We start from the raw sequence: 57252 nt of genomic DNA on the forward strand, positions 1-57252 counted from the left end.
ACCTGCAGGTGGAGTATCCGACCCGCTCCGGCGTGAAGCTCTCGCTGGACGAGATCGCCGACGACCTGTCCGCCCGGCTGATCTCGCTGTTCACCCAGGACGACTGGGGTCGTCGACCGATCTACGGCGCTGCGCAGCTGTTCCAGACCCACCCGGACTGGCGCGACCTGATCTCGTTCCCGGAGTACTTCCACGGCGACAACGGCGCCGGCCTGGGCGCCTGGCACCAGACCGGCTGGACGGCCCTGATCGCCGACCTGATCCTGACGCTGCGCCGCTGACGGGCCGGGCGGCCGCGCTGGTCCGCGCCGGTCCGCAAGATCCGCGCAACATCACCGATGTTGCTGCCTCAGGGCCGCCGGAGGCAGCAACATCACCGAAACTGCGCGGATCTTGCGGGCAGCAGCGGGCGGGGCGGGGCAGGTGCCGCGCCATGATCGTGCTCGATCCAGGTTGTAGTGGTCTCCCGGACGTTACGAGGCCACTCGATCCCGGATGAAGCGCGATCATGCGGTCTGCAGCAGCGGCAAACCCGCCCGGTGAGCGCGGACCCGCAGCGGCGGTGGTCTCGGCGTTCATGCCAGTGTTGAATCACCGGCATGGAGTGGACCGCGCCCTTCGCTGTCGTGTTGTCACTTGTGCTCGTGTACCTGGTCGTCACGAGCGGCCGCCGTTCCCAAGCGGATCAGCAGGCTCGCAGGCTGGCCGTGGTGGAGCGCAAGCTCGATCTGATCATGGCCCACCTCGGCATTCGTGAGCCCGAACCGGAAGCCCCTGCCGAGGTTCTGCAGGAGTTGCTCGCCGGCCGCAAGATCCAGGCCATCAAGGTTTACCGCGAGGTGACCGGCGCGGGTCTGCGAGAGGCGAAGGACGCCGTTGAGTTGCTCGCCAGACAGCGCGGCCTGGGTTGACGGTCTTCGCGCGCCGCCGCACCGCTGACGAGCCGCGGCCGCGCTGGTCCGCAAGATCCGCGCAACATCCCTGATGGTGCTGCCTCAGAGCCGGCGGAGGCAGCACCATCACCGAAACTGCGCGGATCTTGCGGCAGCAGCGGGCCGTGTGGGCAGCGCAGACAGGCGGTCAGGCGGTGATCAGGCCGAGTTTGATCAGGCTGTCGGCGGTGTCGGTGATGGTCGTCTGCACCGGACGTGGCTGCCAGCCGAGGACGTTGCGCGCCTTGTCGTTGCTGATCACCGGCACCTGGCCGCGCAGGGCGGCCGCGTCGCGTAGCGCCGGCTCGGTCTTCGCGGCCTCGCGGACCTCGTCGTCGGTGAGTTCCCGAGCCGGCACCCTGTCCGCCAGGCTGGGCAGGTGCCGGGCCAGCATTCCCGCCAGGTCGAGGAAGCTGATCGAGGGGCCGCCGACGCCGATGAACCGTTCGCCGGCGGCTGCCGGATTCAGCATCGCGCGTAGGTGCAGGTCGACGACGTCCCGGACGTCGACGACCCCGAAGTACATCCGGGGTACGACAGGCATCGCGCCCTGGAGGAACGCCTGCACCAGCCCGGTCGACGCGGACATCCGCGCGCCCAGCAGCGGCCCGAAGATGCCTGTCGGGTTGACCACGCTCAGCTCAACCCCGCCGTTGTCCCGGACGTAGTCCCAGGCGGCCCGCTCGGCGAGCGTCTTCGACCGGTGATACGCCGGGATGTCGTCGTCCACGTTCGTCCAGTCCGCCTCGCTGTACCGGCCGTCGGGCTTCACCGTGTAGCCCACCGCGGCGTACGACGAGGTCAGCACGACACGCCGTACCCCGGCCTCGCGGGCGGCCCGCAGGACCCGCAGCGCTCCGTCGCGGGCTGGGCGGACCACCTCGTCGTCGTTCGCGGGCGGGGTGAACGGGAAGGGCGACGCGTGGTGCAGCACGTACCGCGCCCCCTCGACCGCCTCGGCCCAGCCCTGGTCGGCGGAGAGGGCCGCGGTCCGGAACTCGACCCGGCCGTCCGGGTTGGTGCCGGTCTGCCGTACCCGGTCGAGCACCTCGTCCTGCTGGCCCGGCGCGCGGACCGTCACCCGCACCCGGTAGCCCTCGTCGAGCAGTCTGGCCACGGAGTACCCGCCGACGTGCCCGGTGCCGCCGGTCACCAGCACGAGCGCGTCGTCAGTGGCGCGGAGTTGAACGTCGTTCGACATTGATTGTGTCCTCGTTTCTCAGAAATCCTGAAGAGCGCGCTCGACCTGCTCGATCGCGCGGGTCTCGGCGGCGGCGTCACCTCGGTGTCGGGCGTCCCACATGTCCGCCTTGCCACGCATGTACGCCTGGCGTACCCGTAGGCGCTCGATCTCGGCGGACAGCCGTTCGGCGTGCCGGGCGAACAGGTCGCGCTGCGCGGCGGCCGCCGCGCGGTCGCCTCGGGCGAGCAACGTCAGGTAGCGGCGCATATCCGCCACGCTCATCCCGGATGACCGCAGGCAGGCCAGGGCATCGACGCGCTCGGCGAGTCGGGTGTCGTAGCGGCGGTGCCCGCTGCTGTCGTCGCGTGGCACCACGCCGAGCAGGCCGATCTTCTCGTAGTACCGCAGCGTGGGCTCGCTGAAGCCCGACCGCTGGGCCATCTCCTGGATGGTCAGGGGAAATTCGGTTCGCCCCGCTGCCGTCGCTGCCACGGGTGAAGCGTCCCCAACTTGAAGCGCTTCAAGTCAAACGATGTGACGCGACGTACGCGTCAGCGACCCGCCAGCTCGGGGACGAGAATGTGTGACCCATTCACTATCGTGAACGGCTATGGGGGAGTCGGTGCGGCCGGTGGGTGAGGTGCAGGTCCTCGGCGAGTCCCGGGCCTGGCCCGCGATCGTGATACCCGTCGCGGTCGTGGTCGTGGTGATCGTTGTCGGGCTGGTCTTCGACCTGTTCGGGTGGAACGTCCTGGCGGCTGCCGCCGCTTCGATCATCGTGGCCGTCCTCGTCCGGCGAAACGCGGTGCTCGCCGACGATGTGGGGCTGCTGGTCCGCGGTCGCGGTGGCCTGCGACGCTCGTACGCCTGGGCCGAGATCGTGCGCCTGGGTTGGGTGGATGCGGGGCTGTGGGGGAGCACCCTCACGGTCTACCCCCGGGGCGGTCCCTACGACGTGCCGGGGCCGAACACGCCGACCACAGTGGGACGCATCTGGCGGCCCCGGCGGCGGCGCCTCGCGGACCCGCTGCCCGCGTTGCTCGAGAAACACGACATCAAGACGCTTACCGACCTCTGAGCGCTCCGGGAGTCGGGCTCTCACTCGTAGCCGACGTGCACGATCAGCTTGCCCTCGGCGACGCGGGCCCCCACGGAGACGGACCCGGGGTCGAACAACGTCGGCGGCAGGCTCTGCTCCTCGGTGAGGCCCATCTCGCGTGCCAGGTCCTCCGGGGTCTGCCCAGCCGCCGGTGCCACGGTGAGCTGCCGCCAGCACCCACCGGACGCGCATTCCGTGCTTTCGTCGACGACGCTCGCCCCGGCCGGCACCTCGGGCAGTCGCGACTTCGGGGGTAGGGCTCCCTCGTCGCCGAACACGCGCAACGACAGGAACCACAGGACCCACAGGCACGACAGCAGGCCCACCGTGACGGAGACGCCCACGAGGACGCGCTTCGTCCGTCGTCTCCTCGGCGCGGTCTCCGGCGTCATGCCGGCAGGGTAGTTGGTCAGCCGCTGAAGGGCTCGGCCCGAGTCGGCTGGGCGCAGCCGGCGGCCGGCGGTGACCGTCGGCCACCCCCGTGGGGGCGGACGCGGCCGTGAGCGGTATACCGGAGAGTCATATTCATACCTCTGAGGTATACCGCTCACCAGCACACCGGCACGGCGCGCAGCCAAAGGTGAGGGCCAGCAGCCGCAGCCCCAGCCCTCGTCTTGAGTGAGGGAGCGTCTTACTCGTCTAGAACGGAGGTCGGGGTGTCTCCGCCGGCCGCTGACGGGAGCGTCGCGCGTCCCCGACGGCGACGGCGACCAGGACGACGGCGGCGGTGGCGCCGGCGGTGAGCGGTTCGAGGTGAACTGTCACCGGCACCAGCAGGCCGAGGGCCAGCAGGCCCGCCAGCCGGGAGCGGGAGACCCGGGCGAAGACCTGGTATTCGAGGGCCGACCGTCCGGCGAGGAAGAGTGCGGGGCCGCCGAGGATGGCGATGAGCCAGGCCGCCGGGAGGTGCCCGCGCGGCTCGGTGATGAACAGTTCGAAGCCGACGCCGGTCAGCACGATTCCCGCGATCATGACCAGGTGGGCGAACGCCATCTCGGTGGCGAGTCGGGGAGCGTTGTGGGAGTGGCTGACGGCGGCGTCCTGCACCCTGCCCGCGACATGGAAGTAGATCCGCCACAGCAGCACGGTGGTCGTCAGCGCCAGGACGTAGCCGCCCGTCTGGTCGGCGTGGAACCCGCTGCCGCTGAACGCCAGCCCGAGCACGAAGATCGCCTCCCCGATCGCGATGAGGAGGAACTGCTGGTACCGCTCGGCCAGGTGCTCGGCCGCGATCATCCGGCCGCCGATCCGCTGTGCGCCGATGCGGGGGGTCGGCCATCCGAGGTAGAGCCCGGTGTAGTCGACCAGGACGGCTACTGTCCACAGTGGCCCGCGGATCGTACCGTCGTCGACCAGCCCACCGATGATCCAGAGCGGCGCGTTCACGCCGAACCAGAGCAGGACCCGGAGGGTCTGGCGCGGATCCGGTCGGCCGTGCCCGGCGACGTGGAAGTAGACCACGCGGCCGATCTGCAGACTTACGTAGGTGATGGCGAAGAGGGCAGCCCGCGCGCCGAAGGCGTCGGGCACCGCGACGGCCATCGTCATGGCGCCGACCATCGTCAGGACGATCACGGTCTGGACTATCGGCGCCTCCGGGTCCAGCCAACTGGTCGACCAGACGGTCAGCGACCAGACCGCCCACAGGGCCAGGAACAGCAGGAGGGCCTGACCGAGACCGGCGAGCGCCCCGCGCTGGCCGTCGGTGAAGTCGGCGATCACCCGTGCCGAGATCCGGGTGAGGGCGAAGACGAAGACCAGGTCGAGGAAGAGCTCCAGGAAGGTGGCCCGCTGGAGGCTGGCCGCGCCGCGCACCAGCGGTACGCCCGGCTTCCCGCTCATCGGCCTGCCACGGGCCGGCGCCGCCCAACGGCCATGTGCCCTCCCGTCGTGGTGATCTCCTCGCCTAACGAGCGAGCGATCGCCTGTGGCACGCGGAGGCGGGGACCGGCGCAGGCCTCGGCGCGGCGTCCGTCAGGAGAGCGGCGTCAGGCGCTTGCCCATGCTGATGTCGTCGACGTAGGCGCCGTCGATCAGGAACTCGTCGAGGTGTCGGCCCTCGACGGCGTAGCCGTGCCGTTCGTAGAGGCGTAGGGCGCCGATGTTGGTCGCCAGGACGCGCAGGCCGACCTTCTTCGCGCCCTCTGCGGCAGCACGGCGTTCGGCGGCCGCGAGCAGGGCTGAGGCGATGTTCCTGCGGCGTGCCTGCTCGGCCACCACCAGGTTCCACAGGCCGAAGACGTGAGCCGCTTCCGGAAAGGGTGTCGTCCGATGGGTGCTCACGGCGCCGACGATCTGGTCGCCGAGAGCGGCGACCAGGTGGGTTTCGGGCCTGCGCCGTTCGGAGAAGTACGCCGTCCGCTCCTCGCCCTCGGCGGAGGCGAGCCCCGACCCGGCGGTCCACGCCGCACGGTCGAGCGCGAGAAGAGCGGCGTCGTCGTCGCTGGTGGCCTGTCGCACCAGGGGCCGCCAGTCGACGGGGCGCTCGTCCCCGGTCGCGGATCGCAGGAGGTGCTGGGTGATGGTGTCCTCCACCGCCGCGACGGCGTCCACGTCGCCGGCTCTGACGATCATGTCGAAGTGGGTCGCCGACGCCACGAGCAGGCAGTCGCCGCCACTGAACCTGATGGACCAGCGTTCCTCGTCGAGGTCGGTGGGCGCATCGTGCCCCAGGTGGGAGACGAGGTGCGTGATGTGGCGGCGGGGGCGGTCGGTGCTGACGCGTGCGGTCGAGTAGAACATCTGGTGCCTTTCCGGCAGTCGTGACGTCGGAGCGGGTAAGTGCGTCGAATCAGGCGGAGATCAGTGCGTCGGTGCGGCTGTCCTCCGCCGGACTCTCCCGTTCGGAAGCACCACGTAGCGCCGCCTCGACCCGACGGTTGCTGGTCATGATCGCCGTTACGGCGGTCATGGCGAGGAGGAGACCCGCGGCGGCGTAGAGCGGGGCGCGCACGTCGTAGGCGGTGGCCAGCCAGCCGCCGAGGAAGGCGCCGAGCGGGGCGGCGCACATGGCGAGCATGCGGGACGTGGAGGCGACCCGGCCCATCAGATGGGCGGGAACGATCGTCTGCCGCAGGGACGGGCCGAGCACCATCGTGGCGCCCATGCCCGCTCCGCAGACGGCGAGCGCGAGACCGGCGACGTACGGGTTCGGGGCGGCGGCCAGACCGAGGATGGCGAGCCCTTCGAGGGCGGCTGTGCAGGTCAGTGCGGTGCCGGTGCCGAGTCGTCGGCCGAGCTGCGAGGCGATGCCCGCCCCGAGCAGACCGCCGGTGGCCTCCGCGGTAAGGAGCAGGCCGAAGCCGTAGGTGTCGATGCCGAGGCGGTCGTGTGCGAACAGGGCGAGGACGGTCTCCACGGCGAGGAAGGCGACGTTCCCGACCGCCGGGCGCAGCGCGAGGCCGAGCAGCAGCCGATCCCGGAAGACGTACGACGCGCCGGCCCGCGCCTGCCGCAGCAGCGACTCACGGACCTGCGGCACGGGCCGGGGCGCGGCGGGCAGCGACCGTACGAGCAGCGCGGAGATCGCGAACGACACCGCGTCGGCGAGCAGGGGTACCGACCGTCCGAGGGCGAGCAGGGCACTGCCCGCGGGCGGTCCCGCGAAGCCGGACATGGCGGTCTGGGCGCCGCGCAGGCGGGCGTTGGCGCGCTCCAGGAGTGCGGGGTGACGGCCGAGCAGGTCCGGCAGGTAGGCCGTGGCGGCCGTGTCGAAGAAGAGCCCGCCGAGGCCGAGCAGGAAGGCGACGATCGCGAGCAGCGGAATACTCAGCACGTCGAGCATGGCCGCCCCCGCGGGTATCCCGAGCAGAACCGCACGCGCCGCGTCCGTGATCCACATCGTGCGACGGCGGTCCCAGCGGTCCACCAGCGCGCCGCCGAGCACTCCGAAGAGCAGCCACGGCAGCGTCCCCGCGGCCGCGACGACGGCGAGCGCCATCGGGTCCCGCGTCAACGTCAACGCGAGCAGCGGCAGCGCGGCACGCGACACCCCGTCGCCGAGCGAGGAGACCGTCTGCGCGGTCCACAGTCGTCCGAATCCGGTCGGCAACTTCTGCGCGTCTGAGGTCACTTGGCATCCCCTCCGGACTGCTGGCGGCGGGCCGGGTGGAACAGCGCGAAGACGAGTGACGCGTCCGGCAGCGACGGATCCGACAGCTCCCGGTACTCGTCCGCCAGCGCCTGCAGCCGTGCCCCCAACTCCGCGAACTGCTCCTCGGTGAGCCGCAGGTGCGCCATCCGCACGTGTCGCTCGCTCTGCGCCGGCGCCGCCTCCAGGTCGGCCACCGCATGCCGCATGAGCATGTCCGGCCCTCCCTCACCCGGATCCGGCAGCACTATCGACCGCGCGGCCATGGCGTAGTACCGCTCGGTGACCCCCCGGACCTTCCGCGTCCGCACCACGGTGATGAGGCCGGCCCGCTCCAGCAGGCGTACGTGGTAGCTGGAACTCCCCTTCGCCAGGCCCACCCGCTCGGCGATCTGCGTGATCGTCGCGGGCTCGAAGCGGAGCATGGCCATGATCCGGTGCCGGGTGAGGTTGGAGACGGCACGGAGTTGGTCGTCGGTGGTGACGTGGAACGTCTCGGGAAGATCGTCGGTAGGCATGCGAGCAATGGTCAACGTTTCTTGACCATTGCGCAAGGGTTTTCGGAAGTCTCGCCACTAAGTCACCAATCCGTCAGCCGGTGACCACCCACTGTGTTCGCCTCTACGCTCGTGGACGTGCCCGGACCCGCCGAGAAGGCCACCGAACAGGACCGGCGCGATCTGATCGTCACGGTCGCCCGAGAGCTGGCCGAGGCGGAGGGCTGGGCCGGGATGACCACCCGACGGTTGGCCGAGCGGGCCGAGGTCGACGTCGGCGACCTCTACCGGCACTTCGCGGATCTGGAGGCGTTGCTCGCCGCCGTCGCGGTGTGCGCCTTCGCCGACCTGGCCGCCGCTCTCGCGCTGGCGCAGAGTCAGGCAGTCGGCAACCCCGAGGGTGTGTGGCCGGCGGTCGCGACCGCGTACCTCGACTTCGCGTACACGAATCCCGAGGTCTATGACGCGATGCTCGCGCTGACCCCCGACCTGGCCCTCGGCGTCGATGGCGTGCCCGCCGCGCCGCGGGCGGTCTTCGCCGAGCTGCGCGCGGCGCTGACCCCGCTGGCGGCGGGCCGGGACCCGGACACCCTCGCCGAGGTGGGCTGGAGCCTGCTGCACGGCGTGGTGATGCTCACCCGGGGTGGTCGACTGCGACCCGAGGGGCAGGAGGACCGGGAGGCGTTGATCGCACGACGGTTACTGCGGTGGCCGTGACCACATCCTGCTCAGTCGAGGGGCTCGCGGTTGGCCGGACCACTGCCGCCGCACGCCACCAGTGCGCCGACGCACGCCAGCATCGCCGCGCCGGCGACTCGATTCACCGTGGACATGGCGTACTCCTCGAAAAGGTCCCGGACTCTCGCCCGCCTATTCTGGGCCCTCGGCCTTCGGGCACCGTCGGTGCGGGGGAGGGACAGATGACGGCCAGCGGGACGGCACGGCGGCAGGCGAGGGTGCTGATCTTCGATGCGGACGACACCCTGTGGGAGAACAACGTCGTCTTCGAGCGGGTGATCGACGACTTTCTGGCCTGGCTCGACCACCCCACCCTGGACCGGGCCCAGACCCGGGCGATCCTCGACGACATCGAGCGGGCCAACGCGGTGGCGCACGGGTACGGCAGCAAGGTCTTCCTCCGCAGCCTCGCCGAGTGCCTGGAGCGGTTGCGCGAACGGCCGGCCACCGACGCCGAGCGCCAGGAGATCGACCGGTTGGCCCTGGCGCTCGTGGAGCACCGGGTGGAGCTGATGCCCGGTGTCGCCGAGGCGCTCGACGAGTTGGCCGGCCGGCACGAACTGCTGCTGCTGACCAAGGGTGATCGGGACGAGCAGCAGCGCAAGCTGGATGCCAGCGGGCTGCTGCACCACTTCGGGGCCGCGCACATCGTCGCCGAGAAGAACGTCGACACCTACCGGTGGCTCATCCGCGAGCACGGGTTCGCACCGGACGACGCGTGGATGATCGGCAATTCCCCGAAGTCCGACATCCTCCCGGCGCGGGCGGCCGGGCTGAACGCGGTGTTCATTCCGAACGAGAACACCTGGGTGTTGGAGGACGACGAGTTGGATCCGACCGACGGTGGCGTGCTGCGCCTGGCCGCCTTCCGGGACCTGCTCCGACACTTCTGACCGTCGAACCCGAACAGCGTCGACGATCAAGGTCTCGTTACGCGCACATGCCGCTTTTCGCCCTTGAGATCAGTCACGTCGCAGACGGCCCGGCAACGCTTGTCCGACGCTCGGCGATCGGCCTAACCTGGCCCGGCGCTCACGGCCTTTCGGGGTGTGCCGGGGGTGCACCGGAGTCCGGCAGGTGGGCACCGTGGAGCTGAGTGCAGGGCGGCCGGACCTCCCCGCCGCGCCGCGTGGCGCCGTGCCGCGCCCACGCGCGGTGGGTGCCGGCCTGTCCGCTCCCCCGTCGGACGGCCGGGGGTCAGGACCGGGTAGTTGCGGACCCGGTCCTGACCCGGCCACCGCGATCGGTGTCGGCCCGCTAAGCGGGATATCGGCCCGCTAAGCGCGGTGCCGGCCGTCGCCTGTGTGGTGGGCGTCCGACTCGTCGGAACCGCCGCGGACGATCGAGATCGCCACCCGGCAGAACTCGTCCATGTCCGGGTTGAACCCGGCCGCGATGTCGGGATGCAACCCGGATCGGGTCTCGTCCAACAGCCGCTGGCACACCAGCTCGACCGGCTCACCGGCGTAGCCGGCCCGAATTCGGTCGGTGGCTGCCTGGAGAGCCGAGGTCAGCTGCTCCTCCAGCGGCCCGCGCAGCTTCTGCTGCACGGGATCGAGCCCGCGTGGGTCGAGCGTGACATGTGGCTCCGACATCGGTGCTCCCTTCGTCGGCGTCCGCGATACCCCACCGCGGCCGTCGGTCAAACGCCTGTCGGCACGGCGGCGACCCGCACCTGGTACGAGAAGTCCTCCGCCGGCTCTTCGTGGTACGACAAGCGGCGGATCTGCCGGTCGTCGTCGTAGAGCGCGACGTCCACCAGGACGCCGAGGTGCGTCAGGCCGATGGTGGAGACCCGCTTCTTGTCCTGTAGCACCGCGCAGACGCCGCCGAGCAGGGTGCTGGCGTCGGACGTACGGTGCCCGGGCGGGCAGCGCAGAACCAGGTCCACCTCGATCGGCCCGGGCAACGGCGTCCAGCCGGTGCGCTGGGCCGCGCCGAGGGCGGCCTGGAGCAGGGTGCGGACCCTCGTCGCCTGCCGATGCCCGGCGGCGAAGATGGACAACGCTTCGGTCTTGACCGGTGGCAGGCCGCTCACCTCGAACGTCAGGGCGAGAGCGCGGGTGTCCTGCACGACGGCACCTCCCTCATTGGGACGATCCTGCCGAACCGGTGCAGCGGCGGTGGGACGTTCCCGCGATAACCAACCGATCGGGCAGGCTGGGCCGGCCGGAGGCGTGTCGACGTCGGCGGCGAACGCGCTGGCTGCGGCGCTACGGAAACGCTAGCCGACGCCGCCCGCGCTGGGTAGTCGGCCGTTCACCCGGTGGGGCGCAGCGCGAAGGCGCAGAACTCGTTGCCCTCCGGGTCGGCCAGCACCCACCACCGCGCCTCGTCGATCGGCTCGCGTACCAGCGTCGCGCCCGCGTCGAGCAACGCGGTCGGCTCCGGGGCAACCATCTCGACGTCCCAGTGCATGCGGTTCTTGACGGCCCTGGGTTCGGGTACCACCTGGAAGACCCAGTATTCCCAGGGGAACCCGGCCGCGCCGACCACCGACGTGGTGGACGACTCGTACTCGACCCGGCCACCGAGCACACCGGCCCACCAGGTGGCCTGCGCGGCCGGGTCGGCCGAGTCGACGACCAGCTCGAAGGGCCCCGGTCGGGTGCCCTCCCGGGCTCCGAACGCGCAGAACTCGTTGCCCTCCGGATCGGCAAGCACCCACCAGGTGACGTCACCGGCCGGTTCGCGAACCAGTTGGGCGCCGTCCCCGAGCAACGCCGCCGGGTCCGCGTCGCCCAGCCGCAGATCCAGGTGTACGCGTGTCTTGCCGACCCGCGGCTCGGGCACCCGGTTCACCCAGATCGACTCGGCGTCGGAACGTGCGGAGCGGGGATCGACGCGGGTGTCGTCGCCGCCGGCGTCGGCCAACTCCCCGTCGAGGATCCTGGCCCAGAAGGCACCCAGCAGGCGCGCGTCCGAAGCGTCCAGGCAGAGGTCCTTGAAGCGTGCGATCACGCCCCCAGGATGCCCGATCAGTGCCGCCCGGGCGGTCGCGGGAGCATTCAGCGTAGATCTTGGACAGTTTCCGTTCCGCGTGGACGGAAACTGTCCAAGATCTTCAGGAGGCCACGCTCAGTGTTGCTTGGCGTACGTGACGAACGCCCTCCAGGCCGCCGGGGTGACGTGCAGGGTGCCGCCGTCGCGGTCCTTGGTGTCGCGCACCAGCACGACGTGCGGCATGTTGTCGGCGACCTCGACACAGGATCCGCCGTTGCCGCCGGACCTGGTCGACTTGCGCCACTGTGGAGTCAGCATGTCCATGACTTCGCCACTCTCTCGATCAGCTCGATGCTCTGCCGGCGGGGGAGCGCCTCGCTGCGCACGATCTCCCACGTCTTCGCCAGCTTAGCCACGTCGGTCGGGGCATCGACGAACTGCGCGATGAGCTGGTTGTCCGCGTGGGCCACTCGCGCGCCGTCCGGCATCTCGGCGATGATGAACTGCCCCGCCAGGCCCAGATACATGCCCGCATCCGCCGGCACGACGTGCACCTGGACATGCTCCGCCGTCGCCAGCTCGGCCAGGTGCTCGCACTGTTCGACCATGAGGCCCGGCTGGTCGAGCACCGGCCGGCGCAACACCGCCTCGTCCAGAACGGCGATGAGCTGCGGCGGACGCGGGCGCTGGAGAATCGCCTGGCGCTCCAGCCGGGAGGTCACGATCCGGTCCACGTCCTCGGCGTCGAACCGACCACCGGCCAGTGTGGCCCGCGCGTACCGCTCGGTCTGGAGCAGGCCCGGCACGTACGCCAACTCGAACCACCGCAGCGTCGTCGCCTCGCGCTCGAACTCGATCCACTCGCGCAGCCAGGCCGGCTCGGCGTCGAGTCGGCCCAACCTCTCCAGCATGCGCTGGAAGCGTCCGCCGGTCTCGTGGTGGGCGTCGACCGCCCGCATGTACTCCTTCGTGGGCGGTCGCCCGCCGGTCTCCACCGAGCTGACGTGTGAGCCGGAATAGCCGATGCCCCGGCCGAAGTCGTCCTGACTGAGCCCGAGCGTCGTGCGGAACAACCGCAGTTCCTCCAACACGTAGTCGGTGACGTTGCCCATCGAATCCCCAATCCCTGCCCAACATGCACCGGCGTGTCCTTCGTGGCTGCTCGACCGGGCCGTTGAGCTGCACGGATGGCGCGAGCATGTATCGACCGTAGTCGGGTCCTCGCAAACTGTCACCAGTGGCGGGCTCGCTGGTGGCCGGACAGGCGGCGGCGGGCTCTGCCCGGGGTCGCTCCCGTCTCCCCTTGCGGGAGCGACCCCCTCCCACGTCTCCGAGGAGGTCAGTGTGCCGAGCCCGACAGACCACCACGACGAAACGCGGTGGCGGTGATGGTGGTCCGTCCGCCCGTCCCGCACGTCGCCATGCGCCCGCTGTGGCGGTGCCGGAGCTGTGGCAGGCAGTGGCCCTGCCAGCCGGCCAAGCTGGCCCTGCTGACGGAGTACCGGACCAACCGGATCGAGCTGCTGATCTATCTCGGCACGCTGATGAACGAGGCGACGGCTCAGCTCACCCAGCTCCACCCCAACCACCCGCCGGCGAAGATGACCGAGCGCTTCCTCTCCTGGGCGAGAGCCCGGGGCTGACATTGCCACGGTTGGCCCCGGCGCGAGCGGCCGAACTGATCGACTCGGCTTTCTGGAAACGGGGGCATCCCGGCGCGGCGATCGCCCGACTTCCGTGAACCCGAGTCGATCATTCGCGCGGGCGCAGCGGGGCAGGGGCGGCGTCAGCTGCCCGGACTTCCGCTGTGACCGGCAGGTTTCGTGACGTGGCAGGTGGGGCAGTGTAGCCGCCAGGAGCATCCGGGCCGCGGTGTTTCCGCAGCTCACCGGCCCGGAAAGGTCTCGCCGTGCACCGGGGCACGGATGCCCCTCCCCGGTTTCTCGCCGAAGAGAGGGGGAGGGCGATGACGGACCCCGAAACGGCTCGACGCCGGCGTCGACCGGTTGCCCGGCTCGGCGCCGCTGCCGCCGCGCTGGCGCTTGTCGCGCCGCTGGCCGCGTGCGGCGCCGACGACGGTGGCGGCGGTACGCCGACGATCAACCTGTACTACCCGCCGGAGCAGAACCTGCAGAAGGTGGTCGACGACTGCAACGCGCAGGCCCAGGGACGATACAAGATCGTCTACCGGGTGCTGCCCCGCCAGGCCGACGACCAGCGCGTACAGATGGTGCGTCGGCTGGCCGCCGAGGACAGCGGGATGGACGTCCTCGGTCTGGACGTCACCTGGACCCAGGAGTTCGCCAGCGCCGACTGGATCCGCGAGTGGACCGGCCAGGACCGCTCCGACGTGGAGCAGGGCACCCTCGCCGGGCCGCTGGACACCGCCCGCTACGAGGACAAGCTCTACGCCGCGCCGAAGAACACGAACGTGCAACTGCTCTGGTACCGCAAGGACCTGGTGCCGCAGCCGCCGACCACCTGGGACCAGATGATCGCCGCTGCCCAGCAGCTCAAGGACCAGGGCAAGCCGTACCAGGTGCTCACCATGGGCGCCCAGTACGAGGGTCTGGTCGTCCTCTACAACACGCTGGCCGAGAGCGCCGGCGGAAAGGTCCTCTCCGACGACGGCAAGAAGGCCGTGATGGACGAGGGCACGGTCCGGGCGCTGGAGCAACTGAAGACGTTCGCCACGTCGGGCGTTACGTCGCCGTCGTTCAGCAACGCCACCGAGGACCCGGTCCGGTTGGAGTTCCAGTCCGGCTCGGGCGCGTTCCAGGTGAACTGGCCGTTCGTCTACCCGGCGTTGCAGGAGGCGAACCCGGAGCTGGCCAAGCAGGTCGGCTGGGCCCGGGTGCCCGGCATCGACGGGAACACCCCCGGCAAGGTCACCATCGGCGGCGTGAACCTGGCGGTCAGCTCCTATTCCAAGCACCCGGAGCAGTCGTTCGAGGCGGCCCGGTGTCTGCGCAGCCCCGAGCACCAGAAGTTCTCCGCCATCAACGACGGTGTGCCACCGACCATCGAGGCGGTCTTCGACGAGCCGGAGATGGCCGAGGCGTACCCCATGAAGGACACCATCCTCGAAGAGCTGAAGGATCCGGCGACCCGTCCGTTGACCCCTGCCTACCAGAGCATCTCCACAGTCATGTCGGCGATCCTGTCGCCGCCGTCGGCGATCCGTCCGCAGCAGACGGCCGATGAGCTGCGCGGCGCCATCTCCGACGCCCTCCAGTCGAAGGGGGTGCTGCCATGAGCATCAGCGCCACGCCAACCGGCGCCAACACCGCCGTCGAGGAGACGAAGCGACGCACTGCCGTGCCGACCCAGCGGGGCGGCCGTCGCAAGGCGCCGCTGAGTGAGAACAAGAAGGCCGAACGCCGGCTCGGCTGGCTGCTCTGCGCCCCCGCCGCGCTGGTGATGGTCGCGGTGACCGCGTACCCGATCATCTACTCGGTCTGGCTGTCGTTGCAGCGCTACGACCTGCGCTTTCCCGACCAGCGCGAGTTCATCGGGCTGGAGAACTACGTCACGGTGCTCACCAACGAGTTCTGGTGGACCGCGTTCGGGGTGACCACGCTGATCACGGTGGTCACCGTGGCCGTCGAGCTGGTGCTCGGCATGGGGCTGGCGCTGATCATGCACCGCACGCTCGTCGGCCGCGGCCTGGTCCGCACCTCGGCGCTCATCCCGTACGGGATCGTCACGGTGGTCGCAGCGTTCTCCTGGCGGTACGCCTGGACGCCCGGCACCGGCTACCTGGCCGACCTGTTCAGCGACGGCGCGCCGCTCACCGAGCGGGCCAGCTCACTGGCGATCATCATGCTCGCCGAGATCTGGAAGACCACCCCGTTCATGGCGCTGCTGCTGATGGCCGGGCTGGCGCTGGTGCCGGAGGACCTGCTCAAGGCCGCCTCCACCGACGGGGCGACCGGCTGGCAGAAGTTCACCAAGGTGATGCTGCCGGTGATGAAGCCGGCGATCCTGGTCGCGCTGCTGTTCCGCACCCTTGACGCGTTCCGCGTCTTCGACAACATCTTCGTGTTGACCGCCGGCGGCAACGAGACCTCGTCGGTGTCGATGCTCGCCTACAACAACCTGATCCGGGGTCTCAACCTCGGCATCGGCTCGACGATGTCGGTGCTCATCTTCATCACCGTGGCGATCATCGCCTTCGTCTTCGTGAAGCTGTTCGGCACCGCTGCCCCCGGCAGCGACGACGGGGAGAGGCGCTGACATGGCTGTCGAAACCACCACCCGGGCGAAGCTGCGCTGGGGTCTGCTCGACGTCCTCGTGATCGTCTTCGCGATGGTCCCGGTGCTGTGGATCGCCTCGCTGTCGTTCAAGACGCCTGCCACGCTCACCGACGGGAAGTTCTTTCCCCGGGAGTGGACGCTTGACAACTACCGGACGATCTTCGACACCGACCAGTTCGTCCGCGCGCTGATCAACTCGATAGGCATCGCGCTGATCGCCACGCTCATCGCTGTGGTGCTCGGCGCGATGGCCGCGTACGCGATCAGCCGGCTGGACTTTCCCGGCAAGGGGCTGCTGGTCGGCGTCTCGCTGCTGATCGCGATGTTCCCGCAGGTGTCACTCGTGTCGCCGCTCTTCGAGATCGAGCGTCAGCTCAAGATCTTCGACACCTGGCCCGGGCTGATCCTGCCGTACATCACCTTCGCGCTGCCGCTGGCGATCTACACGCTGTCGGCGTTCTTCAAGCAGATCCCCTGGGACCTGGAGAAGGCGGCGAAGATGGACGGCGCCACCCAGGCACAGGCGTTCCGGCGGGTGATCGCGCCGCTGGCCGCCCCCGGCCTGTTCACCACGGCGATCCTGGTCTTCATCTTCTGCTGGAACGACTTCCTGTTCGCCATCTCGCTGACCTCCACCGAGCGGTCCCGCACGGTGCCGGCCGCGCTGTCGTTCTTCACCGGCGCGTCGCAGTTCGAGGACCCCACCGGGGCGATCTGCGCCGCCGCCGTGGTGATCACCGTACCGATCATCCTGTTCGTCCTCTTCTTCCAGCGCCGCATCGTGTCCGGCCTGACCTCCGGCGCAGTCAAGGGATAGGTGAGTAGTCATGGCTGACATCGTGCTCGACAAGGTGAGCAAGAGTTTCCCGGACGGGACCGTCGCCGTGCAGGACGTCGACCTGGAGATCGCCGACGGCGAGTTCGTCATCCTGGTCGGCCCGTCGGGCTGCGGGAAGTCCACCACCCTCAACATGATCGCGGGCCTGGAGGACATCACCTCCGGGGAGCTGCGCATCGCCGGCCAGCGGGTCAACGACAAGGCCCCCCGGGACCGGGACATCGCCATGGTGTTCCAGTCGTACGCGCTGTACCCGAACATGACCGTGCGGGAGAACATGGCGTTCCCGCTGCGGCTGGCGAAGCTGGACAAGGAGACCATCGACGCCAAGGTCGACGAGGCGGCCAAGGTGCTGGAGCTGGGGCCGCTGCTGGACCGTAAGCCGGCCAACCTCTCCGGCGGCCAGCGTCAGCGGGTGGCGATGGGCCGGGCGATCGTCCGCCAGCCCAAGGCGTTCCTCATGGACGAGCCGCTGTCCAACCTGGACGCGAAGCTGCGGGTGCAGATGCGGACCGTGGTGTCCCGGTTGCAGAAACAGCTCGGCACCACCACCGTCTACGTCACCCATGACCAGACCGAGGCGATGACCCTCGGCGACCGGGTGGTCATCATGCGGGGTGGCGCGATCCAGCAGGTCGGGCCCCCGCAGGAGCTGTACGACCACCCCCGCAACCTCTTCGTGGCCGGCTTCATCGGCTCGCCGTCGATGAACTTCCTGCACGCGGCCGTGCAGGACGGCAGCCTGCGTACCGCGCTGGGCGAGGTGCCGCTGGGCGACCGGATCCGCCGCGAGCTGGAGGCGGCCGACGCGCCCCGCGAGCTGATCCTCGGCGTACGCCCCGAGCACTTCGAGGACGCCGAGCTGGTCGACGAGGACACCCGCCGCCGAGGGCTGGAGTTCGAGGCCCCGGTGGAGATCGTCGAGTCGATGGGCTCGGACAAGTACGTCTACTTCACCGTGGAGGGGGAGCGGGCCAGCGCGGCGGAGCTGGAGGAGCTGGCGGCCGACGCGGGCGCGGGTGACTTCGCCGGCACGGGCGGCAACCTGGTCACCCGGTTGTCGGCCGAGTCGCCGGTCGTCGAAGGGCAGTCCCGCCGGGTGTGGTTCAACCTGGAGAAGATCCACCTTTTCGACCCGACCAACGGCCGCAACCTCACCCTGCGCGAGGGCCGTGCCGCCGGCGCGCTCGCCGAGTGAGGGCGTTCACCGCTCGGGGCCGGCGGATCGCCCGCCGGCCCCGTTCGTGCCCTGCGCCGTGCCGCCCGTCGTGGCAAGGTGGTCGAAGGGTCGCATCGTGAGGCGGGGGGCGGGATGGACCGACGACTGACCGCGCTGGCAAAGGCGCACGGCGTGTCCACCTGGTACGAGGACTGGCGACACCGTCGCGTCGAGGTCGCGCCGGAGACCGTCGTGGGCGTGCTCGGCCTGCTCGGCGTGGACGCCACCAGCCCGGCCGCCGTGGCCGACGCGCTCGCCGCCGCCCGTGCTGTCGACCGGGCCGCGTTGCCGGCGACTGTGGTGCTCACCCACGGCACGACCCGGGCGCTGCCCGGCCCCGGTGTGGTGACCCTGGAGGACGGCGGCCGCCGCGACGTCGATGGCGAGCTGCCGGGGGACCTGCCGCTGGGCTGGCACCGGCTGGGCTGCGCCGGGCGTGAGGTGACGCTCGTGGTGGTGCCCCGTCGGCTGCCCGTGCCGCCACGCACCTGGGGGTGGATGCTCCAGCTCTACGCTCTCACCTCGGAACGCTCCTGGGGCATGGGCGACCTCGGGGACCTCGCCGAGTTCACCGGCTGGGCCGGTTCCACAGGCGCGGGGCTGGTGCTGCTCAACCCGCTGCACGCGGTGGGGCCCGCGCATCCGGTGGCAGCCTCACCGTATTCCCCGGCAAGTCGGCGCTTCGTCAACCCGCTCTACCTGCGCGTGAGCGACACGGGCGCGTACGCCGCGGCGGACCCGGCGACCCGAGCGGTGGTGGACGCGCTGCGCCCCGACCGCGGCGACCTGATCGACTACGACCAGGTGTGGACCGCCAAGCGGCGCGCCCTGGAGCTGCTGCACCCGTACGCCCAGCCGGTCGACCCGAACGCGGACCCGGCGCTGACCAGCTTCGCCACCTGGTGCGCGTTGGCGGAGCGGCACGGCAACGACTGGCGTGCCTGGCCCGCGGAGCTGCACCACCCGGACGCCCCGGCGGTCGCCGAGCAGCGCCGGCAGCTCGCCGACCGGGTGGCCTTCCACGCCTGGCTGCAACACCTGTGCGACGAGCAGCTCGACGCCGTCACGGCGGCGGCCCGGGCGGCCGGGATGCCGGTCGGCGTGGTGCACGACCTGGCCGTCGGCATCGACCCGGGCGGCGCGGACGGTTGGCAACTCGCCGACGTCCTGGCCCAGGGGGTCCGCGTCGGTGCCCCACCGGACGACTTCAACCAGCTCGGGCAGGACTGGGGGCTCGCCGCGTGGCGGCCGGACCGGCTCGCCGAGACCGGGTACGCGGCGTACCGGGACATGCTGCGGCGGACCCTGCGGCACGCGGGCGGCCTCCGGGTCGACCACGTCGCGGGGCTGTGGCGCCTGTGGTGGGTGCCGCCGGGCGCCGGCGCGGCCGAGGGCACCTACGTCCGGTACGACGCCGAGGCGATGCTCGGCATCCTCGCGCTGGAGGCCCACCGGGCCGGCGCGGTGGTGGTGGGCGAGGATCTCGGCACGGTCCAACCCGCCGTGACCCGGGGTCTGCGGGGGCGCAACATGCTCGGCTCGACAGTGCTGTGGTTCGCCCGGGACGACGAGGGCGACTTCGTGCCGCCGGCCCGCTGGCCGCGTAACGCGCTGGCCACCATCTCCACCCACGACCTGCCCACCGCGCCGGGCTTCCTGACCGGCGAGCACGTCCGCGTCCGCGACGAGTTGAAGTTGCTCGGCACCGACGTGGCGGTCGAGCGCGCCCGGGCCGCCGATGATCGCGAGCGGCTGCTGGCGATGCTGCGCGACGAGGGGTTGCTGCCCGAGCCGGCCGACGCGGAGTCGCTGGCGGCAGGCGCGCCGGCCCCACCGGGCGACGACGTGGTGGTGGCGATGCACGCCGCCCTCGCGGCCAGCCCCACCCGGCTGCTCGGCGTCTCCCTCTACGACGTGCTCGGTGAGGTGCGCCAACCCAACATGCCGGGCACGGTCGACGAGTACCCGAACTGGCGGCTGCCGCTGCCGGCGACGGTGGCGCAGATCCGCGCCGACGAGCGGGTGACCCGGATCGTCGACCTGCTCACCGCCGCCCGCCCCCGAGCGGCCGCGCCGCCTGCGGGTGGCACGCGTCGGCCGACGGCGAGCGGCGGTCAGGCCGACCAGTCGTAGCGGGCCGGCAGCCCGACGAAATCGGCGTACCGGCCCAGCGCCTGCTCCACCCGACCCCGTTGCTTGACGCCGAGCGTCGTCAGCGGGCGGATCGTCACGGTGACGGCCGTCCGGCCGAGCGTGCGCTTCCAGACACCCACCACCCGGCCGGCCCGGACCACAGTCGCCTGGAAGATGCCGTTGTTGCCCGGCACCACGGCCGCCTGGTGCGCGGGGTCGAGCATCAGCGTGCGATCCCGGTAGCCGAGCAGGTACTCGTCGAAGCCGGGCAGCGCCAGCACGTCATCGGGCGGAGTGCGTGGCGCATCGGCCAGCGCCGCGTCGACGTGCATCGGCTCGCCCTCGACGCGTACCGTGCTCAGCAGGTCGCCGGCGGCGGCCAGGCCGCGCCGCGCGTCGGTCAGGGTGAGGCCGCTCCAGCCGGCCAACTCGCGGGCCGTGACCGGCCCGTGCCCCCGGACGTAGCGGTGGGCGAGCACGGCCAACGCCTCGTCCCGCTCCAGCCGACGCTGCTCCGGCGCCCACTCGTCGAGCAGCGCGAAGGTCTGCTCCGTGCCGACGTTCGGCGCCACGCAGGTCACCCCGCGCACACTCGCGTACCAGAGCAGGTGGTAGCCACGCTGGTCGTCAGTCGACAGACCCGCCGCGCGAAGGGCCGCCAGGCACTGCGCCCGGGTCATTCGGCCCCCGCCCGCCAGCGCGGCGCCGAGCACGTCCAGCGCCCGGTCCGCGTCGACCTCGGTGAGCCCGAGCTGCGCCCGGCGGGTCGCCGCGCCGGCCAGCGAGCGGACGCCTGTCAGCTCCAGCATCCAGCGGGTGTCGGCGGGGGGTACGAGGTGCACGGTGCCCCGCATCGGCCACGTGCGCAGAGCCTCGCGCCGCTCCAGCGCCGCCTGCACGTCGGACCTGGTCCACCCCGGAAGTCGGGCGCCCAGCGACCACAGGCCGCTCGCCAGATCCTGCGCCTGCATCGCGCCGAACCACTCGACCACGTCGGCCACACCACCTGGCCGGATGGTCGGGTGCGGGCGCAGCAGCAGGCTCGTCATCCGCAGGTCGAGCGCCTCGGATGCGGTGAGCTCCCCGGTCATCGGGTCAGGCTAGGCCACCCGTCCGACATCATCGCCTACGCATAACGACCGGAGCAGCGGGAAGGCGGGCGACCGGAAGTACGCGCGCCGCGCGTACGGAAGGGAGTCCCATGACTGCCGCAAGCGAGCCGGCCCGGGGTGCCGGAGTACCGGCCGATTCTCGGGCCCATCGGGCGTCCACCGGCGCCAAGACCAGCGCGGCCGCCACCTTCGCCCTGGTCTTCGGGGTGGCCGGCCTGTTCAGTGTGTTGACCGCGATCCTCGCCTGGCTGGGGCTGGTGCTCGGCATCATCGGAATCATCCTCGGCATCGTCGGGCTCAAGATGGCCCGCCGACCGGGGGTGACCGGCCGAGGCGTGTCGATCGGCGGCCTGGTGTTGAGCATCCTGGCGGTGCTGATCGGCCTCGGCCTCGCGGCGGGCATCACCACCTTCGTCAACAACGAGAACGCGGTGGACCGCCTCCAGACCCAGGTCGACAAGCTGCGCGACAAGCTCGACTGACCGCCGGGGCGGGTCGCGCAGGGCCACGGCCGGCTCGGGCCAGTCCTTGAGCCGGCGGTTCACGCTCGGTCACGTCGGCAGGTGGTCCCGCGTGCCCTGCGAGTCCTTTGCTCTGCTTCAACCCACGCAACAGTTACCCAGAGCGCTGCATGCCGGACGCGGCCGGTTCGACCGCAGTTAGGTTCGCGCTGCTCAGTGCTGGTGTTGCGTCCGTTGAAGCAGAGCAAAGGCTCGTAGTCGGCATGGCGGGTCAGGCGGGGATGTCACCGAGTGTCACTCGCCTTCGGTGCGACGGCTCCGGCAGGTTGTGGTGACGGAGCGTGCAACCGACTCGCTGAGGCCGGTGCGGGTGCCGGCCGCAACCCAGTAGGGTGGGCGGCGTGCTCCGCCAGGTCACCGCGATCCGTTACGTCACCCCGCTGCGCGAGGGCGGCTCGCTCCCCGGCGTGGTGGAGGCGGACGACCTCGGCACGTACGTGGCGAAGTTCTCCGGCGCCGGGCAGGGGCCCAAGGCGCTGGTCGCCGAGGTGATCTGCGGTGAGCTGGCCCGTCGGCTGGAGCTGCGGGTGCCACCACTGGTGGTCCTCGACATCGACCCGGTCATCGGGCGGGCCGAACCCGACCAGGAAGTGCAGGAGCTGCTGCGCAACAGCGGCGGCGCCAACCTGGGGATGGATTTCCTCCCGGGCGCGCTCGGCTTCGACCCGGTCGCGCACCCCGTCGACCCGACGCTGGCCTCGCGGGTGCTCTGGTTCGACGCGTACGTGGAGAACGTTGACCGGAGCTGGCGCAATCCGAATCTGCTGGTGTGGCACCGGGAGCTGTGGCTCATCGACCACGGCGCGGCGCTGTACTTCCACCACAACTGGCCGCGCGCCGACGCCGCCGTGCACCGCGCCTACCGCGCGGACGATCACGTGCTGGAGCCGTACGCGTCGCGGCTGGCCGAGGCCGACGCCGAGCTGGCGTCCCGGGTCACCCCGGATCTCCTGCGGGAGGTGCTGGCGCTGGTACCGGCCCAGTGGCTGACCGCCGCCGACTTCGACACGGCCGACGCGGCGCGTGAGGCGTACGTGGCGCACCTGTCGCGGCGGGTCGCCAGCCGGGCGGACTGGCTACCGGCGGGGAGCGTGGCGTGAGGCATCCGTTCGAGTACGCCCTCATCCGGCTGGTGCCCCGCATCGAGCGCGGCGAGCAGATCAACGTCGGGGTGCTGCTCTACTGCCAGCAGCGCGACTTCCTGGCGGCGCGGACGCACCTGGACGCCGATCGGGTTCGGGCGCTCGCGCCCGATGTCGATCTTCCGGAGGTGGCCGCGGTGCTCGACTCCCTGGACCGGACCTGCTCCGGCGACGGGCCGGCGACCAGGATGCGGCTCGGTGAGCGGTTCCACTGGCTTGTCGCGCCCCGCAGCACGATGATTCAGGCCAGCCCGGTGCACACCGGCCTCACGGCCGACCCGGCGGTCGAGCTGGACCGGCTGATGGCAGCGCTGGTGCGCTGAGCGGACCGGCGGCCAGCGACCCCTGATCGCGCTACGCCAGCGCCGTTGCCGGCGGAGCGCGATCCCCCGTTCAGGCGGCCGGCGTCAGGGGGGCGCAGGAGCGCGCCGACACCGGATGGCATCAGGATCGCCGCCCGCGCGGGCGGTCGGGCCGGAACGACCGGGAACTTGCGGAAAACTTGAGCCGGACTCCCGGAAGCCCGCCGCCCGTCGTTTGTCCCAGCGTCCCAGGGGTAGTCGCGGGAGCTGACCCGAGACGAGAAGGGGACACATCTGATGGCTGCCCAGACCAAGGTCGCGGTGATCTACTACAGCGCCACCGGCATCACGTACCAGATGGCGCAGGCCGTGTGCGAGGCCGCCGGGGAAGCCGGCGCCGAGGTGCGTCTGCGCAAGGTGCGGGAGCTGGCGCCGGACGAGGCGATCCGCTCCAACTCCGGTTGGCAGGCACACCACCTGGAGACCCAGGACGTGCCCGAGGCGATGATCGACGACCTGGCCTGGGCCGACGTGGTGATCCTCGGATCGCCCACCCGGTACGGCATGATCGCCGCCCAGCTCAAGCAGTTCATCGACACCACCGGGCCGCTGTGGGCGCAGGGCGCGCTGGCCAACAAGGTCTACGCGGGCTTCACCTCGACGGCGACCTCGCACGGCGGGCAGGAGACGACCCTGACCTCGCTCTTCAACGTCTTCTACCACTGGGGCGGTGTCGTGGTGCCCCCGGGCTACACCGACTCCAGCCAGTTCATCGCCGGCAACCCGTACGGCCCCTCGCACACCAGCAACAACGGGGAGATCGCCCCGGACGCGGTGGCGCTGGGCGCGTGCGCCCTCACCGCCCGCCGGGCAGTGTTGATCGGCGCCGCGCTCAAGCAGGGCATGGGCGGCTGACCGGTGGGGGTGACCGGTGGCGCGGGCGGGGGCTCTCGGCCCGCTCGCGCCACCGGTCGCACCAGCCCTACCCCGAGTCGGCGGTGACCACACCGGGTGGGCTCGGCCGCTCGGCTACGCCTGCCGGGCCGGGCGCGACGCCGGCAGCAGGTCGGCCAGCAGCTCGGCCAGCACTGTCACGCCGTCCGGGCTGAGCACCGACTCCGGGTGAAACTGCACCCCCGCGAAGCCCTGCCCGCGCAGGGCATGCACGGACCCGTCGCGGACGTCTCGGGCCAGCTCCACCGTCCCGTACGCGGTGTCCAGCCGGTCCGTCTCGGCCCGCGCGGTGAACGAGGAGTAGAAGCCGACCCTGCGGACCCCGCCGAACAGGTCGACCTCCCGTTGCAACCCCTGATAGGGCGCGTCCCGCCGGTGCAGGGGCAGCCCCAGCAACCCGGCCAGCACCTGATGCCCGAGGCAGACCGCGAGGGTGGGTCGGCCGGTCGCCAGCAGCCCGTTCAGCAGCTCCCGCAACGCGGCCATCTTCGGGTCGTTCGGGCTGCCCGGGTCGCCCGGTCCGGGACCGGCCACCACCAGGTCGTACTCGTCGACCGGGCCGCCGGCGTGCCAGGGCCGCAGCGTGACCGCGAGACCCAACGCGCCCAGTTGGTGCGCCAACATGCCGGTGAAGGTGTCCTCGGCGTCCACGATCAGTGCCCGCAGACCGACCAAGCCGGGCAGCCCCGGCGCGTCCGGCGCCCGCTGGTCGAGCCAGAACCGGGCCAGCGGCGTGTTCCGCGCGGCGAGCGCGTCGCGTACCGCCGGGTCGTCGGCCAGCCGCACGACCGGCCCGCGGTCGCCGGCGGGCGCCGCCGGGCCGAGACCCAACGCGGCCAGCACCCCGGCCGCCTTGGCGTGCGTCTCGGCCACCTCGCCGGCCGCCGTCGAATGCCGGACCAGGGTGGCGCCGACCGGCACCCGCAGCCGGCCGGTGGGGGAGATCTCGGCGGTACGGATCAGGATCGGCGCGTCGAGCGTCTGGCGGCCGGCGTCGTCGTGACCGAGCAGGGCCAGCACGCCCGCGTAGTAGCCCCGGCCCCGGCGCTCGTGCCGGGCGATCACCCGGCAGGCGTTCTCCATCGGACTGCCCGTCACGGTGGGCGCGAACATCGTCTCCCGCAGCACCTCCCGCACGTCACGGGTGCCCCGCCCGGCGAGCAGGTACTCGGTGTGCGCCAGGTGCGACATCTCCTTCAGGTACGGGCCGATGACCTGGCCGCCGTGCTCGGCGACAGTGGCCATCATCTTCAGCTCCTCGTCGAGCACCATGTACAGCTCTTCGATCTCCTTCGGGTCGGCGAGGAACCGCAGCAGCGCCTCCCGGGTCGGGGTGTCGCCGCCGGGCCGGAAGGTGCCGCTGATCGGGTTCATCATCACGAGGCCATCGTCGACGCTGACGTGTCGTTCCGGGCTGGCGCCGACCAGGGTCCGGGTGTCGGTGTGCACCACGAACGTCCAGTAGGCGCCGCGCTCGGCGACCAGCAGCCGGCGCAGCGCGGCCATCGCTGCCACCAGCGGGGCGCCCTGCACGGTGGCGTGCAGGGTGCGGTGGATGACGAAGTTGGCGCCCTCGCCGCGGCCGATCTCCTCGGTGAGCACCCGCTGCACGATCCGCGCGTACTCCTCGTCGCTGACGTCGAACCCGGCGTCGCGGGTGCGGACGGGCTGGTCGGGCAGCGCGGCCAGGGCCTCGGCCAGCGGGATCCGCAGGTGCTCGCGGACCTGGAGACACTCCAGCGGGGCGTCGTCGTCGACGCAGGCGAAGCCGCGCTCGGCGATCTGCCGGTACGGCACCAGGGCCAACGTGCGAGCCCCGGGCGCACCGGGCGACAGCGGGATGTCCGCCAGCCGGTCGACGGTGGTGACGAGGCCGGTGAACAGTTCCAGCTCGTCGGCGCCCTCGCGGCGCAGCAGCGCGAACGGGCCCGGATCCTCGCCACGGGCGATGGCGGCGAGCAGGTTGGTCAGGTGGGTCAGGCTGGTCATCGTGGTCTCCGTGGGCCGGGCGCCGCCAGCGGTGGCGGCCATCCGGGCCGGAGATCCGGCGGCCGCCTCGGTGGCGGCCGCGTGGATGGAGCTACGCGCGGGGGGTGGCCGCCGGGTCGACGGGCCACCAGGAGGTTGGGTGCGCGAGCATGCGGTCCACCTTACGCGGCCGCGGCCCGGCTCGGGACCCCTTCGGGCGTACCGGTGTGCCCGGCCGGACCTCCGTTCCCGCGCGGCCGGCAGCGGGTAACTTGACCGGCGATGAACATTCTCGCGCTCGACCTGGGCACCTCGTCCGTACGCGGCCTGGTGCTGGACGGGGAGACCCAGCCACTGCCCGGCGCTCTCGCCCGGCGGAAGGTCAACCTCGCCATCGGTGACGACGGCACCGGCACGCTGTCCGGCCCCGACTATCTCGCCTGCCTCATCGAGTGTCTGGACGAGCTGGCCGAGGCGGGGCACCTGCACGACGTCGACCTGGTGGCGACCTCCGCGCAGTGGCACTCGGTGCTTCCGCTGGATCGCGACGGCACCCCGCTGGGCCCGGTCGTCACCTGGCTGGACACCCGACCCACGCCCGTCGGCGACCCGCCCGGCCCGACCGACCCGGACGGCTTCCACCAGCGCACCGGCTGCTGGTGGCACCGCTCCTACTGGTCGATGCGCCTGCCCTGGCTGCGGGAACAGTCCGGCACGCCGATCGCCCGGTTCGTCGGCCTGCCGGAGTACGTGCTGGGCGAGCTGCTGCAGGCGGCGCCCATGTCGGTCTCCCAGGCCTCCGGCACCGGCCTGCTGGACATCAGCAGCCTGCGGTGGGACGAGGAGGCGCTGACGCTTGCCGGCGCGCGACCGCGTGACCTTCCGTCGCTGGGCGAGCTGGACTGGCACGGCCGGCTCCGGCCCGACCGCGCCCGCCGCTGGCCGCAGCTGGCCGAGGCCCGGTGGGCGCCCCCGGTGGGTGACGGCGGAGCGTCGAACGTCGGCTCGGGCTGCGCCGACCCGAGCCGGGCCGCGGTCACGGTGGGCACCTCCGCGGCCGTACGCCTGATGCAGCGGATCCCGGCCGGAGAGCCGTTGCCGCGGCTGCCGGAACGACTCTGGCGCTACCGGGTCGATCACGACCATGTGGTGACCGGCGCGGCGTACTCCAGCGGTGGCAATCTGTTCGCCTGGGCCAACCGGGAGCTGCGACTGCCCAGCGGGGACGAGCTGGACGCGGCGCTGGCGTTGGTGCCGGCGGGCGGGGGCCGGCCGGCCGACCCCCGGTTCGGGGGTGATCGCCCCCCCGGTCTGGCGCCGGCGGGCTCGGGCGAGCTGCGGGGTCTGAGCTTCAGCACCACTGCCGTGGACATCCTGGCCGGGCTGATGCAGGGGCTGTGTCAGCTCGTCGCCGACGATCTCGCGGTGCTGGAGTCCACTGTCGACAAACCGGTGGGGGTGGTGCTGGGTGGCGGCGCGGTGGCCGCCTCGGTGTGGTGGCGGCAGGCGTTCGCCGCCGCGCTCGCGCCGCGACCGGTGTCGCACCAACGCAACCCGGAGATCGGCGCCACCGGCGCCGCGTTGGTCGCGCTGGGCCGCTTCGGTGTGGCGGCCGAGCTCGCCGACATCGGCCGGACGGATGAGCTGGTCTTACCGACGACGACAGGACGTTCCCACCCGCAGTATCCTTCCTGAACTTTCGCCCTGCCCGGGCCGTTGACAGCGCTACCGAGCCTGGTTGGATGGACTGCGCTCCCCGGGTCGCGGTGGACGCGGCAGGAGGAGGAGGCAGGGTGGCGGCAGGTCCCGACCCGGCGACCGGCGGGGTGTCGAACCACCGCAGGCGACGCTTCGACGTCCGCGTCGTTCCGCATCGACGCCGCTCGCCGTTCCGCCTGCGCGACTGGCGGATGAGCACCAAGCTGGCCACCGTGCTGGTGGTGCCGTCGTTGGCGTTCCTGGTGCTCGCGGGCGTGCAGACGAGCGCCCTGGTCGGACGGACGACCGCGCTCAACGACTTCTCCCGGCAGGTCGACATCGGTCGACAGATCACCGCTGTGGTGAACCAGCTCCAGCAGGAGCGGGACCGCTCGGCCGGTGAGCTGGGCGAGCTGCGCCGCGGCGGCGACCGGCAGGCCGCCGCGAGCGTTCTGCGGCCGTTGCAGGTGGCCTCCGACCGGGCGATGGCCGACCTGAGTCGGGCGGCCCGGCCGCTGGCCGACGCCGACGCGTCCTGGCGGGTGGCCTTCTCCGAGGCGCAGGAGGCGTACGACCAGGTGATCGACATCCGTCCGGCGATCCCGCCGGCGGTGCTCAGCAACGACACCATCCTGAGCAACTACCACCGGGTCGTGGGCGCGCTGCTGGATCTGCTCGCCGAGCCGACGCCGGGTCAGGACCGGGCGGCGCTGAGCGACTCGGTGCTGCGTTACGTGCAGATGGCCCGGGTCAAGGAGCTGTCCTCCCGCGTCCGCGCCCAGCTCTACGCCGCCGCTCGGGCCGGCCGGTACGGCACGGAGGACCGGGTGGTCCTCAGCGATCTGCGCGCCCAGCAGTTGACCGCCCTCGGCGCGTTCCGAGTGGCCGCCACCACGGACCAGATCCGCCGGTACGACGAGACGTCGGTGAACCCGCTGTTTGTGGTCGCCACCGAGCTGGAGGAGCGCAGCCTGCCGGTCGGGAACGCCCCGCCCGAGGTGCTGCCCTCGGAGCAGTGGTGGTCGGCCAGCCAACAGCGCCAGGAGTTGCTGCGGCAGGTCGAGGCGGGGGTGCTTGACGACGCGGTGCGCCAGGCCGACGACGCGAGCAGCGGCCAGTTGCGGACCACTCTGCTGGTCGTCGGTGGTGTCGTGGCGGTGTTGCTGGTCGCGCTGCTCATCTCACTGCTGGTCGGGCGGTCGGTCGCCCGGTCGATGCGGCTGCTGCGCAGCCAGGCGTTGCGCATAGCGCAGGTGGAGCTGCCGGACGCGCTGGATCGACTGCGAACCGTCACCGGCGGGGTGCCGGGCATCGAGGTGGCGCCGGCGGTGGTCCGTTCGCTCGACGAGATCGGGGAGCTTGCGGAGGCGTTCGTCGCGGTGCACCGCAGCGCCGTGACCGTCGCCGTCGAGCAGGCGTTGATGCGTCGCAACGTCAACGCGATGTTCGTCAACCTCGCCCGCCGCAGCCAGGTGCTGGTGGAGCGCCAGTTGGAGCTGCTCGACGATCTGGAGCGGGAGGAGAGCGACCCGGACCAGCTCGACAACCTGTTCAAGCTCGACCATTTGGCCGCCCGGATGCGCCGTAACGACGAGAGTCTGCTGGTGCTTGCCGGCACGGACTCCACCCGCCGGTGGAACCGTCCGGTGGGTCTCGGCACCGTGCTGCTGGCCGCCGCCGCCGAGATCGAGCAGTACCAGCGGGTCCGGCTGGATGCGGTCAGCGAGGTCAACGTGGTGGGTCACGCCGTCGGGGAACTGGTGCACATGCTGGCCGAGCTGCTGGAGAACGCGACCGCGTTCTCCCGCCCGGACACTGTGGTGCTGGTGACCGCCCGGGCCGAGGCGTCAGCCGCGTTGATCGAGATCGTGGACGACGGCCTGGGCATGAGTACGGCCGCGCTGGCCGAGGCGAACGCCGTGCTGGCCACCCCGCCGGCCGCGGACGTCGCGGCGGTCGAGCGGATGGGCCTGTTCGTGGTCAGCCACCTGGCGAGCCGGCTGGGCGTGCGGGTGCGGCTCGACGCGGGCCAGAGCGGCCTGGTCGCGCGACTGGTGGTGCCGGCCGCCCTGCTGGCCCCGGCCGGTGCGGTGGAGCTGGATCCACCGGCGCCGGCCCGGATGCTGGCGGCCAGTGCCGCGCGGAGTGCCGCGGCGCAGCGGTCGCCGGGCGCGTCCCGGTCGACCGGCGCACATGGGCCGGCCGCCGCGCCGCTGGACCTGCCGGTGGCCGGTCGCCCGCCGGCAGCGGCCGTGCCGCACCAGACCCGCCCCGTGCCGGTGCGCGCCGAGGACGTGCTGGCCCCGGCTACCGCCGCCTCCGCCGTCGACGGCGGCGGCGGCGGATGGTGGTCCCGGCAGGGACCGACCGGGCCGGCGGCCCCCGGCCCGGCCGTGCCGCCCGCAACGCCCGTGACGGCCGGCACGAACGAACGGGGCCTGCCGGTACGCGTGCCGATGGCGCAACTATCCGCGGTCACCCGCCCGGCCCAGCCGCAGTCGGCGCCGACACGCGCCGAGCTGGACCCGGAGGCGGTCGGCGGCATGCTCTCCCGGCTCTACAGCGGGGTACGGCGGGCCGAGGCCGAGGACACCACCGAGATACCGGTGCCACCCTCGTGGGGGCACGACGAAGGAGGACGACGACAGTGACGACGTTGAGCCAGGAGGCACGTGACCTGAGCTGGCTGGTGAGCGCGTTCGCCGAGCGGGTGCCCGGCGTGGCGCACGCGGTGGTGGTCTCGTCCGACGGGCTGCTGGTGGCGATCTCCGACCATCTGCCCCGCGACCACGCGGACAAGCTCGCCGCGGTGACGTCCGGGCTGATGAGCATCACGGCGGGCGCGGCGCAGATGTTCGACGGCGACATCGTCAAGCAGACGGTGGTCGAGATGGGCCGTGGCTACTTCCTGGTCATGCAGGTACGCGACGGGTCGATCCTGGCCACGCTCGCGGCCGGGGACGCGGACATCGGCGTGGTGGGTTACGAGATGGCCCGGTTGGCGAAGCAGGCGGGAGAGATGCTCACCCCCGCGCTGCGGGCGGAGTTGCAACAGGCGCTTCCCCGCTGAGCGTTCCGGCCGTGACCCGGACGGTCATCGGCTCACCCGCAGCCGAGCCGTCCGGGCCCGGCCGTCCGGGCGGCCCGCTCAGAAACCGCCCTCGGCGATGACGGAGCGGTACCAGTGGGCGCTGCGCTTGAGCACCCGACGCTGGGTGGCGTAGTCCACGTAGACCAGGCCCCAGCGCTGTTCGTACCCCTCGTCCCACTCGAAGTTGTCGAGCATCGACCACACGTGGAAGCTCTCCAGCGGCACCCCGGCGCTGATGGCGCGGTGCGCGGCGGCCAGGTGGTCGCGAAGGAAGGTGATCCGGCCGCTGTCGTCGACGGTGTCGTCCGCGGTCAGGGTGTCGGGGGTGGGCAGGCCGTTCTCGGTGACGGTGAGCGGGATCGGGCCGTAGTCACGGGTGACCCGGGTCAGGATGTCGTACATCCCGTCGGGGTAGATCTGTTGCCAACCGGCCTCGGAGGTCGGCCAGCGGTGTTCGGTGCTGCCGTCGGCGTTCACGTAGATGGGCGTGTAGTACTGCACGGCCAGCAGGTCGACCGGGGACGAGATCACCGCCAGGTCGCCGTCGCGGATGCCGCGAACCATTCGGCTCTGCGGGCCCAGGTCGGCCAGCACGTCCTGCGGGTAGCTGCCCTTGAGCAGCGAGTCGAGGTAGAGGCGGTTCTCGTAGCCGTCGTAGAGATGGGCGGCGGCGGCGGCCTCGGGAGAGTTGTCGGTGGGGTAGCAGGGGTGCAGGTTGAACGCGGGGCCGATCCGGCCGGTGCCGTTGCCGGCGCGCAGCGCCCGGACCGCGAGGCCGTGGGCCAGTTGCAGGTGGTGGGCGACGAGGTAGGCGGCGTCCGGGTCCTGCCGGCCGGGTGCGTGGTGGCCGATGAGGTAGCCGTTCTGCACGACGGTCTTGGGCTCGTTGATGGTGAGCCAGACCGGCACCGAGTCGCCGAGGGCGGTGAAGACCGCGTCGGCGTAGTCGGCGAAACGGTGGGCGGTGTCGCGTGACTCCCAGCCACCGGCGTCCTGCAACGCCTGCGGCAGGTCCCAGTGGAACAGGGTGGCCATCGGGGCGATGCCCCGCTCGTGCAGGCCGTCCACGAGTCGGCGGTAGAAGTCGAGTCCGCGCTGGTTGGGCGCGCCGGTGCCGTCGGGCTGGACGCGGGGCCAGGAGATGGAGAAGCGGTAGCTGCGCAGACCCAGCTCGCGCATCAGGTCAAGGTCTTCGGCGTACCGGTGGTAGTGGTCGGCGGCCACGTCGCCGGTGTCGCCGTTGCGGGTACGCCCGGGGACACGGCTGAAGGTGTCCCAGACCGACTCGCCGCGGCCGTCCTCCTTGGCGGCGCCCTCGATCTGGTAGGCGGAGGTGGCCGCGCCCCAGCCGAAGTCGCGGGGAAAGCGCAGCGGGCCGGCGGGCCCGGTAGGTATCGACATGGATTCTCCTCGTGGATACGGGGCCGCCGCCGAGATTCGGGAGCGCTCCCAGAATAGGTCAGGAGCGGCCGGCCCCGTGAGCCGGCCGTCACGGCGGCCGGACATGGCGGGTCGAGGCGGGTGAGGGCCCCGGACAGCGAACGAGGCCGACCGGGCGGCGCTTGGCGCCTGTCCCGTCGGCCTCTTTTCCCATCGTGTACGGGGGTTTAGTGTGGGGACGGGGGAGGGCAACCCCCGTCCCCACCGTAACTGCACACACACGGGCGGAATTTGGGTCCTGCCGTGCGTGTCGCGCGGGAGCCGGGCCACGCGAGTGGCTCTGGTTCCACCTCCCTCCCTGTGGCGGGATGATGGCTGACGGCGGCGTCCGGGCTGGCCCGCCGTCGGCCTTCGGGTTGGTTCCCCGGGCCCGCCACGAGGACGGTCCCGGTGATCTTCCAGTTGGAACCTTTGTCGATGGAAGCGCTCCCATCGACCGATGTTGCGACTGTAACGCCCGTCACGCCTTTGTGAAAGACCCAAAACGAGATCGAAACAACTGGGTGATCCAGCCCCCTGTGCGCTTGTTGTGGGAGCGCTTCCATGGCACACTGTCGATTCAACGCGACAGGAGCCAGTTCGCGTGGGCACGGGTCCGCCGAGGGCAGCCGGCAGCACGACTTCCGGTCACGGCACCCAAGCGCAGCCGGCGGGACCCCCTCCCGCGCGGGCCGCACCGCCGCACCCCGGCCGGGCCCGGGGCGACCACCTTCCCGGCGCCTCGAATCCCCCGCGTACCACCACACCCCGCGGGCAGGCGCCACGCCGGGGACCACCCCGGCCTGGTCCGAGGAGACACCGCGCACATGAGACAACTGGCACGACGCCGCCGAGTGGCGATAATCGCCGCCGCCGCGCTCGTCATCGGCGGGGTGACCCTGCCCGCCGGCGCCGCGCAGGCCGCACCCGCCTGCGACGTGGTCTACGCGACCAATGACTGGAACAACGGCTTCACCGCCAACGTGACCATCAAGAACCTGGGCGACGCGGTCAGCAACTGGACGCTCAAGTGGACCTTCCCGAACAGCAGCCAGCGGGTCACGCAGGGCTGGTCGGCCAGGTTCAGCCAGACCGGCAGTGAGGTCACCGCGACAAACGAGTCGTACAACGGCAACCTCGGCACCGGGGCCTCCACCACCATCGGCTTCAACGGCTCCTACTCGGGCAGCAACCCGAAGCCCACCTCGTTCACCCTGAACGGCACCTCCTGCAACGGCACCCCGGCCAACCAGCCGCCGACGGTCTCCCTCAGCCTGCCGACCGGGCCGTTCACCGCGCCCGCCGACGTGCCGCTGACCGCCACCGCCAGCGACCCGGACGGCACGATCAGCAAGGTCGAGTTCTACCGCAACGGCCTGCTGATCAACACCGACACCAGCGCGCCGTACGCGTACACCCAGGAGGACCTGCCGGCCGGCAACTACACCGTGCAGGCCAAGGCGTACGACAACGCCAACGGCATCGGTGTCGCCGAGAAGGCGTTCACCGTCGGCGCCGCCAGCGGCCCGACGCTGATCGCCACGCCGTCCGCGGTGAGCGTCAACGAGGGTGGCACCACCACCTTCAACCTCAAGCTCAGCGCCGCGCCGAGCGCCAGCGTGCCGGTCACCCTCACTCCCAGCGGGGACACCGACGTCACTGTCTCGCCGACCAGCGCCACGCTGACACCTACCAACTGGAACACCGGGGTCACCGTCACGGTCGCCGCGGCGGAGGACACCGACACCGTCGGTGGCGCCGCCACCATCACCGCGTCCGCGACAGGTCTCGCGTCCCTGGCGGTCAGCGCCACCGAGATCGACAACGACACCCCCGGCGGTGACAACGCCTACATCAAGAAGTTCCTCGACCAGTACGGCAAGATCAAGAACTCGGGCTACTTCAGCCCCGAGGGCGTGCCGTACCACTCGGTCGAGACGCTCATCGTCGAGGCGCCCGACCACGGCCACGAGACCACCTCGGAGGCGTTCAGCTTCTGGATCTGGCTGGAGGCCCAGTACGGCCGCGTCACCCAGAACTGGGCGCCGTTCAACAACGCCTGGACGGTGATGGAGAAGTACATCATCCCGTCGCACGCCGACCAGCCCACCGCGGGCTCCGCCGGCACGCCGCAGTACGCCGCGGAGTACAACCTGCCCAGCCAGTACCCGTCGGCGCTGAACCCGAACATCTCCGTCGGGCAGGACCCGCTCCGCTCGGAGCTCCAGTCCACCTACGGCACCGGCGACATCTACGGCATGCACTGGCTGATGGACGTCGACAACACCTACGGCTTCGGCCACTGCGGTGACGGCACCACCAAGCCGGCGTACATCAACACCTTCCAGCGGGGCACCCAGGAGTCGGTGTGGGAGACCATCCCGCAGCCGTCCTGCGACACCTTCAAGCACGGCGGTCAGTACGGCTACCTCGACCTGTTCGTCAAGGACACCGGCGCTCCCGCCAAGCAGTGGAAGTACACGAACGCCCCGGACGCCGACGCCCGCGCCGTGCAGGCCGCGTACTGGGCGCTGACCTGGGCCAAGGCGCAGGGCAAGCAGGCCGACGTCGCCGCCACCGTGGCCAAGGCCGCCAAGATGGGCGACTACCTGCGGTACGCGATGTTCGACAAGTACTTCAAGAAGATCGGCAACTGCGTCGGGGCCAGCACCTGCCCCGCCGGCAGCGGCAAGGACTCGGCGCACTACCTGCTGTCCTGGTACTACGCCTGGGGCGGCGCGTACGACGCCAGCCAGAACTGGTCCTGGCGGATCGGCTCCAGCCACAACCACTTCGGCTACCAGAACCCGTTCGCGGCCTGGGCGCTGACCAACACCCCGGAGCTCAAGCCGCAGTCGTCGACCGCGGTCGCCGACTGGACCAAGAGCTTCGACAGGCAGCTGGAGTTCTACACCTGGCTGCAGTCCGCCGAGGGCGGCATCGCCGGCGGCGCGACCAACAGCTGGGACGGCAGCTACGCCCAGCCGCCGTCGGGCACCAGCACCTTCTACGGCATGTTCTACGACGTCGACCCGGTCTACAACGACCCGCCGTCGAACCAGTGGTTCGGTATGCAGGCGTGGTCGATGCAGCGCATCGCCGAGCTGTACCTGCAGACCGGCAACGCGAAGGCCAAGGCGTTGCTGGACAAGTGGGTGCCGTGGGCGATCGCCAACACGACCGTCGGCACCAACTGGTCGATCCCGTCGGACATGAAGTGGACCGGTCAGCCGACCACCTGGAACCCGTCCAGCCCGCAGCCCAACAGCAACCTGCACGTCGAGGTGATCAGCAAGGGCCAGGACGTCGGCGTCGCCGCCTCCTACGCCCGGATCCTGATCGCGTACGCGGCCAAGTCGGGCAACGCGGCCGCGAAGACCACCGCCAAGGGTCTGCTCGACGCGCTCGACGCCGCCAGTGACGCGAAGGGCGTCTCCACCACCGAGACGCGTGGCGACTACAAGCGCTTCGACGACACCTACGACGCGTCCACCGGGCAGGGCCTCTACGTCCCGCCGGGCTGGACCGGGAAGATGCCCAACGGCGACGCCATCGCCGCGGGCAAGAGCTTCCTCGACATCCGGTCGTTCTACAAGAACGACCCGGACTGGCCCAAGGTGCAGGCATACCTGAACGGTGGCCCGGAGCCGACGTTCAACTACCACCGCTTCTGGGCGCAGGCCGACGTGGCAATGGCGTACGCCGACTACGGAAGCCTGTTCCCGAACGGCTGAGAGCGACCCGGGGTGGGTGGAGTGCCCCACCCACCCCGGGGTTCGGCCGGGTCCGGGGGAACGATGGGACCCGGCCGGCGGACGGCCTGACACCCACGGTCAGGCCGGGGTGGGCCGGTCATCTGGCCAACGCAGCGGGTCGACCGGCCCACCCCACCGCCCGGACTGGAGACTGCCGCGAAAAAGCCCAGAAATTCGGGCTGGCACGGGATCACACCGATGAGGATGACGGAGTAACGTACGTCACCGGAGAGGCCGCTCCCCCCGTGGCGGCCTCTCCACTTTTATGCCCGTCGGGGCCTCTTCCCGGCCGGCTCGTCGGGCCGGCCGTCCGGGCCGCCGACGACCGGGTGACGCAGCCCCGGATGCCCGGCCGGCAACGACCGGCGCAGCACCACCCAACTCACGGCCAGCGCCGCCGCGACCAGCGGCCAGGTCAACGCGACCCGGGCCACCACGAGCGCGAGCACCTGCCCACTCAGGTAGAGCGGTACGAACACCGCCAGCCGCACCAGGTAGGTCGCCGTCCACACCCAACTGCCCCGGCCGTACCCCCGCAGCAGCGCCGGATCCCGTCGCCAGCGCGTCCGCTGGCCCAGCGCGGCACCGACCAGCACCCCGAGCAGCGGCCAGCGCACCACGATGCTGACGGCCCAGGCCAGCGCGCTCGCGGCGTTCGACAGCAACTGGATGAGAAAGAAGTTCTCGGCCCGGCCGGTCCGCACCGCGATCAGCGCCGCGACGCAGACGGCGAGCAGCCCGATCAGCACCGAGCGCGGCCGGTCACCCCGCCGCAGCCGTACGCCGGCCACCGCGACGCCCACGGCGAGCGCCGCGCCCACCCCGGCCCACAGCGACTCGCCGCCGAGCAGCCACCCCAGGGCGAACGCCACCGGCGGCAGGGTGGCGTCCACCGCGCCACGCCGCCCGCCCAGGAGGTCCGCCAGGGACTCGGTCCGTGCCGCCCGGTCGGCGTCCGGACCGGCCGTCGTCGCGCCGTCCGGGCCGGGCTCGACCTGGCCGGACTCCCGCTCCGGTGTGCCGCCCACCGCCACCTCCTCGCCTCCGCCTCAACCTAACCGCCGGGAGCCGGTGGGCCACCGGCCGACCGGCCGGCACCTGCCGCTACGGTGTGCGGATGCGCGCGACGGCACGGGGTTGGACCGCGGTCTGGTTGGTCGTACTGGCCCTCGTCCAGGCGGCCGCCTTCCTCGCCGTCTGGCGGGTGGCCGTGCACACCGAGATCGGCCAGTGGGTCGACACGGTCGCCCTGACCGGCAACCAGATCGGCCACGATCGCATCGACGGGCCGGTGGACCGGATCCTCAACGCGATGTCGGTCGTCTCCCTGCTCGCCGCCACCGCGATGATCGGCTTCATCGCGCTCATCCGCGGGCGGATCGCCCTGGCCGTCACCGCGACCCTGCTCATCGCCGGGGCGAACGTCTCCACCCAACTGCTCAAGTACGGTCTGAGCCGGCCCGACCTCGGCCTCGACCCGGAGCGCGTCGCTGTGGGTAACAGCCTCCCCAGTGGGCACACCGCCGTGGCCGCGTCGGTGGCGGTCGCGCTGATGCTCGTCCTGCCCCCCAAGGTGCGGGCCGTCGGCGCCTTCGTCGGCGCGAGTTACGCAGCCATCGCCGGGGTGGCGACCCTCTCCGCCGGGTGGCACCGACCCAGCGACGCGGTCGCCGCCTACCTGGTGGTGGGCGTCTGGGCGGCACTGGCCGGCCTGGTCCTGCTGATCACCCAGCGCGAGCAGGCCCAGATCGCGCCCGGTGACGCGCACCGCCTCGCCGCGATCCTGCTCGGCGTGGCCGGTGTGCTCGCCCTGATCGCCTCCGGCCTGGCCCTCACCTGGCTGGTGGACCTGCGCGGGACGGGCCCGGAGGCGTTGAGCCGCCGCGCCCTCTTCGTCGGGTACGCGGGCAGCGCCGCGGGCATCGCCGGCACGATGGCGCTGGTGATGGCGCTGGTGCTGACCGTCGTGCACCGGCTGGTGCCCCGGGTCAAGGGCTGAGTCGGCGGATGGACCCGGTCCGTACGGCGTTTCGTGCCGAGTGCCTACGGCTCACCGACGTCCTGTCCGAGCTGGACGACGCCGACCTCGACCGGCCGACCCCCTGCCCGCCCTGGAACGTGCGGGAGTTGATCGCGCACGTCCGCACCGGCGCCGGACGGTTGGCCGACATGCTGGCCGCACCAGCCCCGCCGCGCGCCGAGGTGGACGCCGCCGGCTACTTCGGCGCGGCGAAGTTCACCCCGCAGGTGGACGCCGCCCGGATCGAAGCCGCGCGGTCCGAGGCTGCGCGGTCAGGCGTGGCGCGGTCCGAGGCTGCGCGGTCCGAGGCTGCGCGGTCAGGCGTGGCGCGGTCCGAGGCTGCGCGGTCGGACGTCGCGCGCTCGGACGTCACGCGGTCGGATGTCACGCGGTCGGATGTCGCGCGGTCCGAGGCCGCGCGGATCGGTGCCGGCGGGCGGCTGGCGGGGCAGGTCCGACGGGCGGCGCTGTCGGTCGAGTTCGAACGCGCCTGGCAGGCTGCCGACGCGGCGGTCGCTGACGCCCCACCCGGGCGGGTGCTCCGGACCCGGCACGGTGACGCGATGAGCCTCACCGAGTTCCTGCGGACGCGCGTGGTCGAGGTGGGAGTGCATGGCCTGGACCTGGCCGCCGCGCTGGGTCGACCGCCATGGCTCACCCCGCAGGCGGAGGCGGTGATCGCCGACCTGCTCACCGGCGGGCGACCGGCGCCGGCCGGGTTGGGTTGGGATCGGTTGACAGTGATCCGCAAGACCACAGGGCGGGCGACGCTGACAGTCCCGGAACAGGCCGCGATCGATGCCGCCGGCTTCCGCTGGCTCGTCTTCGGTCGCTGACCCACCCGCCGGACCGGTCGCCCACCGGGCGCGCGAGGCGGCCCAAGATTCACGCAACTTCGGGGAAACTGCTGCCTCGCCGGCCCTGGATGCAGCAGTTTCCCCGAAACTGTGCGGATCTTGAACGGCCTCGCCCCGGCGTCAGCCAGCCTCGGCTGGTCAGCTCGCCGGGCGCGGGGCGGGCACGTGGGGGGCGACGCCCCGCAGGTGCGTGAGCACCACCGGGTCGATCCGCCCCGGCACCAGCCGCTCCTCCAGGTTCTCCAGCCCCGCCCAGGAGATCAGCGCCGCCTCCGTCCCGGCGTGACCCACCTGGTGGCCCAGCGCGCTGAGCAACGCCGCCACCTCGTCGGCGACCGCGCCGCTCAGGTCGAGCAGGGTCGCCGGGTCGGGTCGGCTGAACAGCATCGTGTGCACGGCCAGCAGTCGACCCAACTCGGTGACCGGGTCGGGGTGGTCGTCCACCCGCAGGTCGATCAGCACGTCGCTGGTGCCGCCGTACCCTCCGCCGCGCTCGACCACCAGCAGGCCGGCGCTCTGCCGGCCGCGTCGGTCCCCGCCGGCCTCGTCACCGGCGCGCAGCGCGGCGACCAGCCGCTCGGCGAACGGCAGCGCCGCAGAGGCCAGCCACGCGTCTCCCAGCGCGTCGACGACCTCCGGGCCGGTGAGCACGTTGCCCTGCGCGGCCCAGCCGTCGCCCGTCCGTCCACCGGCCCACGGGTGGCAGGCCGGGCCGGTCCAGCTCGCGCCCCGGCCGTCGGCCCCCACCACACCGAGCTGCCGGTGCTCGCGCTCGGCGTCGGCGGCGACCAGCCCGGCCACCACGTCGGCGGCGGCCACCCCGGTGCGGAGCAGCGTCAGCCCCTGCGGGCGGTAGGCGAGGTTGACGTGCGCCTGGGTGGCCAGCGCGCCGACCTCGGCCTCCGCCGCCGGCACCAACGCCCCGGCGGCGAGGAACTTGCTGGCCACGACGACGCCGTGGCGGCGGCCGTCGGCGGAACGCGCGACGAGGGAGAAGGTCACCCGCCGAGACTAACCGGCCTGCGGGCGTACGCCGACGGGTCAGAACGGCGTCGCGGCGGCCTCCGGCGGCGCGCCGCGCGCCCGACGGGCGTCGGCGACCGCGACGCCGCCCAGCACGACCACGCCGGTGGCCGACGCGAACAACCCCGGCAGGAACAGCAGCGGTACGGCGGCGGCCGCCAGCACCAGGATCGCGATCCACCGCGACGGCGAGACCCGCCCGAACACCTCGTACTCGAAACGGGCCCGGCCGGCCAGGAACAGCGCGGGCCCACCGAGAACCATGACCAGCCACGACCCCGTGGGGTGACCCAACGGATGCTCGATGATCAGCTCGTAGCCGATCGCCGTGGCGGCCAGGCCGACCACCATGACCAGGTGGGTGTCGGCCGCCGAACGGCCGATGTTGGCGGGGTGACGGGCCTCCATGACCGCCTCGCCCAGGATCTGCCCCGCACGCTGAACGTAGATCCGCCACAGCATGATCGACGTGGCCACCGCCAGCGTGATCGCCCAGACCTGCCCCGACTCGCCCGACCCCCGGGTGTACGCGAAGCCGGCAACCAGGATCGTCTCGCCCAGCGCGACGAGGAAGAACTGCTGGTAGCGCTCGGCCAGGTGCTCACCGGCGATCTCCCACTTCGAGATCGTCGACCGGCCCAGCCCCGGCACCGGCCAGCCGCAGCGGGCCTCCAGATACTCGACGAGCAGGGCCACCGTCCAGAGGATCACCTGCGTGTTGGTGGGCAGCAGCGCCCCGACGATCCAGAGCACCCCGGTGGTGGCGAACACCGCCGTCATGCGCAGCTTCAACCGACGGTACGGGTGCGGTCCCAGCGCGATCGCCAGGATCAGCGGCCGGGACACCTGCGCGACCACGTACGCCACCGCGAACGTCAACCCGGTCTGGCTGAACGCCCGGGGGATCGCCACCCCCATCACCATGCTGCACACCAGCGCGATCAACACCACGGCCTGCAGGGCCAGCCGGTACGGGTCGTAGCGGCTGGTCGTCCACGCGGTGCCCTGCCAGACCGCCCAGAGCGCGAGCAGCAACAGCAACGTCTTGCCCCCGCCGGTGACCGCTGCCCAGCCGTGCTCGGCCCCCGGCGGGTTGGTCAGGTCCTCGAACGCGCGCGTGGAGATCCGGGTGAGCGCGAAGACGTACACCAGGTCGAAGAAGAGTTCCAGGAACGTGGCCCGGCCGGGCGCGGCCGCCGAGGCGACAGGCTCCAGGTGTCCCGTTCCCCTGAAACCCATGGTCAGCGGCCTGCGCCGGTGCTCCGGTCCACCTCGAAGTCGTAACACCTCGCCCGGCACGGGCGGCCGGAAACCGGCGATTCTGCCCACTTCGGGGATCTTGCTCACGGGCCCCGTCAACGGGCACGATCGACCGGTGACGAATCGATGGGGCATGACGGTGCCGTTGGGCGGGATCCCGCTGGCCGATCACGAGGCGGTCTACGCGACCCTCGATCGCGCCGGGTTCACCGACGTCTGGTCGTCCGAGGTCGCCGGGACCGACGCGTTCACCCCGCTGGCCCTCGCCGCGGCGTGGCAGCCACGGCTGCGGCTGGGCACCGCCATCACCCCGGTCTTCACCCGCGGCCCCGGGCTGCTGGCGATGAGCGCGGCGGCGCTGGCCGAGGCCGCCCCGGGCCGGTTCGCGCTCGGGATCGGCGCGTCCTCGCCGGTGCTCGTCCGCGACTGGAACGCGGTGCGGTTCGACGAGCCGTTCCGGCGTACCCGTGACGTCCTGCGGTTCCTGCGCGCGGCGCTGCGCGGTGAGACGGTGGACGAGGTCTACGACACCTTCACCGTGCGCCGGTTCACCCTCGAACGGCCACCGGCGGTGCCGCCGCCCATCCTGCTCGCCGCGCTGCGCCCGGGCATGCTGCGGCTGGCCGGCGCCGAGGCCGACGGGGTCATCCTCAACTGGCTCAGCGCCGACGACGTGCCGCGGGCCCTCGCCGAGCTGGGGGAGCGTCGGGCCGGCTTCGAGATCGCCGCCCGGATCTTCGTCTGCCCCACCGAGGACGCCGCGTACGCCCGAGCGCTGGGCCGCCGGCTGATCACCAGCTACCTCACCGTCCCGGCATACGCCGAGTTCCACCGCTGGCTCGGCCGCGACGAGGTCCTCGCGCCCATGTGGCAGGCGTGGGCCGCCGGGGACCGGCGTGCCGCCAGCGCGGCCGTGCCCGACGAGGTGGTCGACGCCCTGGTGCTGCACGGCTCGCCGGAGCGGTGCCGAGCCCAGGTCCGCCGCTACGCCGACGCCGGCGTCGGCGTGCCGGTCCTCGCGCTGCTGCCCACCCCGGAGGTGACCGCCGGCAGCGTCGCCGCGCTGATGACCCTCATCGCGCAGTTGGGCACCGAGCCCGTGGGAGCGTCCGCGTGAACCTCACCGACCGGATCGCGGTGGTCACCGGCGGCGCCGGCGGCATCGGGGCGGCACTGTCGCGGCGCTTCGCCGCCGAGGGCGCGGCCGCGGTGGTCGTCGCCGACCTGGACGCCGAGGCGGCCCGAGCGGTGGCCGAGGGCATCGGCCCGGTGGCCCACGCCGCCGCCCTCGACGTCACCGACGAGGCCCAGGTCCGCGCGCTCGTCGACGACACCGAACGACGCTTCGGCCGCATCGACCTGTTCTGCGCCAACGCGGGGGTGACCACCGGCGGGGGAGTGGAGGTCGACGACGCGGCCTGGGACCGCGCATGGCGGGTCAACGTGCTCGCCCACGTCTACTCGACACGGGCGGTGCTGCCCGGCATGCTCGCGCGCGGTGGTGGTCACCTGCTGCACACCTGCTCCGCGGCGGGGGTGCTGACCGCGGTGGGCGACGCCGCCTACACCGCGACGAAGCACGCCTCGGTGGGTTTCGCCGAGTGGCTCGCCGTCACCTACCGCGACCGGGGCATCCGGGTCAGCGCCCTCTGCCCGCAGGGAGTGGACACTCCGATGCTCGCCGACGGCATCGCCGAGGGGCACCTGGGCGCACGGGTGATCGTCGCCTCCGGAGCGGTGCTCACCCCCGACCAGGTCGCCGACGCGACCATCGCCGGGCTGGCCGAGGAGCGGTTCCTGATCCTGCCGCACCCGGAGGTCGCCGACTACGCGCGCCGCCGCGCCGAAGACCCGGACGGCTGGCAGGCCGGTCTCCGCAAGCTGGTCCGCCGGCTGACCGCCTGACCGCCGCTACCGCGCGGGCACGCGCCCGATGGCGAGGAGATGCACGCTCGACGCGACAAGCGCCGGCTCGCTGGAGTACACCCGGGCGAGGTCCAGCGCGCCACCGAAGACCCTCTCCTCCGTCGCGCCGCCGATCGCCGCCTCCGCTGCCGTCCACGCCGGACCCTCGACCCCGTGCACGACCACCTCGGTCAACCCGGCGGCCCGGCACTCGTCGGTGATCTCCTCGACCCGGTGGAAGTAGGCGTGGGTGAAACCGATCCGTGGGTCGTTGGTGCCGTCGGTGAGCAGCGTCCGTGCCTCCGCGAGGGTCCGCTCGTCCAGTCGGCCCGTGGCCGCGAAGTCCAGCGCCCCGGCGAACCGCGAGATGACCGCCGCCACGACCCGGCCACCGGGGCCTGTGACGCGGACGGCCTCCCGCAGGGCCCGTAACCGATCCACGCGTCGCACCAGGTGGTAGAGGGGGCCCAGCAGCAGCGCGGCGTCGAAGGCGTCGTCGGCGTACGGGAGGGCACGCGCGTCGGCGACCTGCGCGTCGATGGACGGCTGGCCAGCACGGGCGTGCGCCACGTGACCCGGCACCAGGTCCACGAGGCGCACCTGGTGACCGGCGGAGACGAGCGCGCGAGCGTACGCGCCGGTGCCGCCGCCGACATCCAGGACCCGGGCGCCGGGCTCCGGCAGGAGGTCCCGCAGGAGTTCCAGCGTCCGGATCCACTCCAGACGCGCCTGGGGTCGGCCGGTCAGACGCTGGTCCTCACGGTAGTGCTGCGTGTAGTAGTCGACGATGTCGCTGGAATGCTGATCCACACGCTGATCGTCATCGCCGTGCCGCGGGCGCGCCAACGCATTTCACCCGTCCGCACGAGCCGGGCGGGTGGCGGTGGGAACGGAAAATCCCCCAGCGACGGGAGCTGCTTCCCCTCCGCCGGGGGAGGACCAACGCGTCCATCGGCGCAGATCATCGGTGCATGACTGTCACCGCCCGTCGTCACCCATCCGCAGCGTCCGGCCCGACCAGAGCGTGGGCGGTGGCGTGCGTCGTCTTCCTCGTCGGTGAGGTGGCTCTGCGTCTGTACTGGATCACGGGTGGCCGGTGGGGGTACACCGCCTGCGACCGCACCGATCTGGTCGACCCCGGGGGTGGGTGCGGCGCGGACCGCGTCGAGTCGCTGCCCTTCTGGGCGGGATGGGGTGCGGTGACAGGCGGCATCGTCCTCTTGGCGGTGGTCCTCTACGCCTTCCGGTCCTCCGGCCGCCTCGCGTCGGCGAGTAGTTGGGCCGCGGCGGCCCTGCTGACGGTCCTCGCCTTCCCGCTGCACCTGATCTTCGAGCTGCCGGCGGCGTTGTCCGGGCGTCCCTCGGACTGGCGTGACCTGGGCGCCCGGCTCGCGCTGTTGGCCGGTGGCATCCTGTTCGCCGGGCTCGCGAACGCCTCCGGTCCCCGCCGTACGCCGGTGGCCGCCGGCTACCGTCCGGTGCCACGGTGGGTACGCCGTTGGGCCTACGCGGCCGTCGCGCTGCCGGTCGTGGGCTGGGCCGTACCGCACGGGCTGTGGGCGCTCGGCGTTCCGTTCGGCATTCCCGAGCGGGAGTTGGACGACATCCACCGAGGCCTCTCGACGTGGACAGGCGTGGCGATCACGCTCGTCCCGCCGCTCGCCGGCCTGCTCGTACTCGGGTTGGTGCAGCGGTGGGGGCAGCAGTTCCCGGGCTGGGTGCCGGGGCTGCGCGGTCGACCGGTTCCCCGGCTGCTGGCGCTGATCCCGGCCGGGGCGGTGGCCCTCACGCTTGTCACCTACGGCGTGTTGAGCGCCGGGGTCGTCGTCGGTCGACTGGTGACGGGTGAACTGCCCTGGTCGGACGTGGTGCGGGAGTGGGCGGTGGCCGCCACGCTGCTGGTGTTCCTCGGCTGGGGAGTCGCGCTGGGCGTCACGACCACCGGCTACGCCCGCACCACCCGAGCACGCCAGGAGCGGACGACCGCCATCGGTGTGTCGTCGTGAGTCTGTCGGTCCCTCCACAATCGCCGGGGCCTCCGCGGCTCCGGCCCACACCGATCGGAGCAACTGTGAGCCATACCGACGTCGACAGCGCCTGGGCTGCCGATCCGAGACCCTGGGCCGTCTGGGCCGCCTACGCCGTCCCGCTCTGCGTCCTACCGTCCGCGCTGTGGCGACTGTCGCTCGTGTTCACCGACGACGCCGTCACGATCTGGTACATGGTCTTTCTGTCCGTCCTGTCGATGGGGCTGGCGCTGCTGACACTCGGGCTGGTGCAGCGCTGGGGACAACGGGTTCCGGGCTGGTCGCCGGTGCTCGGCGGTCGGGGGATCCCGGCGCGCGCGGTGGTGCTCGTCGCGCTGATCGGCGGATCGTTGCTCGTCGCCATCTGCGCGTACTTCGTCCTGAACCACAGGTTCCATTTCGTGCAGCGCACCTGGGTCGGGGTCGGAGAAGACGAACCGGTGCATACGCCTCCCGGCTGGGAGGTGCTCCGGTACTACGCCCCGATGCTGGCCTGGGGACCGCTCGTCATAGCCGTGGCCGTCGACTACGGTCGTCGGGCGGCCCTGGTTCGATCACCGGCGCGATGACGGCCCTCGGCGCGAGAGCACCCCGCCCCACCGGTGGTGGCGCCGGGCTCCTGATCACCGCGGAGAGCGGCGGGCTCGGCGCAGGGGACCGGGGTGGAGCGACCAGAGCAGGCGGCGCCACCGGGGGCGCGCGGAGCGCAGGGTGGCCACGTAGGCGGTGGCCACCTCGGCGGCCCGGGTCGCCTGATCCGGCGTCGCGGCACCAGGGGCGAAGCCCACCTGATTGAGCAGGGCCGCCAACTCGTCGACGGTCGGCCCGTCGCCGGTGGCCGGCTCGTCTCGGGGGACGCCGCTGCTGGTTGCGCCGCTGCTGGTTGCGCCGTCGCCGCTGCTGCCCGCTCGCGCGTCGGCGAGGGCCTGCCGGGCCCGTCCGGCCACCTCGGTCGCTGCCAGATCGTCACCGACCGGTCGACCGGCGAGCCGCAGCGCGTCGGTGACCTCCCGCCAGGCGCCGGCGATGCGCTGGCCGGGGTCACCCCGCACCAGCCGGTTGCGGGTGAGGGAGCGACGCATCGCCAACAGGGTCAGCAGCAGCGCCCCCACCACCAGCAGCAGACCACCGCTGCCGCCCGCGACCAGCACCGGCGTGGACACGCCACCTCGTGCGGGTGGGCCATCGGGGGCGGCCACCGGCTCCGACGACGCCGTCGGCTCCACTGTGGGCGGCGGCGCCTCCGACGGCGGAGGGTCCTCCGGGGTCGGACGGAAGTCCTCCTCCACAGGCCTCGGCTCGTTCTCCGGGCGGGGCAGCGGGTCGAACGCCACCCAACCCAACCCGTCGAAGAGCACCTCCGGCCAGGCGTACGCGTCACCGGCCCGCACCGGCCCCTGCCCGCCGGAGGAGAAGCCGACCACCACCCGTGTCGGCAGCCCGGAGAGCCGGCCCAGCACCGCGAACGCCGCCGCGAACTGCTCCGACGTGCCCCGCTGCCCGCCGCCGTTGCGCGGGCCGTAGAGGAAGAAGGCCAGGTTCGGGTACGCGTGCCCGCTCGGCGCGTCGGCCACCACCCGGTAGTGCTCGGCCAGGAACTGCTCGATCGCCGCCGCCCGCGCGTACGGAGCGCCGTTCTCCTCGGCGAGTTGGGCCGCCAACCGGCGCAGCGGGTCGGGCACCCCGTCGGCGACCCGCAGCACCCGGGCCACCTCCTCGCCGGCCGGCACGTTCGCGGTGGCCAGCAGATTGTTGTCCGGTCGCTCCCGGGCCGACGTCACCGTGTACCGCAGCCCCGGTGTCAGCCCCTCCGGCCGGATCAGCGTCCCCGTCGCCGGGTCGTACGCCACCCGCGCCCCGCTGACCTCGCGGGGCGTCGCCACGGCCGGGAGCAGCCGACCGCTCAGCTCCGCCACTGTGATGTCCTGCCGAACGGTCTCCACCGTGCTGTCCCGGGCCGGCTCGGTGGCCGGCAGGATCCGTCCCGCGTTGCGGTACGTCGCACCGACCCGCCAGGTGATCCCGTCATAGTCGCTGAGCACCGCCAACCGGATCCGTACGCTGCGGGCCGCCTTCGGGTCGTCCGTGTTGCCTGCGGGCGGGGCCGCGCCCACCGTGCTCACGTCGAGGAGCTTCTGCTCCGGGTGCAGCGCCCAGCCGGAGATCCGGATCAGCGGGTTCTCGTCGAGCGTCTGCACCTGCGGTGGCTCCACGTACCGGCGCGGGTCCACCGGCCGCCCGTCGACCTGACCGGCGACCACCGGGCCGAGCACCGCGACCAGGCCGATCACCAGGACCACGCCGAGCGCCGCCGAGGCAGCCAGCCGAAGCCGCACCGCCGCGCGCACCCCCGGGGCGAGACCCACCGTCGGATCCCCGCCGGCCGGCACACCCGACGGCGCGGCGAGCCCGACCGCCGCGACCGCTACGAAGGCCACAGTCGCCCCGATCGCAGGCTCGGCGTTCGGGCCGACCACGTAGAGGGCCGCGACGTAGAGCCCCGCGGCCGGAAGGTAGCCGAGCAGCACCCGGCCGGCGCGCAGCGCCACCTCCGCCCCGGCCAGACCGGCCAGCCACGCCGCCACCACCGGGACCAGCACCGTGTCCGGTGTGGGCTCCACCGGAATCATCGCCGTGAGCAGCCGCGGAATGCCGTTGCGCGCCGCGTCCGCGCTCACCTCCAGCAGGCTCCCCGGCAGGTCGGCGCGGGCGGCGGCCAGTCGCAGCGACCACAGCGTCCACCCGACCAACGCCGCCATCGACACCGGAGCGACCAGCCAGGACGGCAGCCGTCGGGCCGCCACGCTGACCAGCACCGAGCCCACCGCCGCGCCGAGCACCAGCCGGGTCAGCAGGTCGCCCGCGTACACCCGGCCGAGCACCACCCCGGCGAGCCCGGTGAGCGCGATCAACGCCAGCGGCACGACGGCCGCCCGCAGCAGGCGTACCACCCGCCCGGTCGCGCGGCCGGCTGTCGAGGGCACCCGCCGCGGGTCCGCCGCCACGTCAGGTTCGACGCCCGTCACCACCGGCGCACCCCGTCCCACTCGGCGGCGAACTGCGCGCCGTCCACCGCGTCGACCACCACCAGGCCGGCCGTGCCCGCGGGCGTCGGCTCGGCCGCGCCGAAAACCCCGACCACCACCGACGGGTACGCGCCGCGCAGCGCGCCGACGTGCCCCAACCCGTCCCGCCCACCGGGGCCGGTCAGGAAGATCAGCGTGTCGCCGAGCCGGTCCTGGCGCAGCCGGCTGGTGACCGCGCGCAACGCGTCGGCCTCGTCGGACAGGTCGGCGGCGGCGAGCCGGTCCAGTGGCGCCATCTCGGCGTCCCCCGGCCCACGCTCGATCAGCTCCGTGCCGACCAGCAGCATCAGCACCGGCAGGTCCGCTCGGTGCGCGGCGGTGACAACCGACGCCGCCGCCTCGCACGCGGACTCGAACGACTCGGCCACCCCGTCCACCCGATCCGGGTGCGCGGCGGCGCGGTTGTCCAGGAGGACGACCAGGCGGGGCAGGCTGGTGTCCACGTTCTCGCGCACCATCAGCTCGCCGACCCGGGCGCTCGTGCGCCAGTGCACCCGACGCAGGTCGTCACCCACCACGTACTCTCGCAACGAATTGAACGTGATCGACCCGTTCGGCACCCCGTCCACCCGGCCGTCGAGGCTGCGCCCCGCACCGGTGGGAACCGCCGTCAGCGGATGGATCCGAGGGTGCACCCAGACTGGCGTCGTCTCCCCGTACGGGCGGGCCAGCGCCACCAGGCCCAGCGGGTCGCGCCGGGTCACCCGCAGCGGACCGACCGGCACCACCCCCCGACGGACGGTCGGCACGTCGTAGCGGACCTCGGTGTCCCGCCCCGGCCGCAGGCGCAGCAGCGGCACCGGCACCGCACGGCTCCCACACCGGTCCTCGGCCAGCAGGTTCGCCGACCGCAGCCGGCCGGCGTTACGCACGGTGAGCGTCATGCTCGCCGGCTCCCCCCGCGCCACCCGGTCCGGGTCCGCCCGGCGGCCGACCAGCAGGCGGGGCCGCCAGGCCGCGGTCAGCGCCGCGTAGCCGACGGCCGCGCCGGCCGCCGCACCGAGCAGCGTCAACTCGGGGTACGCGAAACGGAACCCCAGGCCGAGCAGGACGACAGCGGCGACGAGCAGCCCGACTCCGCGGGCGGTGATCCCCATGGCGCTGCTGCCGGTCAGCCCTGCACCGGGGCGGGCTGCCCCGACGGCAGCGGCACCGGGACCGAGGCGATCGCCTGGCGCAGCACCTCCGCAGGGGTCACCCCGCGCACCTGCGCGTCCGGGGTGAGCAGCAGCCGGTGCGCGAACACCGGTTCGGCGAGCGCCTTCAGGTCCTCCGGCATGATCCAGCCCCGGCCGTCGATAAGCGCGTACGAGCACGCCGCCCGCGTCAACGCGATCACACCCCGGGGGCTGACCCCGACGCGTACCTGCGGATGGGTGCGGGTGGCGGCGGCCAGCCGGACCGCATACGCGTAGAGCGGCTCGGCGATGTGCACCCGGCGGGCCATCCGGACCATCTCCCCGACGGTCGCGGTGTCGGTGACCGGGGCGAGCGCCTCGGGGGAGCGGACCGTCGCACCGCGCAGCACCTCCACCTCGACCGCCTCGTCCGGGTAGCCGACGGACAGCTTCACCAGGAAACGGTCGAGCTGCGCCTCGGGCAGCCGGTAGGTGCCGTCCATCTCCACCGGGTTCTGCGTGGCGACGACCAGGAACGGCGACGGCACCGGGTGCCGCACCCCGTCCACGGTGACCGTGTGCTCCTCCATCACCTCCAGCAGCGCCGACTGGGTCTTCGGCGACGCCCGGTTGATCTCGTCAGCGATCACGATGTTGGCGAACACCGGCCCCGGATGGAACTCGAAGTCCCTGCTCGCCTGGTTGAAGATGGTCACACCGGACACGTCCGACGGCAGCAGGTCGGGCGTGAACTGGATGCGCCGCCACTGACCCTTCACCGTCGCGGCGATGGCCCGCGCCAGGGTCGTCTTACCGACCCCCGGCACGTCCTCCAGCAGCACGTGACCCTGGGCGAAGAGCGCGGTCAGCGCCAACCGGACCACCTGCGGCTTGCCGAGCACCACCGCGTTGACGTTCTCGGCCAGCCGGGCGGCCAGGGCGGCGAAGCCCTGCACCTCCGGCTGGGTGAGCGGCTCGTGGATGTTCACGGTCGGCGGTGCTCCTCGGCTGGTGGTTCAGCAGGTCGGCAGGACGTTGATGTTGTCGCCGCCCTCCAGGTTGAGCCAGGCCCACGGGATGTAGTTCTTCCCGTTGAATTCGACCTGCACCCACCAGGTGCTGCGCTTCTGGTTGTTGTAGATCCAGGAGTCGACGTCCTCGCCGGACTTCTTGCAGTACGCCTTCAACCGCCGGCCGGGCTTCGCCCAGCCGGCCTGCTGGTCGTTGTCCTGCCGGGTGACCTTGAAGATCTCGTTGCCGTTGCGGCCGTCGACTTCCTTGTCGCAGTAGGTCCGCTGGTCGCCGTCCGGCCCGTTGTTGCAGGTGGCGATGCCGTAGAGCGCCAGCGTGGCCTGCGCCCTCGTTGCCGTGTTCTTACCGGCAGCATTGCTGGCGGTCACCGTGAACGAGTACGACGTGCCCGGCGTCAGCCCCGTCATCGTGATGCTGGAGCAGGCCCCGGCCTTCGCCGGCTCACCCGACGTGCTCAGCGAGCAGGTGGCCCTGCCGCCGCCCGCATCCACTGTGAACGTGACAGTCGCCGACGTGGCCGTCGACGACGAGCCGGTGACCGTGACCTGCGGCGCCGCGACCGTACGGGCCGTGGCGGTCGCCTCCGGGCCCGCCCCGGCCTCGTTTACCGCCTTCACCTTCACCGTGACGTTCTGGCCGTTGCCCAGACCGGTGACGGTGGTGCGGGTCTCGGTCACCTCGCTGGTCCTGCCACCGACGTCCACCTGGTACTTCGTCACCGGCCGCCCGTTCGCCTCGGCCGGCGACCACTGCACGGTGACCGCGCCCGGTTGGTCGGCGACAGTCCCGGCCTGCAGGTCGAGCGGCCGGCCGGGCGCCGCGTACGGCACCACGGTGTTGCTGACCGGCGACGCCGCCGAGCCGGCCCCCTTGTCGTTGACCGCCACGACCGTGAACACGTACTGGGTGCCGAACTCCAGCTCACCGGCCGGCACCACCAGTTCGGTCTTCGTCGACTCTCCGGCCGGCGCGTTCGTCCCCGCCGAGGTGGCCGTCACCGCGTACTTGGCGATCTTGTTGCCCTGCCCGTTCGCGGCCGGCCACTTCACCACCACCGTGCCGTCCGGCCGCTCCTGCGCCGTGACGCTTGTTGGCGCATCGGGCACCGCCGCGGTCGGGGTCACCGGGTTGCTGCTGCGCGCCGGGCCATCACCCTTGGCGTTGACGGCGTGCACCGCGAAACGGTACGTCTCGCCGTTGGTCAGCCCCTTGACCTCCACCGAACGCTGGTTGGCGCCCACCTCCAGGCGTTTGTCGGCGCCCTGCACCACGTACTTGATGATCTCGGCGCCGTTCGCGGCGGCAGGCCGCCAGCTCACCCGGGCCTGGGCGTTGCCGGCGGCGGCGGTGACGCTGCGCGGCGCGCTCGGCTTGCCCACCCGGGGCTTCTTCGGCGGAGGCGGCGGCGGGGGAGCAGGCGGCGGGTCACCGCCCAGCACGTCGTTGGCGTACTTGTCGACCTCGCGCACCTGGTGCTTGTCGTCCACCACGCGGGCCGTCGCCGAGTCGGGCGAGTTGATGAAGAGGTGGTTCTCCCGCACCTCCATCTCCAGCGGGCCGTTCGCCCGGCCCTTGATGGTGTCGACCAACTGGCCGCCCGCGTCGAAGGAGTAGATGGTGCCGGTCGCCTCGTCGGCGCAGTAGAACCGGTCGGCCCACGCCACCGCCGGGCTCAGCCGGTCGCCGCTGCCCGGCACCGTGAACGCCCGCTCCTCACCGGCGTCACCCACCACCAACACCCGCCGCTCCGCCGGCACCGTCACGGGCACCCGCGGCCCGGAGGTGCGGGTCGGCATCGCCGCCGGGCCGGGCAGCGTCAACGGCGTCGGACGGACCTCACCGTGCTGCACCCGCACCAGCCGGCCGGCCGTGCGGTCGAGCACCGCCACCCCGTCGTCCAGGGTGGAGACCACCAGCTCGTGGCTGGCGTCCGCCACGTCGTACGTCTCGACCCGCTCCGGGCTGAGCCCGCTCCCGGCCGGCGCGGCCGAGGCCGGCGCGGACGGCAGCTTCGCGGCGGTGACCGCCGAGACGGTGCCCTCGCTGGGCACCGCGATCCAGAGCCGGCCCTCACCGTCGAAAGTGCCGCCGGTGATGCCCGGGGGATAACGCACCGGCTCACCGATGGGGCTCAACGACCGCGGATCGAGCTGCCGCACGATGCCCTGCACGGCGTCGACGACGAACGCCGCGTCCTCGTGCAGGGCGACGCTCACACCCAGGCCGGGTGTGGTCGGCGTCGTAGCGGTGAGCTGCAGGGTGGCCAGGTCCAGTGAGCTGATCTGCCCGGTCTGCAGATCACGCAGGATCAGCAGCCGATCGGTCTGTGCGACCTGCATCGGGTGTCGGCGGGCGCCCGGAACCTCGGTCCGGGTGTCCACCCGCGCGGTGACCCCGTTGACCCGGGCCAGTTCGCTGCGCGCCGCGCTCCACAGCCAGGAACTCGCGTCGTAGTTGGCCACCGCGTTGTCCGCCGCGCCCAGCCCCAGGACGGTCAGCCCCATGGCGGCCAGCAGCGCGGTGACCGTGCCGACCGTCACCAGCCCGCCGCGCAGTCGGGACCGGGAACGGGGGGCGTCGGTCCGCTCGGCGTCGTCGATGCTGGCCACAGCCGGCTGCCTTCCCTGAGTCGTGGCAGGTGGCGTACGCCTCGCGGCGACCCCTCCCCTGAGCCGGGTGCCATCATATGGCCCGACCGGGAACGGGGGAACCCGCACCGTCACCCCTGTGGATACCGAGCGTGCGCAGTGGACGCCCAGCTCAACTCGAGGATCGCGAACCCGACTCTGTCCGTCGGGCGGCGTGGACCGATCGCGGGTCAGCTCGGCAGCATGCACCGTTGCGGGTCAGCTCGGCGGCGTGGACCGTTCGCGGTTCGTGCAGACCTGGCCGGAGGTGGCGAAACTGTCCGTGGAGTAGACCGCCAGCACCGTGAAGCAGTAGTCCACCCGGGAGCTGAGCCCGTTGACCGTGTGGCTGGTCCGCCCCGGCTCCACGGTGGCCATCACCCCGAGCGCGAGACCGGCCCGTCCGCCGGCGACCATGAACGGCACCGCACCCCCCGACGGGTCCGTCCAGGTCAGGGTGATCGTCGCAACGTCGTCACGGAGCTTCAGATCACCGGGAGGGGGGCCGGCAGCCGACGACGTCGCCGTCACGGCGGCGCCGGGCGGCGGTGGCGCGTCGTCACGGTTCAGCACCACCACACCCAGGCCGGCGACCGCGACCAGGGCAACCCCTGCCGCCACCGCCGCACCGATGAGCGTCGCCCGGTTGCGGCCCGTCGAACCACCCTCGTCGGCGTACGGACCGGAGTAGGCGTCCTGCTGGTAGTGCTGCCCCGGGTACACCTCGTGGCTGTGCTGATAGGGCTGCCCCGGGTACTGCTGACTGGCCGGGTACTGCGCGGCGGGCGGATGCGTGGGGGCGACCGGCGGGTAGGTCACAGGCGCGACGAACCCCGCCGTCGTGTCCCGCGGTGGGGTCGGCGTTGGTCCGACGGCCGGGAACACCTCCGTCGACGCGGACGCGAGCCCCGACCGCTCGCCCTGCACGGTCGACAGTGCCGAGCCGGCGATCGGCAGGCTCTCGCCGCCCGCGGCGGACCGGTCACCCACGATGGCCGCACTGTTCGAAGTGGTCTCCCCGATCGGTGTGGTTTCACCGTGCGGTGTGGTTTCACCGTCCGGGGTGGGCTCCCCGATGTCCGTCCGGCTCGGATCCGGGGGGTGGCCGCCAGCCGTGGGCAGCGGATGCGGGGGCGCACTGCTGCTCCAGGGCGGGGCGGTCAGTCCCCAGGGCGGCGCGCTCACCGGCGGCGCGGAGACGGGCTGGCTGTGACCGGGTGGTCCGGACACGGGGTAGTGGTGGGCGGGTGGTCCGGACACCGGGAACGTCGGCGCTGGTGGTCCGGACACGGAGTAGGGGTGGCCGGGTGGTCCGGAGATGGGCTGGCCGTGGGCGGGTGGTCCGGACACCGGAAACGTCGGCGCTGGTGGCCCCGACACGGGATACGTGTGCAGGGGTGGCGCGGATACGGGCGGGCCATAGCCGGGCGGTCCGGCCACCGGCGGGGTGGGGACCGCCGGTGACACGGAATCAGAATGCGACCGGTCGGGTGGTCCGGAGACGGGTTGGCCGTGATCGGGCGGGGCCGACACCGGACGGGAAGGACGCCCGGCCGGTGCGGAGGTTGGTCCGGCTTGCGTCGGCGGCGCGGAGACCGGCTGCGGCGCGGCGGGCGTCGTGCCGACCGCGTGGTGCAGCGGTGGCCCGCTCACCGGGCGGGTGGGCGCCGCGCCCGGAGTCGTCGGGATAACCCCGGAAGGCCCCGGCCGACCTGTCGTGCGGGTTGGTCCGCCCGGTCCGGCCGCTGCGATCCGCGCGGCCTCCTCGGCCAGCAGGGGCTCGATCTGCCGTACCTGAATGGTCGGGTCTGCCCACCGCGGCGCCGGAACCGACGGTGGGGATGCCGACGGCACGGCGGAGGGCTGCGTGGCGGCCGGCGGGGCCGGGTTCGCGGCCGCCGGCGCCGAGGGCTGCGCCTTGACGACCGGCTGGATCGGTTGATCACCCGTTCGCTGACGCGGCGGTACGGGTGGCGGCTGCTGCCGGACGGGCGCCGGCTCGCCGGCGGCCCGAGGCGGCGGCGCGACCGGTGGCCGGGGCGACGCCGCCGGCTGCTGCTCGGCCCGCTGGCGCGGCGGCGCCGGACGGTCGAGGGTGGCTGGCCCCGGCGACATGGCGGACGCGGTCGGCACCGGACGGGCGGGGGTGGCCGGTGCCGGTGACGGGGCGGACGCGGTCGGTGCCGGACGGGTGGGTGCCGAGGGAGGCGGCGGGGCCCAGGGCGACGCGGGTGCCGAAGGGTCGCCCGCCATCGGCCGCATCGCGGCAAGGGTCGCCAGGGACAGCGTCGGGCCGGTCAACGCTCCGGAGTTCGCCGTCGGGGCAGCGGAGGTGGACGTCGACGACCCGACGTCCGGCCGCTTTGGGTCAGGGCTGGCCTCGCCGAGGTAGTCACGGGCGGCGCGTACCACCGGGTGGTGCTCACCGAGCACGGCGGGCCCGGCGCTGGCCACGCGCGTGTAGTTGCGGCGGGCCTCGTGCCTGTTGCCCAACTCCTCGGCGACCTCCGCCAGTTCGAAGGCGAGCGCGAGCATCATCGGCGCGGAGTGGTCCCAGCGCCGCTCGCCCGCAGCGAAGGCCTCCTCCAGCACCCGGCGGGCGGCAAGCGGGTCGTCCGCCTCGCGATGCAGGCGGGCCAGCAGGTGCGCCGTGTGCAGCACCTCGGGATGGTCCTCGCCGTACGGCGGACGGGCGGACCCGACAGCGTCCGCGAGCAGCTGCCGGGCACCGCCGAGGTCGCCTGCGGTGCGCAGTGCGAGGGCCTGCTGCTGGACGGCGGCCAGAGGAGAGGGATGGGACACAGGGCAATGCTGCCGTTACCGAGCCGCCGACGCTACCCGGGCCCACGCGCGATCCCGCTTCGGTGACCTTCGGTGACGGGTGAGCAGCGGCGGGAGGGCGGGTCGGCGGGGGCTCGGTAGGCGATGTGCATGATCCACGAGTGCCGTGTACAGTAACTCCCCGTGCGGCTCGCCGTGCCGACCTCGGATGGAAAGATCATCTGAGCGGCAAGGTAGGCTGAACGAGCAGGTCCGGGTGGCGGAATGGCAGACGCGCTAGCTTGAGGTGCTAGTGCCCGTATAGGGCGTGGGGGTTCAAGTCCCCCCTCGGACACCAAATTGCAGCATCCATGCTGTGTATCGCGTACTGGTGGTCAAGCGCGCTTGATCACGCAAATCTGACCTCAGCGACACCCTCGACCGAGCCTGTCTCGATCGAGGGCGGTTGTCGTGGCTGAGCGTTCCGTGGCTCCCGTCATTCCGGCCGTGAGGCTGTCGGACCGTGAGCAGAGCCCGCATCGACCGCGTGGTGGAGCCACTCGTCGTCCGCCGTTGCCCCTGCCGGTGCTACCCACGTCACGTACCGGCACGATGTTGTACGGCCTGGCTGCCATCGACAGCAGTGGCCGGATCGCCGACCGTGCGGTCATCCGGGCCCTCGGATGGGGGCCAGGCACGCGGCTGCATATCCGCGAGGCCTCCGGTGTCATTGTCGTCCGGCTGGACCGGCAGGGCGTCTTCACCGTCACCGGCCAAGGCCACCTCCACCTGCCGGCGGCCGTCCGGCACTGGTGCGGGCTGACCGCCGGTGACCGCGTGCTCCTGGCCGCCAACCCGGCTGACGGCCTCCTGGTGGTGCATCCTCCCGCCGCCCTGGACGCGATGGTCGTGGCGGTACACGCAGACCTGCTGGGCGGTGGTCAGGCATGAGCGACACCACCGTGGGCCGGGCCGAGCTGGACGCCGCGCGGCTACTGCTGGCGCGGATGGGGATCTCGCCGGCTGACCTCGTTGAGGCGGCGTCGGACCGTCCACCCGCGCCGACGTTCGCCGAGTACGTGCCGGTGGTAGCGGCGGCGGTCAGCGACGGCACCCGGCGGGCGTACGGCTCGTACTGGAAGCGGGTCCTGGAGCAGTGGGGGCAACGGCGGCTCGATGAGCCGACACCTTCGGAGATTGAGCAGCTCGCTGAGTACACCAAGACGCATGTGGTGGCCCGACGCAACGCGCGAGGCGGGCGTAGCGCGGCGGAGCACTTGATTTCCGCGCTGCGGTGCCTGTACAAGCGGGCCGTTGCCGACGGGTACGTCACCGCGGCGGACAACCCCGCCCTCAAGGTGGCCAAGCCGCGGCGCCTGCCCAGCACCAGGCGAGCGGTGGCCGACAACCGGTTGGCGGAGATCAACGCCGTTGCTGCCAGCACGGGCGATGACCCGGCGCTGGACAGCCTGCTGCTGCGACTGCACACCGAGACGGCGTGCCGCCGGGGCGGTGCGCTGGCGCTGCGGCCCGTCGACCTGGACCCGGACCAGTGCCTCATCCTGCTGCGGGAGAAGGGCGACACGGTGCGGTGGCAGCCGGTGTCACCGACGCTGATGAGGCACCTGCAGCAGCATGCCGAGGAG

At 72.3% G+C, this 57252-nt stretch carries 51 protein-coding genes and 1 tRNA gene (2 of these 52 running past the window's edge); 28 read left to right on the forward strand and 24 right to left on the reverse strand.

Going from position 1 to position 57252, the window contains the following annotated elements; genetic code table 11:
• Together AB0K10_RS27895 and AB0K10_RS27900 are read left to right on the forward strand one after the other, a co-directional pair.
• On the forward strand, positions 1-281 hold the final stretch of the coding sequence (locus tag AB0K10_RS27895) for a glucosidase (protein WP_363688276.1). The gene continues 2428 nt to the left of window position 1, outside the view; only the last 281 of its 2709 coding nucleotides appear in the window; its start codon lies beyond the left edge, outside the window; the stop codon is at positions 279-281.
• Positions 282-599: 318 nt separating this feature from the next.
• Positions 600-911, forward strand: a complete 312-nt coding sequence (locus AB0K10_RS27900) for a ribosomal protein L7/L12 (protein ID WP_363688278.1) — start codon at positions 600-602, stop codon at positions 909-911.
• A gap of 169 nt (positions 912-1080) precedes the next feature.
• Here the strand turns inward: AB0K10_RS27900 and AB0K10_RS27905 are convergent, their stop codons facing one another.
• Positions 1081-2133, reverse strand: coding sequence for an NAD-dependent epimerase/dehydratase family protein (locus AB0K10_RS27905; RefSeq protein ID WP_363688280.1), 1053 nt, complete (start codon positions 2131-2133; stop codon positions 1081-1083).
• Positions 2134-2151: 18 nt separating this feature from the next.
• Positions 2152-2556 (reverse strand): MerR family transcriptional regulator, encoded by a 405-nt coding sequence (locus AB0K10_RS27910; protein WP_363688282.1) that lies wholly within the window; start codon positions 2554-2556, stop codon positions 2152-2154.
• A 169-nt stretch (positions 2557-2725) separates the two neighbouring features.
• On the opposite strand from AB0K10_RS27910, the gene AB0K10_RS27915 reads away from it, so the two are divergent.
• Positions 2726-3193 carry a hypothetical protein gene (locus AB0K10_RS27915; protein WP_363688284.1) on the forward strand — a complete coding sequence of 156 codons (468 nt, stop codon included), beginning with the start codon at positions 2726-2728 and terminating at the stop codon, positions 3191-3193.
• Between the two features lie 20 nt (positions 3194-3213).
• On the opposite strand, the gene AB0K10_RS27920 is transcribed toward AB0K10_RS27915, so the two are convergent.
• From AB0K10_RS27920 to AB0K10_RS27940, 5 genes are all read right to left on the reverse strand, one after another.
• Positions 3214-3606, reverse strand: a complete 393-nt coding sequence (locus AB0K10_RS27920; RefSeq protein ID WP_363688286.1) for a hypothetical protein — start codon at positions 3604-3606, stop codon at positions 3214-3216.
• Positions 3607-3853: 247 nt separating this feature from the next.
• Positions 3854-5056: a low temperature requirement protein A gene (locus AB0K10_RS27925; protein WP_363688288.1), complete on the reverse strand. Its 1203-nt coding sequence runs from the start codon at positions 5054-5056 to the stop codon at positions 3854-3856.
• 132 nt (positions 5057-5188) lie between these two features.
• Positions 5189-5956, reverse strand: a complete 768-nt coding sequence (locus tag AB0K10_RS27930; RefSeq protein ID WP_363688290.1) for a GNAT family N-acetyltransferase — start codon at positions 5954-5956, stop codon at positions 5189-5191.
• A 49-nt stretch (positions 5957-6005) separates the two neighbouring features.
• Positions 6006-7286, reverse strand: coding sequence for an MFS transporter (locus AB0K10_RS27935; RefSeq protein ID WP_363688292.1), 1281 nt, complete (start codon positions 7284-7286; stop codon positions 6006-6008).
• Positions 7283-7822 (reverse strand): winged helix-turn-helix domain-containing protein, encoded by a 540-nt coding sequence (locus AB0K10_RS27940; protein ID WP_363688294.1) that lies wholly within the window; start codon positions 7820-7822, stop codon positions 7283-7285. Before AB0K10_RS27940 ends, AB0K10_RS27935 begins: the two co-directional genes overlap by 4 nt.
• A gap of 117 nt (positions 7823-7939) precedes the next feature.
• Here AB0K10_RS27940 and AB0K10_RS27945 point away from each other — a divergent pair, with 117 nt between their 5' ends.
• Together AB0K10_RS27945 and AB0K10_RS27950 are read left to right on the forward strand one after the other, a co-directional pair.
• Entirely contained in the window at positions 7940-8518 is a 579-nt protein-coding gene (locus AB0K10_RS27945; RefSeq protein WP_363688296.1) for a WHG domain-containing protein, read from the forward strand.
• A gap of 203 nt (positions 8519-8721) precedes the next feature.
• Positions 8722-9432: an HAD family hydrolase gene (locus tag AB0K10_RS27950; RefSeq protein WP_363688298.1), complete on the forward strand. Its 711-nt coding sequence runs from the start codon at positions 8722-8724 to the stop codon at positions 9430-9432.
• 384 nt (positions 9433-9816) lie between these two features.
• Here AB0K10_RS27950 and AB0K10_RS27955 read toward each other — a convergent pair whose 3' ends face one another.
• The 5 genes from AB0K10_RS27955 to AB0K10_RS27975 all read right to left on the reverse strand — a co-directional run bounded on the left by AB0K10_RS27955 (position 9817) and on the right by AB0K10_RS27975 (position 12594).
• Entirely contained in the window at positions 9817-10134 is a 318-nt protein-coding gene (locus AB0K10_RS27955) for a hypothetical protein (RefSeq protein ID WP_363688300.1), read from the reverse strand.
• Between the two features lie 47 nt (positions 10135-10181).
• Complete coding sequence (locus tag AB0K10_RS27960; protein WP_363688302.1) at positions 10182-10613, reverse strand: hypothetical protein; 432 nt, start codon at positions 10611-10613, stop codon at positions 10182-10184.
• Between the two features lie 185 nt (positions 10614-10798).
• Positions 10799-11500, reverse strand: a complete 702-nt coding sequence (locus AB0K10_RS27965; RefSeq protein WP_363688304.1) for a VOC family protein — start codon at positions 11498-11500, stop codon at positions 10799-10801.
• 117 nt (positions 11501-11617) lie between these two features.
• Positions 11618-11800, reverse strand: a complete 183-nt coding sequence (locus tag AB0K10_RS27970; RefSeq protein ID WP_363688424.1) for a DUF397 domain-containing protein — start codon at positions 11798-11800, stop codon at positions 11618-11620.
• Positions 11794-12594, reverse strand: a complete 801-nt coding sequence (locus AB0K10_RS27975; RefSeq protein ID WP_363688306.1) for a helix-turn-helix transcriptional regulator — start codon at positions 12592-12594, stop codon at positions 11794-11796. The genes AB0K10_RS27970 and AB0K10_RS27975 overlap by 7 nt, the downstream gene beginning before the upstream one ends.
• Positions 12595-12870: 276 nt before the next feature.
• On the opposite strand from AB0K10_RS27975, the gene AB0K10_RS27980 reads away from it, so the two are divergent.
• The 6 genes from AB0K10_RS27980 to malQ all read left to right on the forward strand — a co-directional run bounded on the left by AB0K10_RS27980 (position 12871) and on the right by malQ (position 19929).
• Positions 12871-13125, forward strand: a complete 255-nt coding sequence (locus AB0K10_RS27980; RefSeq protein WP_363688308.1) for a flavin reductase — start codon at positions 12871-12873, stop codon at positions 13123-13125.
• Positions 13126-13448: 323 nt separating this feature from the next.
• Complete coding sequence (locus AB0K10_RS27985; RefSeq protein WP_363688310.1) at positions 13449-14738, forward strand: ABC transporter substrate-binding protein; 1290 nt, start codon at positions 13449-13451, stop codon at positions 14736-14738.
• A complete protein-coding gene (locus AB0K10_RS27990) occupies positions 14735-15718 on the forward strand; it encodes a sugar ABC transporter permease (RefSeq protein WP_363688312.1) in 984 nt (327 codons plus the stop codon). The genes AB0K10_RS27985 and AB0K10_RS27990 overlap by 4 nt, the downstream gene beginning before the upstream one ends.
• 1 nt (position 15719) lies before the next feature.
• Positions 15720-16556 (forward strand): carbohydrate ABC transporter permease, encoded by an 837-nt coding sequence (locus AB0K10_RS27995; protein WP_363688314.1) that lies wholly within the window; start codon positions 15720-15722, stop codon positions 16554-16556.
• Between the two features lie 10 nt (positions 16557-16566).
• Positions 16567-17775, forward strand: a complete 1209-nt coding sequence (ugpC, locus tag AB0K10_RS28000) for a sn-glycerol-3-phosphate ABC transporter ATP-binding protein UgpC (protein WP_363688316.1) — start codon at positions 16567-16569, stop codon at positions 17773-17775.
• A 114-nt stretch (positions 17776-17889) separates the two neighbouring features.
• Positions 17890-19929 (forward strand): 4-alpha-glucanotransferase, encoded by a 2040-nt coding sequence (gene malQ / locus AB0K10_RS28005; RefSeq protein WP_363688318.1) that lies wholly within the window; start codon positions 17890-17892, stop codon positions 19927-19929.
• Here malQ and AB0K10_RS28010 read toward each other — a convergent pair.
• Positions 19911-21020, reverse strand: coding sequence for a winged helix DNA-binding domain-containing protein (locus AB0K10_RS28010; RefSeq protein WP_363688320.1), 1110 nt, complete (start codon positions 21018-21020; stop codon positions 19911-19913). The genes malQ and AB0K10_RS28010 overlap by 19 nt on opposite strands.
• A gap of 110 nt (positions 21021-21130) precedes the next feature.
• Here AB0K10_RS28010 and AB0K10_RS28015 point away from each other — a divergent pair, with 110 nt between their 5' ends.
• From AB0K10_RS28015 to wrbA, 4 genes are all read left to right on the forward strand, one after another.
• On the forward strand, positions 21131-21523 hold the full coding sequence (locus tag AB0K10_RS28015) for a hypothetical protein (protein ID WP_363688322.1): 393 nt from the start codon (positions 21131-21133) through the stop codon (positions 21521-21523).
• Between the two features lie 380 nt (positions 21524-21903).
• Positions 21904-22662 (forward strand): HipA family kinase, encoded by a 759-nt coding sequence (locus AB0K10_RS28020; RefSeq protein ID WP_363688324.1) that lies wholly within the window; start codon positions 21904-21906, stop codon positions 22660-22662.
• Positions 22659-23027, forward strand: coding sequence for a DUF3037 domain-containing protein (locus tag AB0K10_RS28025; RefSeq protein ID WP_363688325.1), 369 nt, complete (start codon positions 22659-22661; stop codon positions 23025-23027). Before AB0K10_RS28020 ends, AB0K10_RS28025 begins: the two co-directional genes overlap by 4 nt.
• A gap of 276 nt (positions 23028-23303) precedes the next feature.
• Positions 23304-23921: an NAD(P)H:quinone oxidoreductase gene (gene wrbA, locus AB0K10_RS28030; protein WP_363688327.1), complete on the forward strand. Its 618-nt coding sequence runs from the start codon at positions 23304-23306 to the stop codon at positions 23919-23921.
• 114 nt (positions 23922-24035) lie between these two features.
• On the opposite strand, the gene AB0K10_RS28035 is transcribed toward wrbA, so the two are convergent.
• Positions 24036-25940 carry an anthranilate synthase family protein gene (locus AB0K10_RS28035; protein WP_363688426.1) on the reverse strand — a complete coding sequence of 635 codons (1905 nt, stop codon included), beginning with the start codon at positions 25938-25940 and terminating at the stop codon, positions 24036-24038.
• A gap of 270 nt (positions 25941-26210) precedes the next feature.
• Here AB0K10_RS28035 and AB0K10_RS28040 point away from each other — a divergent pair, with 270 nt between their 5' ends.
• From AB0K10_RS28040 to AB0K10_RS28050, 3 genes are all read left to right on the forward strand, one after another.
• Complete coding sequence (locus AB0K10_RS28040) at positions 26211-27623, forward strand: FGGY family carbohydrate kinase (RefSeq protein ID WP_363688329.1); 1413 nt, start codon at positions 26211-26213, stop codon at positions 27621-27623.
• 98 nt (positions 27624-27721) lie between these two features.
• Positions 27722-30277, forward strand: a complete 2556-nt coding sequence (locus AB0K10_RS28045) for a nitrate- and nitrite sensing domain-containing protein (protein WP_363688331.1) — start codon at positions 27722-27724, stop codon at positions 30275-30277.
• A gap of 5 nt (positions 30278-30282) precedes the next feature.
• Positions 30283-30696: a roadblock/LC7 domain-containing protein gene (locus AB0K10_RS28050; protein ID WP_197281421.1), complete on the forward strand. Its 414-nt coding sequence runs from the start codon at positions 30283-30285 to the stop codon at positions 30694-30696.
• A gap of 78 nt (positions 30697-30774) precedes the next feature.
• Here AB0K10_RS28050 and AB0K10_RS28055 read toward each other — a convergent pair whose 3' ends face one another.
• Complete coding sequence (locus tag AB0K10_RS28055) at positions 30775-32118, reverse strand: GH1 family beta-glucosidase (protein WP_363688333.1); 1344 nt, start codon at positions 32116-32118, stop codon at positions 30775-30777.
• 845 nt (positions 32119-32963) lie between these two features.
• On the opposite strand from AB0K10_RS28055, the gene AB0K10_RS28060 reads away from it, so the two are divergent.
• The gene (locus AB0K10_RS28060; protein ID WP_363688335.1) at positions 32964-35870 is read left to right on the forward strand and encodes a glycoside hydrolase family 48 protein; all 2907 of its coding nucleotides are present in this window, start codon (positions 32964-32966) and stop codon (positions 35868-35870) included.
• A 284-nt stretch (positions 35871-36154) separates the two neighbouring features.
• On the opposite strand, the gene AB0K10_RS28065 is transcribed toward AB0K10_RS28060, so the two are convergent.
• On the reverse strand, positions 36155-36817 hold the full coding sequence (locus AB0K10_RS28065) for a DUF3159 domain-containing protein (RefSeq protein WP_363688428.1): 663 nt from the start codon (positions 36815-36817) through the stop codon (positions 36155-36157).
• A 185-nt stretch (positions 36818-37002) separates the two neighbouring features.
• On the opposite strand from AB0K10_RS28065, the gene AB0K10_RS28070 reads away from it, so the two are divergent.
• Positions 37003-37890, forward strand: a complete 888-nt coding sequence (locus tag AB0K10_RS28070; RefSeq protein WP_363688337.1) for a phosphatase PAP2 family protein — start codon at positions 37003-37005, stop codon at positions 37888-37890.
• A gap of 8 nt (positions 37891-37898) precedes the next feature.
• Positions 37899-38747 (forward strand): maleylpyruvate isomerase N-terminal domain-containing protein, encoded by an 849-nt coding sequence (locus tag AB0K10_RS28075; protein ID WP_363688339.1) that lies wholly within the window; start codon positions 37899-37901, stop codon positions 38745-38747.
• A gap of 159 nt (positions 38748-38906) precedes the next feature.
• Here the strand turns inward: AB0K10_RS28075 and AB0K10_RS28080 are convergent, their stop codons facing one another.
• Together AB0K10_RS28080 and AB0K10_RS28085 are read right to left on the reverse strand one after the other, a co-directional pair.
• Positions 38907-39770 carry a DUF1028 domain-containing protein gene (locus AB0K10_RS28080; protein WP_363688341.1) on the reverse strand — a complete coding sequence of 288 codons (864 nt, stop codon included), beginning with the start codon at positions 39768-39770 and terminating at the stop codon, positions 38907-38909.
• A gap of 39 nt (positions 39771-39809) precedes the next feature.
• Positions 39810-41030, reverse strand: a complete 1221-nt coding sequence (locus AB0K10_RS28085; protein WP_363688343.1) for a low temperature requirement protein A — start codon at positions 41028-41030, stop codon at positions 39810-39812.
• A gap of 154 nt (positions 41031-41184) precedes the next feature.
• Between AB0K10_RS28085 and AB0K10_RS28090 the strand changes: the two genes are divergently transcribed.
• Positions 41185-42168, forward strand: a complete 984-nt coding sequence (locus AB0K10_RS28090) for an LLM class F420-dependent oxidoreductase (protein ID WP_363688430.1) — start codon at positions 41185-41187, stop codon at positions 42166-42168.
• Complete coding sequence (locus tag AB0K10_RS28095) at positions 42165-42956, forward strand: SDR family oxidoreductase (protein ID WP_363688345.1); 792 nt, start codon at positions 42165-42167, stop codon at positions 42954-42956. Before AB0K10_RS28090 ends, AB0K10_RS28095 begins: the two co-directional genes overlap by 4 nt.
• Before the next feature lie 6 nt (positions 42957-42962).
• Here the strand turns inward: AB0K10_RS28095 and AB0K10_RS28100 are convergent, their stop codons facing one another.
• Positions 42963-43766 (reverse strand): methyltransferase domain-containing protein, encoded by an 804-nt coding sequence (locus AB0K10_RS28100; protein ID WP_363688347.1) that lies wholly within the window; start codon positions 43764-43766, stop codon positions 42963-42965.
• A gap of 161 nt (positions 43767-43927) precedes the next feature.
• Here AB0K10_RS28100 and AB0K10_RS28105 point away from each other — a divergent pair, with 161 nt between their 5' ends.
• Complete coding sequence (locus AB0K10_RS28105; protein ID WP_363688349.1) at positions 43928-44962, forward strand: hypothetical protein; 1035 nt, start codon at positions 43928-43930, stop codon at positions 44960-44962.
• 65 nt (positions 44963-45027) lie between these two features.
• Positions 45028-45552 (forward strand): hypothetical protein, encoded by a 525-nt coding sequence (locus AB0K10_RS28110; RefSeq protein ID WP_363688351.1) that lies wholly within the window; start codon positions 45028-45030, stop codon positions 45550-45552.
• Between the two features lie 54 nt (positions 45553-45606).
• Here the strand turns inward: AB0K10_RS28110 and AB0K10_RS28115 are convergent, their stop codons facing one another.
• The 5 genes from AB0K10_RS28115 to AB0K10_RS28135 form a co-directional block, all read right to left on the reverse strand.
• Complete coding sequence (locus tag AB0K10_RS28115) at positions 45607-48009, reverse strand: transglutaminaseTgpA domain-containing protein (protein ID WP_363688353.1); 2403 nt, start codon at positions 48007-48009, stop codon at positions 45607-45609.
• Positions 48006-49166 carry a DUF58 domain-containing protein gene (locus tag AB0K10_RS28120; RefSeq protein ID WP_363688355.1) on the reverse strand — a complete coding sequence of 387 codons (1161 nt, stop codon included), beginning with the start codon at positions 49164-49166 and terminating at the stop codon, positions 48006-48008. Before AB0K10_RS28120 ends, AB0K10_RS28115 begins: the two co-directional genes overlap by 4 nt.
• Positions 49167-49180: 14 nt before the next feature.
• Positions 49181-50176 carry a MoxR family ATPase gene (locus AB0K10_RS28125; RefSeq protein WP_363688357.1) on the reverse strand — a complete coding sequence of 332 codons (996 nt, stop codon included), beginning with the start codon at positions 50174-50176 and terminating at the stop codon, positions 49181-49183.
• 27 nt (positions 50177-50203) lie between these two features.
• On the reverse strand, positions 50204-52828 hold the full coding sequence (locus AB0K10_RS28130) for a fibronectin type III domain-containing protein (protein ID WP_363688359.1): 2625 nt from the start codon (positions 52826-52828) through the stop codon (positions 50204-50206).
• Positions 52829-53065: 237 nt separating this feature from the next.
• Complete coding sequence (locus AB0K10_RS28135; RefSeq protein WP_363688360.1) at positions 53066-55648, reverse strand: tetratricopeptide repeat protein; 2583 nt, start codon at positions 55646-55648, stop codon at positions 53066-53068.
• 229 nt (positions 55649-55877) lie between these two features.
• On the opposite strand from AB0K10_RS28135, the gene AB0K10_RS28140 reads away from it, so the two are divergent.
• The 3 genes from AB0K10_RS28140 to AB0K10_RS28150 form a co-directional block, all read left to right on the forward strand.
• Positions 55878-55964: transfer RNA gene (locus tag AB0K10_RS28140), tRNA-Leu, on the forward strand.
• Positions 55965-56218: 254 nt separating this feature from the next.
• Positions 56219-56557: an AbrB/MazE/SpoVT family DNA-binding domain-containing protein gene (locus AB0K10_RS28145; RefSeq protein WP_363688362.1), complete on the forward strand. Its 339-nt coding sequence runs from the start codon at positions 56219-56221 to the stop codon at positions 56555-56557.
• A protein-coding gene (locus AB0K10_RS28150; RefSeq protein WP_363688364.1) for a site-specific integrase crosses the window boundary here: on the forward strand, positions 56554-57252 show its 5' portion. Its footprint extends 321 nt past the window's final position; the window shows 699 of its 1020 coding nt (coding positions 1-699); the start codon lies at positions 56554-56556; its stop codon lies beyond the right edge, outside the window. Before AB0K10_RS28145 ends, AB0K10_RS28150 begins: the two co-directional genes overlap by 4 nt.

This window comes from Micromonospora sp. NPDC049274, from assembly GCF_040678875.1.
GTDB lineage: Bacteria > Actinomycetota > Actinomycetes > Mycobacteriales > Micromonosporaceae > Micromonospora.

Bases quoted from the DNA above. Each gene is read 5' to 3' on its own strand.
- AB0K10_RS27900 (WP_363688278.1), top strand. From the start codon at position 600: ATGGAGTGGACCGCGCCCTTCGCTGTCGTGTTGTCACTTGTGCTCGTG.
- AB0K10_RS27905 (WP_363688280.1), bottom strand. From the start codon at position 2,133: ATGTCGAACGACGTTCAACTCCGCGCCACTGACGACGCGCTCGTGCTG.
- AB0K10_RS27910 (WP_363688282.1), bottom strand. From the start codon at position 2,556: ATGGCCCAGCGGTCGGGCTTCAGCGAGCCCACGCTGCGGTACTACGAG.
- AB0K10_RS27915 (WP_363688284.1), top strand. From the start codon at position 2,726: ATGGGGGAGTCGGTGCGGCCGGTGGGTGAGGTGCAGGTCCTCGGCGAG.
- AB0K10_RS27920 (WP_363688286.1), bottom strand. From the start codon at position 3,606: ATGACGCCGGAGACCGCGCCGAGGAGACGACGGACGAAGCGCGTCCTC.
- AB0K10_RS27925 (WP_363688288.1), bottom strand. From the start codon at position 5,056: ATGAGCGGGAAGCCGGGCGTACCGCTGGTGCGCGGCGCGGCCAGCCTC.
- AB0K10_RS27930 (WP_363688290.1), bottom strand. From the start codon at position 5,956: ATGTTCTACTCGACCGCACGCGTCAGCACCGACCGCCCCCGCCGCCAC.
- AB0K10_RS27940 (WP_363688294.1), bottom strand. From the start codon at position 7,822: ATGCCTACCGACGATCTTCCCGAGACGTTCCACGTCACCACCGACGAC.
- AB0K10_RS27950 (WP_363688298.1), top strand. From the start codon at position 8,722: ATGACGGCCAGCGGGACGGCACGGCGGCAGGCGAGGGTGCTGATCTTC.
- AB0K10_RS27955 (WP_363688300.1), bottom strand. From the start codon at position 10,134: ATGTCGGAGCCACATGTCACGCTCGACCCACGCGGGCTCGATCCCGTG.
- AB0K10_RS27970 (WP_363688424.1), bottom strand. From the start codon at position 11,800: ATGCTGACTCCACAGTGGCGCAAGTCGACCAGGTCCGGCGGCAACGGC.
- AB0K10_RS27975 (WP_363688306.1), bottom strand. From the start codon at position 12,594: ATGGGCAACGTCACCGACTACGTGTTGGAGGAACTGCGGTTGTTCCGC.
- AB0K10_RS27980 (WP_363688308.1), top strand. From the start codon at position 12,871: ATGGTGGTCCGTCCGCCCGTCCCGCACGTCGCCATGCGCCCGCTGTGG.
- AB0K10_RS27985 (WP_363688310.1), top strand. From the start codon at position 13,449: ATGACGGACCCCGAAACGGCTCGACGCCGGCGTCGACCGGTTGCCCGG.
- AB0K10_RS27990 (WP_363688312.1), top strand. From the start codon at position 14,735: ATGAGCATCAGCGCCACGCCAACCGGCGCCAACACCGCCGTCGAGGAG.
- AB0K10_RS27995 (WP_363688314.1), top strand. From the start codon at position 15,720: ATGGCTGTCGAAACCACCACCCGGGCGAAGCTGCGCTGGGGTCTGCTC.
- ugpC (WP_363688316.1), top strand. From the start codon at position 16,567: ATGGCTGACATCGTGCTCGACAAGGTGAGCAAGAGTTTCCCGGACGGG.
- malQ (WP_363688318.1), top strand. From the start codon at position 17,890: ATGGACCGACGACTGACCGCGCTGGCAAAGGCGCACGGCGTGTCCACC.
- AB0K10_RS28010 (WP_363688320.1), bottom strand. From the start codon at position 21,020: ATGACCGGGGAGCTCACCGCATCCGAGGCGCTCGACCTGCGGATGACG.
- AB0K10_RS28015 (WP_363688322.1), top strand. From the start codon at position 21,131: ATGACTGCCGCAAGCGAGCCGGCCCGGGGTGCCGGAGTACCGGCCGAT.
- wrbA (WP_363688327.1), top strand. From the start codon at position 23,304: ATGGCTGCCCAGACCAAGGTCGCGGTGATCTACTACAGCGCCACCGGC.
- AB0K10_RS28040 (WP_363688329.1), top strand. From the start codon at position 26,211: ATGAACATTCTCGCGCTCGACCTGGGCACCTCGTCCGTACGCGGCCTG.
- AB0K10_RS28055 (WP_363688333.1), bottom strand. From the start codon at position 32,118: ATGTCGATACCTACCGGGCCCGCCGGCCCGCTGCGCTTTCCCCGCGAC.
- AB0K10_RS28060 (WP_363688335.1), top strand. From the start codon at position 32,964: ATGAGACAACTGGCACGACGCCGCCGAGTGGCGATAATCGCCGCCGCC.
- AB0K10_RS28075 (WP_363688339.1), top strand. From the start codon at position 37,899: ATGGACCCGGTCCGTACGGCGTTTCGTGCCGAGTGCCTACGGCTCACC.
- AB0K10_RS28085 (WP_363688343.1), bottom strand. From the start codon at position 41,030: ATGGGTTTCAGGGGAACGGGACACCTGGAGCCTGTCGCCTCGGCGGCC.
- AB0K10_RS28090 (WP_363688430.1), top strand. From the start codon at position 41,185: ATGACGGTGCCGTTGGGCGGGATCCCGCTGGCCGATCACGAGGCGGTC.
- AB0K10_RS28105 (WP_363688349.1), top strand. From the start codon at position 43,928: ATGACTGTCACCGCCCGTCGTCACCCATCCGCAGCGTCCGGCCCGACC.
- AB0K10_RS28120 (WP_363688355.1), bottom strand. From the start codon at position 49,166: ATGGGGATCACCGCCCGCGGAGTCGGGCTGCTCGTCGCCGCTGTCGTC.
- AB0K10_RS28145 (WP_363688362.1), top strand. From the start codon at position 56,219: ATGTTGTACGGCCTGGCTGCCATCGACAGCAGTGGCCGGATCGCCGAC.